The following is a 40,416-nucleotide window of genomic DNA, read 5'->3' as shown; positions in this document are numbered from 1 at the left end:
GATGACGCCGGCGATGGTGACGAACTGTTCGCCTGGAGCATCCGGCCGCTCGCTGACACCCGTCACCAGCAGCGTGCCGCTCGCCATCGCGCCTCGGGGGCCGACCGGTATGAATCGCGGGGCAAGAAATACGACCAGCACCCCGACCAATATGAGCAACACGCCCCATTCCCATCCCACGTGGCCATGGTAGGACTGCTGGCATGACCAAGCGGCGCCGATGAACGTCAGCCAAGACGATCTCCGTTTCGCGCTGGAGTTGGCCAACCAGGCGGATCGGATGACCAGCGCCCGCTTCGGGGCGCTGGATCTGCGCGTGGACACCAAACCGGACCTGACGCCGGTCACCGATGCCGATCAGGCGGTCGAATCACACCTCCGCGACGCGATCGGTCGGGAGCGGCCCCAAGACAGTGTTCTGGGCGAAGAGTTCGGCGGCACCGCCACCTTCGCCGGAAGGCAGTGGATCCTCGACCCTATCGACGGCACAAAGAATTTCGTGCGCGGAGTGCCGGTGTGGGCAACCCTGATCGCGTTGCTCGACAACGGCGTTCCCGTGGTCGGCGTCGTCAGCGCGCCGGCGCTGCAGCGACGTTGGTGGGCAGCGCACGGACGGGGCGCGTTCGCTTCCGTCGAGGGCGCCCAGCCGCGACCGATATCGGTTTCGACTGTGACACAACTGGATTCGGCAAGCCTGTCGTTCTCTAGCCTGTCCGGCTGGGCTCAACGCGGCTTGCGCGACCGCTTCATCGAACTCACCGACGCCGTATGGCGGGTGCGCGGATATGGCGACTTCCTTTCCTACTGCCTGCTGGCCGAAGGCGCGGTCGACATCGCCGCCGAACCCGAGGTGTCGGTGTGGGATCTCGCCGCCATCGACATCGTGGTGCGCGAGGCCGGTGGGCGACTGAGCAGTCTGGACGGGGCCGCCGGACCGCATGGCGGCAGCGCCGTGGCCACCAACGGCTACCTGCATGAACAGGTCATGAGCCGGTTGCGCACCGATGTGAAGTAATTAACACGAGACTATTTATCTTACTCGGGAGTAAGATACGGTTATTCGCATCGCCCCAACGACAGAGGCTGCTGAAATGACCAACACACTTCCCGCCAAGGCCGGCTCGCCCGCGCGCAAGAATCGCCGCGACCACGGTGTCGGGCTTGAAACCCACAAACGGACCGGTGTCGACCTCGCCATCGCGTTCCTGACCCCGATCATGGGCCAGGACTTCCTGGACAAGTACAACTTGCGGGGTCCGCTCAACCGAGGCCTGCGCTTCGGCACCAAGACCCTGTTCTCCACCACCGTCAAGACGTCGCGCCAGTTCCAGCGCGTGCAGAACCTGCGCGGCGCGCCCACCCGGCTCAAGGCCAGCGGCAAGGACTACTTCGACCTGCGACCCGACGACGACCAGAAGATGATCGTCGAGACGGTCAACGAGTTCGCCGCGGAGATCTTGCGTCCGGCGGCTCCCGACGCGGACGCCGCGACAACCTACCCGCCGGACTTGATCGCCAAAGCCGCCGAACTCGGCATCACCGCGATCAACATTCCCGAAGACTTCGACGGCATCGCCGAACACCGGTCCAGCGTGACCAACGTGCTGGTGGCCGAGGCGCTGGCATACGGCGACATGGGCTTGGCGCTGCCGATCCTGGCGCCCGGCGGGGTGGCCGCGGCGTTGACGCATTGGGGCAGCGCGGACCAGCAAGCCACCTACCTCAAGGAGTTCGCCGGCGAGAACGTGCCGCAGGCCTGCGTGGCGATCGCCGAACCGCACCCGTTGTTCGACCCCACCCGACTGAAGACCACGGCAGTGCGCACGCCGTCGGGCTACCGGCTGGACGGTGTCAAGTCACTGGTGCCGGCGGCCGCTGACGCCGAACTGTTCATCGTCGGCGCCCAACTCAACGGCAAGCCGGCATTGTTCATCGTCGAAGCGGGCACCAAAGGCCTGACCGTCAAACCCGACCCGAGCATGGGCATCCGCGCCGCCGCCCTGGGCCAGATCGAACTGTCCGGGGTCTCGGTGCCGCTCACCGCGCGACTGGGTGAAGACGCGGCCTCCGACGAGGACTACTCCGACGCGCTGGCGTTGGCCCGGCTGGGTTGGGCGGCACTGGCCGTCGGCACCTCGCATGCAGTGCTCGATTACGTCGTTCCCTACGTCAAAGAGCGCGAAGCGTTCGGCGAACCAATCGCCCGCCGGCAGGCGGTGGCGTTCATGTGCGCCAACATCGCAATCGAGCTCGACGGGCTGCGGCTGATCACCTGGCGCGGCGCATCGCGCGCCGAGCAGGGCCTGCCGTTCGCGCGAGAGGCGGCGTTGGCCAAGCGCCTTGGCACCGACAAGGGCATGCAGATCGGCCTGGACGGCGTCCAACTGCTCGGCGGTCACGGCTTCACCAAGGAACACCCGGTCGAGCGCTGGTACCGCGATCTGCGGGTCATCGGCGTGGCCGAGGGCGTCGTCGTCATCTGAGTCTTCTAGCCGAAAGATCAATCATGCCAATCAATCTGGAACTCCCCCGCAAGTTGCAGGCGGTCATGACCAAGACCCACCAAGGGGCCGCCGAGCTGATGCGGCCGATCGCCCGCAAGTACGACCTCAAGGAGCACGCCTACCCGGTGGAGCTCGACACGCTCTTCAATCTCTTCGAAGGCGCTTCGCAGTCGTTCAGCTTCGCTGGAGCCGACGCGCTGCGCGGCACCGAGAGCAAAGAGGACAACCACAACGGCGCCAACATGGCCGCGCTATTGCAGACCTTGGAAGCCAGTTGGGGTGACGTCGCGATGATGCTGTCCATCCCCTATCAAGGGCTGGGCAACGCCGCCATCTCTGCGGTCGCCACCGATGAACAGCTGCAACGCTTGGGCAAGGTGTGGGCCGCGATGGCCATCACCGAACCGGGATTCGGATCCGACTCTGCCGCCGTGTCGACGACAGCCAAGCTCGACGGCGACGAATACGTCATCAACGGTGAAAAGATCTATGTCACAGCCGGTTCCCGTGCTACGCACATCGTGGTGTGGGCCACGCTGGACAAGTCGAAGGGCCGCGCGGCCATCAAGTCGTTCATCGTGCCGCGCGAGCATCCCGGCGTCACGGTGGAACGCCTCGAACGAAAGCTGGGCATCAAGGGTTCCGACACCGCGGCGATCCGGTTCGACAACGTGCGCATCCCGAAGGACAACTTGCTCGGCAACCCCGAAATCGAAGTGGGCAAAGGATTTTCCGGCGTCATGGAGACCTTCGACAACACCCGGCCGATCGTCGCTGCGATGGCCGTCGGGGTCGGCCGGGCGGCATTGGAGGAGATCCGCAGGATCTTGACCGAAGCCGGTGTGGAGATCGACTACGACAAGCCGGGGCACGTCCAGTCCGCCGCGGCGGCGGAGTTCTTGCGCATGGAGGCCGACTGGGAGGCCGCCTACCTGTTGTCCTTGCGGGCGGCGTGGCAGGCAGACAACAACATTCCCAACTCCAAAGAAGCATCGATGAGCAAGGCCAAAGCCGGCCGCATGGCCAGCGACGTCACGTGCAAGACCGTCGAATTGGCTGGAACGACGGGCTATTCGGAGCATTCGATGCTGGAGAAGTGGGCGCGGGACTCCAAGATCCTGGACATCTTCGAGGGCACCCAGCAGATCCAGCAATTGGTGGTCGCGCGCCGGTTGTTGGGATTGTCGTCGGCTGAGCTCAAATAGCGTCCGACTCATCGCCACTGAAGCCGGAACAGGGACGGGCGTCGTCGCACGGAGGTACTACTCGCCGGAGGGTTATCCGCCCGCTTTGAGCAGCTCGGCGAACGCTTGCGCCGCGGCGTCGACACCGGCGCGATCCTCGGTGGCGACCAGGTCGAGAAGAAGTCCGCGCATGACCGCCAAGCCCAGGCGAGCCCGAGCGGGGTCTTCCGTACCCGCCGCGACGAGCCATGCCTCGACCGCTCCTGGCAACATTCGCACGAACGGTTGCTCGCCTTGGACACCGCGGGCGTAGCACTCGAAGAACAGCCGCTCGAAGGGCCGCAGTTCGGGCCGGCGAAGGTCAGCCCACATAGCCTCCACCGCCGCTGCAGGCTCGGCTGGCAATTCGGGTAGCAGAGCTCGCTGCCGACGCTCGACCTCATCGACGATGGCCACCAGAAGCTGGTCGCGCGATCCGAAGTGATGCAGCAGCATGCGGTGGCTGACGCCCACGGCGGCCGCGAGGTGACGAAGGGATCGGTCACCGATGCCGCGCTCTGCGTATTCCTTGACCACCGCGTCGAGCAGCTGCTGGCGCCGCTCGAGGTCAGGCGCTCGGGCCATCGACGCGTCGCTGTTCACTTCGGGCCTTGAGGCCCTGGGCCTCCAATTCGAGGTAGCGCCTTGTCGTTCCACGCATGAGCCACCCCACGAGGGCGCCAATGGGTCCGCCTTGTTCGAGCCACTGTCGCACCACGGTTCGATGGGGTGATTCGGGGATGACGTCATGCCGGGCCACGGTCACACCGCCGGCCGCACGCTGAACCCACGTCCATGAGGCGCCGGGCATGAGCTCGGTGACCTCCCACACCAATTTCGGCAGGCGCGGCTGTTTGATCTCGAACCGCTTGCCGACCGCCAGGTCCGGCCCGTCGAGACCCAGGAGCCGCGTGACCGACGCGGTCCATTCCGGCCAGCGCTCCACGTCGCTGAAAACACCCCAGACTACTGCGGCGGGCGCCTCGATCGTGATCTCCGACTCATTAATCATGTACCAGATGGTACATTCATCCCGGCGAGGCAGGCGAGCTGTCGCGGTCACATTTCGCGGCCGCCATCGGTCGAGTAGATGACGGCTACGCCCCACTCATCGAGAAGGACATCGACATGACCGCTCCCGCGCCGACCAAGCCGACAACCACCCCATGTGCCCGCCGTCAGCTCGTCGCATATTGGGTGACGACTGTCGTGTTGGCGTCCGAGATGCTCTTTGGCGGAACGTGGGGCATTCTGCGCAGCCCGTAGCGTGACATGATGCAGCATCTCGGATATCCCAGCTATTTCGATGTGCTGCTAGGTGTTTGGTACGCGCTGGGCGGGCTGGCGTTGCTCGCTCCAGGCTTTCCGCGGCTCAAGTATTGGGCGTACGCCGGAGCAATCATCGTCTACACCGGCGCCGTCGTGTCTCACCTCGCGGTCGGCGACCCGATACGCACGTCGGCCGGGCCGGTGTTCTTCCTCATTCTCACTTTCAGCTCCTGGGCTCTGCGGCCGCCGTCTCGGCGGCTAAGTACCGGGTGAGTCAGTCGACCACCCCGTCGTGTAGTTCCTGGAACAGTTCGGTGTTTCGGCTGTAGTCGACCGGCACGTCGATGATGGTCACGCCCGGTGCGGTCAGCGACCGCTCGAGCGAGCCGGTGAACTCCTCCATCGTGTCCGCGCGAATTCCGTTGGCTCCGAACGCGCCGGCGTACTGGGTGATGTCGTAGTCGCCGAGCGTCACACCGGATTTGCGGCCGTATTTGAGCAGCTCTTGAAATGCCACCATGTCGTAGGCGTTGTCGCGCAGGATGATGTGGGTGAGGCTCAGCCCGAGCCGGGTCGCGGTCTCCAATTCTTGTGCACTGAACAGGAATCCGCCGTCGCCGGAGATCGACACCACTTGGCCGCCCGGGCGCACCAGCGCCGCCGCCATGGCCCAGGGCAGCGCGACTCCCAGCGTCTGCTGCCCATCGGAAAACAGCAGCCGGCGCGGCTGATAAACCCGGAAGTGCCGCGCCATGTAGATGTAGTGCGACCCGACGTCGCAGGCGATGGTGGCGTCGTCGTCGATGACTTCCCGGACTTTGAGCACGATGGCCGCCGGATTCAGCCCCCCGTCACCTTGGGCATGGCTTCTTGCCTCGTCGTCGATTCGGCGTAGTGCCTCGCGCTGTTCGGCGACGGCTGAACTGGCGGGCTCGGGCAACCGCAGACCGGAGAGCAGTCGCGTGAACTCGGCCAGGGTCGCGGCGATGTCGCCGCGCAATTCCAAGCTCGGCTGATAGTTGTTGTCCAGGTCGGCCGGCACCTCATCGACATGAATGATGGTCCGGCTCGGATCGGTGTTCCACAGCCCAGGGTCGTACTCGACCGGGTCGAAACCGACCGTCACCAACACGTCCGCCTGCCCAATGAGGATGTCGCCCGGTTGGTTTCGGAACAAACCGACGCGACCGACGAAGTGGTCCTCCAGGTCACGGGACACCACACCGGCAGCTTGGAAGGTCTCGACCACGGGCAGGTCGGTGGCGGCCAGCAAGTCACGCAACGCCGCACACGGCGCCGGGTCGCCGGCCCGGATGCCGACGAATAACACCGGATTGCGTGCGCCGCGGATCATCAGCGCCGCTTGCTCGATGGACGCCGACGGGGCCGCGCCGAGCCGGGTCACGGGTGTGGGCCGGACGATGGCCGCTGTCGTCGACGCGCTGGACACGTCGGCGGGTAGCACCACCGCGGCCGCACCGCGCGGCACCGTGGTGGCAGCGCGAATTGCGTTGGCCACCGCTTCCGGCACGTTGTCGGGGTCGGTGACCTCGCCGGTGAACTTGGTGAAAGGCTTCAGTGCCGCAACCGTTTCCATCGATTGATGCGTGCGCTTGAGCCGATCGGCGCGCGCCACCGCACCGCAGATCGCCACCATCGGGTCCTGCTCGGTGGTAGCAGTGACCAGACCGGTCGCCAGGTTGGTGGTGCCCGGGCCCGAGGTGACCAGCGCGATTCCCGGCGTGCCGGTCAGCCGGCCCACCGCGGCCGCCATGAAGGCGGCGTTCTGTTCGTGGCGGCATACCACCAACTCGATGTCGCTGTCGAGCAGCGCGTCGAAAATTGCGTCGATCTTGGCGCCCGGGACACCGAAGACATGTCGAATTCCATAGGCGCTCAATGTCTCTACCACCCGCTGCGCCGATCGAACCGCATCGCCAGTCATTGCCTCATCCCTCTGTCCGCCGGATCTGATCGTCCACGTCGCCCTTGTCCAAGTCGGCGCTCAGGAAACCCGGCGTCCGCTGCAAGCTGAGATGCAACTCCGAGCGCACGGCGACTTCGACCGTCCCGCGCACCAATTCGTAGTCCAGCGTGTGCCCGCCATGACGGCGCTCGTCGTCGATGAAGTGTGAGTGGTAGCCGGCCACCGAGATGCCCTGTTCGTAGTCGGGCATCCGGAATCCGGCCAGGGTGCCGTGCACGTCGGTGAACGTCACCTCTTGTTGGTCCTGGGTCGCTTCGGTGAACGGCCGGTACGGCGGGTGCTGTTCAGTGACCGTGCGGGTGCGAAGGGAACGGAACAGCCCGGTGATCCGCACGGCCACCATGAGGTTCGTACTGTCCAAGGCGTGGTCGATCAGTGATTTCAGTTCGGCGCGGTCGCACGGCCGGGGCACGTCGATGATGCGGTCCGGCTGGAACCAGGTCACCGCGGCGAACGGGGTGCGTTCCTCGAGATCGGCCTTGGTGGCGCTGCCGTCGCTGCGCAATTGATAACAGACGCCGTCTAGCACCAGCATTTCACCGTCGAGGCGGTTGAAGGTACCGAGCCCGAAATTGCCATGGCGCAACAACTCTCGGATGGTGAGATCTCCCTCGTACACCCCGTTGAGCAGCGCGCCCATGGTCGAGGTCTGGTAGATCTCGCGTCCGTGATGGTCGAGGATCGCATGAGCCCAGCGGCGCATCCCGCTCAGCTCGTCAAAGGCCGGCAATTGGAGTCTCCTTTGCTACCCGGGTCGTCACGCGAGGTCCGGAGGCGGGTCGACCTCGTCGTTCATGAGGTCCAGCTGCCACCACTGCACGTCGTGCCAAGCACCGCTTTTCCACCCAACCCGACGGTAGAGCCCGGCCGGCCAGAACCCGAAGGCCTCGTGAAATTTGTTGCTCGCCGGGTTGGGCTGCGCGATGCCGGCGAACGCGCGCCGGTAGCCGCGTTCGGCGAGCCGCGGTAGCAATTCGGCGTACAGCATTCGTCCACCGCCGGCGCGCAAGCGGTGCTGCGCCAGGTACACGCTCGTCTCCACCGACCACCGGTATGCGGCGCGCGGGTTGAACTGCTGCGCGTAGGCGTAACCCACCACCACCCCGTCGTGTTCGAGGACCAACCACTCGTGCGTTTCCCCAGCGGCGGCGATGCGGGCCGCCATGGTCTCGACCGTCGGCACCTGCGTCTCGAAGCTGATGACGGTGTCCAACACATACGGACGGTAGATCGCGACGCAGGCGGCCGCATCGTCACCGACGGCCGCACGGACCAGCATCAGGCCGCGACGGCGTTGAGCTGCTCGCGGGTGTCGTCGTCGAGTTTGATATCGGCGACCGCCATGTTCTCCTCGAGGTGTCTGACCGACGACGTTCCCGGGATCAGCAGGACATTGGGCGCCACGCCCAATGTCCACGCCAACGCGACCTGGGCGGGCGTACGGCCCAGCTGGGCGGCCGTGCGCTGAACAACCTCGTTGCCCAGCACCGGATTGGTCTCTCCGAACGCCGACCCGAGTGGGAAGAACGGGACGAAGGCGATACCGCGCGCGCTGCACTCCTGTAGCACCGGGGCCGAGGACCGGTCGACGAGGTTGAAAGCGTTTTGCACACAAGCGATTTCGGTCTGCTCGAGAGCGTGCAGGAGGTGGTCGCGAGTCACTTCGCTGAGCCCGATGGCACCGATCAACCCCTCGTCGCGGGCGTTGATCATCACTGCCAGCAGATCGTCGAAGCGCTGATCCGGCCCCTCGCTGTCCATCAGGCGCAGGTTCACCGCCGCCAACTGGTCCACACCGAGCGTCTGCAAGTTGGCTTCGAGGTCGCGGCGCAAGTCGTCGGGATCGACGATCGGCAGCCAGGCTCCCCCGTCATCACGGCGCCCGCCCACCTTGCTCACCAACGCCAAGTCGTGTGGGTACGGGTGCAGCGCCTCGCGGATGAGTTCGTTAGCCACGTCGGGCCCGTAGAACTGGGCGGTGTCGATGTGGTTCACCCCGAGTTCGACCGCCCGACGCAGCACGGCCAGCGCCTCGTCACGATCCCGGGGTGGCCCGAAGACGCCCGGGCCGGGCAATTGCATTGCGCCGAAGCCGATACGGGCGACGGTGAAGCGACCGAGTGCGAAGGAATCCATGGCATGAGGTTAGCGTCGGAGGCATGGATACGTTTCGTGCGCTGGTGGCGCGCCAAGACGAGGACCGGATCACCGCGTCGGTCGAGAACCTGAACCGCTCGGATCTCCCGCCCGGCGAGGTGACAATCCGGGTGCTGTATTCCAGTGCCAACTTCAAAGACGCACTGGCGTTGACCGCCGGCGGCGGCGTCGTGCGCAACTATCCGGTGGTGCCGGGCATCGACCTCACCGGTGAGGTGGTCGAGTCCCAGTCACCGGAGTTCGCGGTCGGTGACCACGTCTTGGCCCACGGGTATCAAATCGGGACGGGCCATCACGGCGGTTACGCCGAATACGCCCGACTACCCGCCGACCAGGTGGTAGCGCTGGGCGCGCTGGACCCGCGGGAAGGTGCGGCCATCGGTACGGCCGGTTTCACCGCGGCGATGAGCGTGCAGGCTCTGATCGACTGGGGCGTACGGCCCGACGCCGGCCCGGTCGTCGTGACCGGCGCCTCCGGTGGGGTCGGCACGGTCAGCGTGGACTTGTTGGCCGGCGCCGGCTATCAGGTGGTGGCGTCCACGGGCAAGACCGAGGCCGCGGAACGCTTGAAACAGCTTGGCGCGGCAGAGGTTATCGGTCGGCTGCCCGCCGACCCCGACGCCAAGCCGCGGCCGCTGGCCAAGACCCGCTGGGCCGGCGCGGTGGATTGCGTCGGCGGGGCCACCCTCGCCGCCGTGCTCAGCGCCATCGATTACCGCGGCGCGGTAGCCGCCAGCGGGTTGACCGGCGGCCCGGCCCTGCACACCACGGTGATGCCATTCATTCTGCGTGGCATTGCCTTGTTGGGCATGGACTCGGTTCAGCTACCCATCGGTCCGCGACGCGAGTTGTGGGCACGTCTGGGTGACTCGCTGCGGCCCCGCCATTTGGCCGAGATCACCACGGAGGTCGACGTGAAGGACGTTGTCGGCGTGCTCGACCAACTACGCGAAGGCGCCTTCACCGGGCGTGCTGTGGTGCGGGTCGCCGACGGGTTCTAGATTGAGGCGACCGGGGTTTCTCGACAACGGAGGTGGCATGCGCGCGGCACGGGTGACTCGGCTCGATGGTCCAGACGCGGTCGAGGTGACCGAGGTTGACGAACCCAGTGGCGACGGTGTCGTCGTCGAGGTGCAGGCGGCCGGGGTCGCCTTCCCCGATGCGCTGCTCACCCGCGGGCTCTATCAGTACCGGCCCGACCCGCCGTTTGTGCTGGGCGCCGAGATCGCCGGAGTGGTCCGCTCGGCACCGGACGACTCGCACGTGCGACCCGGGGACCGGGTAGTCGGGCTGACCATGCTCACCGGCGGCATGGCCGAGGTTGCAATTCTCGCACCGGACCGCACCTTCAAGCTGCCCGACAATGTCAGCTTCGAGGCGGGCGCCGGGGTGCTGTTCAACGACCTGACCGTGTACTTCGCGCTGACCGAGCGGGGCCGATTGCGCGCCGGTGAGGCGGTGCTGGTCCATGGCGCGGCCGGTGGCATCGGTACCTCGGCATTGCGACTGGCCTCCGTGCTGGGCGCGTCGCGCGTCATCGCCGTGGTGAGCACCGAGGAAAAGGGAGACATCGCCACCGCGGCGGGGGCCACCGACGTGGTACTGGCCGACGGATTCAAAGACACGGTCAAGGAGTTGACCAGTGGCCGAGGGGTCGACATCGTGGTGGACCCGGTCGGCGGTGACCGGTTCACCGATTCGCTGCGCTCGCTCGCGCCCGGCGGTCGACTGCTCGTCGTCGGCTTCACCGGTGGCGAAATTCCCACCGTCAAGGTAAATCGTCTGCTGCTCAACAACATTGATGTCGTCGGTGTTGGCTGGGGAGCGTGGACCGGAACGCACCCCGGTGCGCTGACCGAGCAGTGGGCCGCATTGGAGGAGTTGCTCAGCTCCGGCAAGCTTTCCCCGCCCGAACCCGTGGTCTATCCGTTGGACCAAGCCGCTGCCGCGATCGCGTCGCTGGAGAACCGCAGCGCAAAAGGCAAAGTCGTGTTGCGCATCCGGGACTGATCCGCGGGCAGTACCGCCAACCCTTGTGCGCCATACAGAAGTGAAACTAATGTCACTTTTAGTTGATCTCACCGGCCGGCACTTGGAGCGAGCATGGAATCCTTCGTCCACCTGCGCAAAGGCAGAACACCGCGGCGGCTGCATGCCGACCTCGACGGTCTCAAGGACGACGAGCTGGGCCGCGGCGGCTTTACCGGACGGACCGCCAACCTCTACCGCCGACACGACCCCACCGCCTACCGATCGGTCGGGACGCTGCGACCCGTCGACGTGCTGGCCGGCGAACTCAAACCCACCGATGCCACCGACGCCACCGGTGGACCGCTACTGCTGTTCAGTAACGCCGACTGCCGCGTGTCGCTGAGCCGCCGCGGTGAACCGATGCCGTGGCACGTCCGTCACGTCGACGGCGACCTGCTGTGCTTCGTGCACCAGGGCGCTGGACTGCTGGAAACCGAGTTCGGCTCGCTGCGCTACGGCGAGGGCGACTGGGTTTACCTGCCCAAGGCGTGCACCTGGCGACAGGTTCCCGAACAACAAACCACCCTGCTCATGGTCGAGTCCTCCGACGAGTTCCGGGTCCCGCCGCCCGGCCCGCTGGGCCGGCACTTCCCGTTCGACCCGTCGCAAGTCACCATCCCGGAACCGACTCCCCTCGACGACGATGGCCGCGACGAGTACGAGGTGCGGTTGATACACGAGGGTGGTCCGACATCGCTGTTTTATCAACATCATCCGATCGACGTCGAAGGGTGGCGCGGTGACAACTTCGCGTTCACCTTCAACATCGCCGATTACAACGTCGTCACCTCCGACAGCGTCCACCTGCCACCCACGGTGCATCTGTTCATGCAGGCTACCGGGGTCTATGTGATGAACTTCCTGCCCAAGCCCGCCGAAGGCCTGCCCGGCACCGAACGCACCCCTTGGTATCACCGCAACGTCGATTACGACGAGATCGCGTTTTTCCACGGTGGCTCGCTCTACGGCATCCCGATGCCGCCCGGGCTTATATCCCATGCGCCGCAAGGGGTTCACCACGGCGCACCGGAAAAGGCGCGGGAGCGAGCACGCCGCAAGTTCGACGATTACGCCCGAGTCGACTGGCAGGTCATCGCCATCGACACCCGCCGCCGCTTGACACCCTCGCCCGAGGTGCTGGACCACGATCTAGGACAACACTGATGGCCGGAGCCGCGAAGTACGACTACGATCGAATCCCCTATCTCGTTGCTTTCCAGAATAATTCGGGCGTTCGGGACGTCTACGGCGGGCTGGCGGAAATCACCGTGCTGGAGAGTTTCCTGCTCAAGCCCCGAGACAAGCCCTCGGACACCGTGCTGGTGTTCATGCACCCGATCGGCGGTGGTGCTTACCTGCCGATGATCACCGCGCTGGCCCGGGCCGGGCACCATGTCATCTACTGCAACAGCCGGTTTCGCGGCAACGACTCGGCGCTGCTCATGGAGAAGGTGGTCGAGGACCTCGGCGAATGCATCAAGGACGCCAAAAACCGCCTCGGCTACCAGAAAGTGGTGCTGGCCGGATGGAGTGGCGGCGGGTCGCTGTCGCTTTTCTACCAACAACAGGCACAACACCCGACCATCACCTGCAGTCCATCCGGTGACGGCCCCGACCTCACCGCACTTGACCTGCCCCCGGCCGACGCCATCATGCTCCTGGCCGCCCATGTCAGCCGCCACGGCACGCTGACCGAATGGCTGGACGCATCGATCCTCGACGAGTCCGATCCCGCCCAACGCGACACTGAGCTGGATCTGTACAACCCCGACAACCCCAACCGACCGCCCTACACCCCGGAGTTCTTAAACCGGTACCGCCAGGCGCAGATCGACCGCAATAGGCGCATCACCGCCTGGGTCAAAGGCAAGCTCGCGGAATTGAGGGCCGCGGGCCGCCCGAACGACGAGTTCGGCTTCGTCGTACACGGCACCATGGCCGACCCGCGCTGGCTGGACCCCGCCGTCGATCCCAACGAACGCGCCCCGAACACCTGCTACTTGGGTGATCCACAAGTGGTCAACATGAGTCCAGTTGGGCTGGCAAGGTTTTCGACGCTGCGCGGCTGGCTCTCCCAGTGGAGCTACGACGACGCCCGTGGCGACGGCGTGGCATGCGGACGTGACCTTGCGATCCCGGCGTTGGTGATCGGTAATCTGGCCGATGACGCCTGCACACCCAGCCACACCCGTCGGCTCTTCGAAGCCATCGGGCATCCCGACAAGGAGATGTACGAGATCCCTGGCGCGACCCATTATTACGCCGGACCTGACCAGCGCGACAAGCTGCGGCAGGCCGTCGAGATCGTCACCGACTGGCTGACGCTGCGCGAGTTTGCGAGGCTCGAGTGACGGCGGATCAACCGACCGGGCCGCTGGACGGCATTCGGGTACTCGAACTGGGCACGCTGATTGCCGGTCCGTTCGCCGGCAGGCTGCTCGGTGACATGGGCGCCGACGTCATCAAGGTGGAGCCGCCCGGTGCACCGGACCCGCTGCGCACCTGGGGGCAGGCCGAAGTCGACGGCGAGCGCGTGTTTTGGACCGTGCACGCCCGCAACAAACGGGCCGTCACACTGGATCTGCGCCGACCGCGCGGACGCGAACTGTTCCTGGAACTGGTGGAGCAATCCGACATCATCGTGGAGAACTTCCGCCCCGGGACGCTGGAGCGCTGGAATCTCGGCTACGACGTGCTGAGCGAACGCAACCCGGGCATCATTCTGGTCCGCGTCTCTGGATACGGCCAGACCGGCCCCGACGCACACAAGGCCGGATACGCCTCGGTCGCCGAGGCGGCCAGCGGACTGCGTCACCTCAACGGTTTCCCGGGTGGTCCCCCGCCGCGGCTGGCCCTGTCTCTGGGTGACACCTTGGCCGGCATGTTCGGCGCCCAAGGCGCGTTGGCCGCGCTGTATCGCCGCACCGTGACGGGACGTGGCCAGGTGGTCGACGTCGCGTTGACCGAGTCGTGTCTGGCAGTGCAGGAATCCACGATCCCGGATTACGACGTCGGCGGTGTGGTGCGCGGACCGTCGGGCACCAGGCTGGAAGGCATTGCGCCGTCGAACATCTACCGCAGCGCGGACAACTCCTGGGTGGTGATCGCGGCCAACCAGGACACCGTGTTCGCGCGCCTATGCCAGGCCATGGACCGTCCCGAATTGGCTATCGACGAGCGGTTCGCGACCCATGGCGCGCGTGGACGCAATCAGGACGCACTCGACATCATCATCGGCGCTTGGGCCGCCGAACGGGAGCCCTGTGAAATCATCGAAACCCTCAGCGCCGCAGGCGTGATCGCCGGGCCGATCAACACCGTCGCCGAAGTGGTCAACGATCCACAACTGCGGGCCCGCGACATGCTCGTCGAACACTACGACGAACGGATCGGCCGCCCGGTGCTCGGACCCGGCGTCGTGCCGGTGCTTTCGGACTCCCCTGGCCGCGTCCGCTCCGCCGGACCCGCGCGTCCCGGCCAACACAACGACGAGGTCTACCTTGGTCTGTTGGGCAAGACCGCCGAGGAGATCGCAGCGCTGCGCGCCGAGGAGGTGCTATGACTCACGTCGACATCCGCGAGGTGTCGCTGCGCGACGGCCTGCAGATCGAAAAGCCGATTCCGTTGTCGGCCAAACTGGAGTTACTCGCCGCGGTCGCGGCCACCGGAGTTCGTGAAGTGGAGGCCACCGCCTTCGTCTCGCCGTCGAAGGTGCCGTCGATGGCCGACGCGGCAGAACTCGCAGCCGAATTGCACCACTACCCCGATATCGAATTCTCCGCACTGGTGGCCAGTCCCAACGGCGCGCGCCGGGCGATTGCGGCCGGGCTGCGCTCAATCGAGTACGTGGTGGCCGCCAGCGACGCGTTCAGCAAAGCCAACGTCGGACGCAACAGCGCCGAGGCCGTCAAACAGATCAGCGACATCGTTGCGATCGCTCACGACGGTGACGCCACCGTCGAGGTCATCGTCGCTACCGCGTGGGATTGTCCATTCGACGGACCGACACCCCCGCAGCGGGTCCTCGATATTGGCGCGGCCGCGCGCGACCAGGTAGCGGACCGGTTCTCGATCGCCGACACCATTGGCACCGCCACCCCCGGACGAGTGAGTTCGCTGATCGCGCAACTTCGTCCGGTGATCGGAGACCTGCCACTCGGCGGACACTTCCACAACACCCGCGGATCGGGGTTGGCCAGCGCCTACGCGGCGGTCAGTGCGGGAGTCACCCGATTGGACGCCTCGGTTGGCGGGCTGGGTGGATGCCCGTTCGCCCCGGGTGCCACCGGCAACATCGCCACCGAGGACCTGGTCTATCTGTTGACCGACAGCGATATCGATGTGGACGTCGATCTGCAGGCCGCCGTCACGGCGGCCCGGGTCGCGCAATCGGTGGTCGGCCACGAGTTACCCAGCGCCGTGTTGCGTGCCGGGGACCGGATTCGCACCTGATGTCGACCCCCCAGGCACCGCGAACGCTCAGCGCCAAAGGCCGCCAGACCCGAGAGGCGATCGAACAGGCAGCGCGAAAGCTGTTCGCGGAACGGGGCTTCCACGGCACGACCTTGGCGGACATCACCTCCGCGGCGGGCAAGTCCTCGGCGGTGTTCTACCGCTACTTCACCGACAAGGAAGACCTGCTGGCCGCGCTGGCACAGTCCTTCCTCGACGACGTCGTGACACCGTCGGGTTCGAACGTGCGACTGCCGGACTCGCCTCACGACGATGCCTTCTTCACCTCGGTGGTCACCGGCTATTGGAACATGTTCAAACAGAACATCGGCATCATGATCGCGGTCGCCCAGCTCGCCGCCACCAAACAACGCTTCGCCGCTGTGCAGAACCGATTCCGTCGATTCGGCATGGACGTGGTGGCTGCGTCCGTCCGCCGCGCCCAAGAACACGGGTACGGCGACGAGCTGCACCCGGAACACACCGCGGCCGCCATCGCGCTGCTGTTCGAAAACTTCACCACCGTCTTCGTCGGGACGTCGGGCCACAGTGGGCTCGGTGTCGCGATGACCGACGAAGACGCCATCGCCACCCTATCCACCGTCTGGAAGAAAACCCTTTACGGCGCTTAAGGAGTCACCGTGGATTTCGCTCTGCCGGAACATCTTCCGAACGTCCTTGCGGAGATGGACGAGTTCATCGAGACCGAGATCAAGCCGCTGGAACGCGAGCACATCCAGTACTTCGACAAGCGCCGAGAACACGCCCGCACCGACTGGGACAACGACGGGGTTCCGCGTGCGGAGTGGGAAGACCTACTCAGCGAAATGCGCCGACGCGCCGACCGGGCGGGCTGGTTGCGCTATGGCCTGCCGGCACAGTTCGGGGGCCGCGACGGCACCAACATCGACATGGCCGTCATCCGGGAACACTTGGCGCACAGAGGCCTCGGGCTGCACAACGACCTGCAGAACGAGTCCTCTATCGTGGGCAACTTTCCTCAGGTCATCATGATGGACCGGTTCGGCACCGACACGCAGAAAGCCGAGTGGATCGAGGCTCTGATCACCGGTAAGCGGTCGATGGCCTTTGGGCTGACCGAACCCAACCACGGGTCGGACGCCACCTGGTTGGAGTCCCGCGCCGAACGAGACGGCGATGGCTGGATCATCAACGGCGTCAAACGGTTCAACACCGGTGTGCATCGTGCCACCCACGATCTGGTCTTCGCCCGCACCTCCGGCGAACCGGGACACCCGCTGGGCATCACCGCGTTCCTGGTGCCCACCGACGCCCCGGGGTTCGCCGTGCCCTACTACTGGTGGACCTTCAACATGCCGACCGATCACGGGGAAGTCGAACTGACCGACGTCCGGGTGCCCGAGGAAGCGGTACTCGGCGAGGTGGACCGCGGGCTGGAGGTCGGCCAAACCTTCCTGCACGAGAACAGGATTCGGCAAGCGGCCAGCAGCCTGGGCGCCGCCCAGTACTGCATCGACCGCGCGGTCGAATACGCCGGGCAACGGCACGTCTTCGGAAAACCGCTGTCGGTCAACCAAGCCGTACAGTGGCCGCTGGTCGAATTGCAGACGGAGGCGCAGATGGTGCGGCTGTTGGTGTATTACGCCGCCGCGCATTTGGACAGCAACCACCATATGGAGGTCTCCGACAAGGTGGCGATGGCGAACTATCGCGCCAATCGGCTGGTGTGCGACGCCGCCGACCGAGCCATGCAGGTGTTCGGCGGGGTGGGCTACAGCCGCCACGAGCCTTTCGAACACATCTACCGCCATCACCGCCGCTACCGCATCACCGAGGGCGCCGAAGAAATCCAGATGCGTCGAGTCGCGCAGCGGCTGTTCAGGTTTGGTAAAAAGTGACCACACATTTGTCCGAGCGCCTGCCGGCCGTGCTGCGATCCGTACTCGGCGAGCAGGTCGCAGTCGAGAATCTGCGCGCGTTGACCGGTGGTGCGAGCCGCAGCACGTGGGCGTTTGACGCCGTAACCGGTGCCCAGCGCCGAGGATTGATTTTGCGGATCGGCCCGCCCGATGACGTCCACGCCGGAATGGAGTTGGAGGCGCGCGTGCAGGCCGCCGCCGCGGCGGCCGGAGCGCCGGTACCCGACATCCTCACTGCATCGGATTCACCTGCCGCCCTGGGCAATCCATTCCTCATCTGCGCGGAGATCAAGGGCGAGACCATCGTCCGCCGCATCGAACGTCAACTCGACGAAGCCGGGCGCCAGCGGCTGCTGCGCCAGTGCGCGCAAGCGCTGGCAGCCATCCATCGTGCCGACACGACCGATCCCAGCCTGGAACGCGACGACCAACTAGGCCAATGGCGCGAGCGACTCGACGCCATGGGCGACACCACCGCCACCTTCGAGTGGGCATTCCGTTGGCTGGCGGCTCATCGACCGCCGCCAGCGTCGGCGGTGTTGGTACACGGCGATTTTCGGATGGGCAACCTCATTGTCGACAGGTCGAATCTGGCCGCGGTGCTCGACTGGGAGCTGGTTCACGTCGGCACTGCTTATGAAGACCTGGCCTGGTTCTGTATCCGAGCCTGGCGTTTCGGCGCCCCGGTCAGCCGCGGCGCGGGCGGGCTGGGCAGCATCGAAACTTTCCTGCAGGCCTACGAGGAGGCCAGCACCACTGCCGTCGACCGGGGGGCGTTTCACTGGTGGCTGGTGCTCGCCACGCTGCGCTGGGGCATCATCTGCCGGCATCAGGCCGAACGACACCTGAGCGGACAGGCCCGCTCGGTGGAGTTGGCCACCATTGGCCGGCGGGTGTGTGAAACGGAATGGGACCTACTCACTCTGCTCGACGAGAGGGCCAGCGCATGACAACCGGCGATGCGCTGCACGGACGCCCGACGGCGGCCGAATTGGTCGCGGCAGTCGCCGAATTCTTAGAAGGCGATGTGCGGGCGGCGACCGAGGGACAGGTCAACTTTCATGCCAGGGTCGCGGCCAACGCGTTGCGCATGGTGCAACGCGAACTGTTGTCCGCCCACGACTTCGTCGCACCACTTGCCGAGGTGGGCTACCCCGATGAGGCCGCGCTCGCCGCGGCAATCCGAGCCGGTGAGCTCGACGGACGCGCCGGCGAGGTGGTCGCCTGTCTGCGCACGCTGGTGCGGCATCGGTTGGCGATCGCTCATCCCGGATACGACAGCGAATAGGAGTCAGCGCCATGCCTACTAGGAGCATCATCCTCGAGGTGGCCGACCGGCTGTTCACTGCGATCGAGCGCAGCGACGTGGCGGCCGTTGCCCGGCTGTGGAGCGACGACATTTTGGTGTGGCGAGTCGGCACCCGTCGGGACAATGACAAGGCGCGGGCGCTGCGGGTCATCGACTGGTTCGTCTCGGCCACCAGCGACCGCCGTTACGAGATACTCGACCGACAACTGTTCGACGACGCCGGTGTGGCGGGCTTTGTCCAGCAGCACCTTTTGCATGCGACGGGGCATGCAGCACAATCAATCTCCATGCGCGTCTGCATCGTCATCAAGCTCGATGCGGATGGTCTGATCAACCGAATCGACGAATACTTCGACCCCGCCGACATCGCCCCCCTGCTAGAGAGCACCCGATGACCACGCTGGAGACCTTGTTGCGAGACCCCGACGCGGCCGGGGCCTGGGCCCTGGTGCCCGATCGGTCGACCATCACCTTCAAGATCAGGAACATGTGGGGCCTGGTGAACGTCAAAGGCAAGTGGACCGAGTTCAGCGCAGCCGGCGAACTGGCCGACGGCGGCGCGGTATCGGGCCGGGTCGACATCCGCGTCGCCTCGATCGACACCGGCATCCGCCGGCGCGACAAGCACCTGCTCTCCGCCGACTTCTTCGACGCCGAACGCTTCCCGCAGATCAGCGTCGAGGTCACCGGGTTACAGCCCACCGCAGGCCGGGGAGCCGATCTGCAGGCCCGGTTCACCATCAAGGGCAACACCGAATCGGTGGCGTTTCCCGTGACCGTCACCGAGTTCGATGACGGCTCGGTGCGGATCGCCGGGGAAGGCCAGCTCGACCGCGCCAAGTTCGGGGTGAACTGGAACAAAGCCGGGATGGTCAGCGAGACGGCAAAGGTGGCGGCCGAATTGATCTTCGAACCAGCGGGTGCCCGAGAGCCGAGCACTTACCAGTAGCATCTGCACCGTGCCCGATTCCAGCGCCAACTCCGACCACCTGCGAATCCTGGTCTACAGCGACAACGTTCAGACTCGCGAAGAAGTGATGCGGGCTTTGGGCAAGCAGCTGCATCCCGACCTGCCCGAGTTGAGCTACGTGGAAGTGGCAACCGGACCGATGGTGATCCAGACGATGGACGAAGGTGGCATCGACTTGGCCATCCTGGACGGAGAAGCGTCGCCGACCGGAGGCATGGGGATCGCCAAACAGCTCAAGGACGAGTTGACGGACTGCCCACCGATTCTGGTGCTCACCGGCCGTCCGGACGACGCCTGGTTGGCCAGCTGGTCACGCGCCGAGGCGGCGGTGCCGCATCCCCTCGACCCCATCGTGCTGGGCCGGACAGTGCTGGACCTGCTTCGGGCGCCCGCGCTGTAGCGAGTAGCCGTCAGGCGCCGCGCACCTGGATCTGCGGCTCCTCTTCCTGCACCACCTGAGGCCGCAATTCCCCGGTCGCTTCCGGCCGCAGGGTGAGTGGCTTTTCGGCGGCTTGTTCATCGTCGGCCGTGCCCGGGACCGGAACTCCGGCCCGCAGCGGGGACTCGGGAATTCCGGAAGCGGTCGTCGGCGCCGCTTGGGGTGCCACGCCGGGGGCCGCCTTCGCTGCGATGTCGGGATCGGCGTTGGGCAGCACCGCCATGCGTGGCGCTGCTTCCTCGGCTTCCACCGGAGGCGCGGCCTGCGGTTCGGGCACCTTGGCCGACGCTCCGGTCGGTGCGGTGTCCTTCGGCGCGATCAGATCGCTGGCGAAACCGGCACGGCCGCTGTTGGCGCCAGTCATCGGAATCGGCAGCGGGAAGCCGCTGATACCGCCCGGGCCGCCCCCCGCGCCGGTGTTGGCAAAGGTGCTTGGCGGCGTGGTCGGGCCGATCGCACTCGCGTCGCCTGCGCTCGGGCCGCCCTGGAGCAATGTCGCGCCGGCGTTGCCGGTGTCGTAGCCGCCGACGTTGGCCACCGGCACCGCACCAGCAGAGTCGGCGCCGCCACCGCCGCCGCCTGCGGCGGCCGCATTGTGGTCGGCCTGGGCGGGTGCCGGGGCGGCTGCGCCGTCGGGGCCGCCGCCAGAACCACCGGCACCACCGGCGCCACCAGCGGCGCCGTTGGCGGCCGAGATCGCGCCGCCGATTCCCGAACCGATCGCGGGCAGCGTCTGCAGCACGCTCGACCAGGGCGCGATCTGCGCCGCGACGGCGGACGCGCCGGAGTAGTAGCTGGCCATGGCCGCCACGTCCGCGGCCCACATCTGCTCGTAAAGACTTTCGGCCAGCGCGATCAGCGGCGCGTTCTGGCCAAAAATGTTCGACATGACCAGTTGGACGAACGAGTTGCGGTTGGCCTCCACCTCGAGCGGGTGAATGATGGCCGCCCGCGCCGCCTCGAACATGCTTGTCACCGCGTTGGCTTGTTGAGCGGCCCCGGCGGACTGCGCTGCCGCCGCGCTCAGCCAGGCCGCATAGGGCGCCGCCGCGGCGGCCATCGCCGCTGCCGCCGTCCCTTGCCAGGCCTGCCCGGCCAACCCCGCGGTCACCGAAGCGAACGACTCCGCCGCGCTGGCCAACTCGGCAGCCAGACTCTGCCAAGCGGCCGCGGCCTCCAGCATCGGCGCTGTACCAGCGCCGATGAACATGCGCAAGGAGTTGATCTCCGGCGGCAGCGTAAAGAAACTCACGGCTTTGGTCCCTCCCAGATCGGCTGTCTGCGTCAGCGCTGACCTTGCGGAAGCTCTGCGACTACCCGGTGCGTCAAAACACTAGCAACAACTGCTCCTCTTTTTGGCCGGTTCGCGGCTTATTCACAGGATCAGGCTGGAATGGCGATCAGCGCCCCCTACCTCCGGGTTTGCCGCCAGAGCGGGACCACCGGCGCGTGCAGCCACCCGCAAACCAGCGATGTGTCTATGAGCCTGTACCCCGGGCATGTGCTCCAGTCGTCGCGCGACTATGTTGAATATCACTGTGACGACCACCAGCCCGGTGCGTCACAGCAGCCCGGTTACCGCCTGGCCGCCGCCCAGCCGTCTGGGCGGCAGCCCGTACGACGGATCATGGAGCAAGTTGAACGTCTACATACCCATCTTGGTGCTGGGGGCCATTGCTGCGGTCTTCGCCGTGGTCTCGGTCGTGATCGCCAGCCTGGTCGGCCCTTCCCGCTTCAACCGATCGAAGCTGGCCGCCTACGAATGCGGAATCGAACCCACCGATACCTCGGCGTCGGCGAACGGCCCGCAACCGGCCAGCGGACAGCGGTTCCCGGTGAAGTATTACCTGACCGCAATGTTGTTCATCGTCTTCGACATCGAAATTGTGTTCCTCTATCCATGGGCGGTCAGTTACGACGCACTGGGGACGTTCGCGCTCGTCGAGATGGTGGTGTTCATGCTGACGGTTTTCGTGGCTTACGCCTATGTGTGGCGCCGCGGCGGCCTGACGTGGGATTGAGGTAAAACGTGGGACTCGAAGAACAGTTGCCGGGCGGCATCTTGCTGTCCACCGTGGAGAAGGTGGCCGGCTACGTCCGCAAGAACTCGCTGTGGCCCGCGACGTTCGGCCTGGCCTGCTGCGCCATCGAAATGATGGCGACCGCCGGGCCCCGGTTCGATATCGCCCGGTTCGGCATGGAACGGTTCTCCGCGACACCGCGCCAAGCGGACTTGATGATCGTCGCAGGCCGGGTCAGTCAGAAGATGGCGCCGGTGTTGCGGCAGATCTACGACCAGATGGCGGAGCCGAAATGGGTTCTCGCCATGGGTGTCTGCGCATCGTCGGGGGGAATGTTCAACAACTACGCGATCGTGCAGGGCGTGGACCATGTTGTGCCGGTCGACATCTACCTGCCCGGCTGCCCGCCCCGTCCGGAGATGCTGCTGTACGCAATCTTGAAGCTGCACGAGAAAATTCAGGAAATGCCGCTGGGCGTCAACCGTGAGAAGGCCATCGCCGAAGCCGAACAAGCGGCGTTGGCCGCGCGTCCCACCATCGAGATGCACGGGCTGCTGCGATGAGCTCGCCGGATCACGACCCGCAGGGAGCCACCCTCACTCCCGGTGCGGAGCCTCCCACGGATGGCGGCGAAGTCATCAACGTGCGCCGCGGCATGTTCGGGGTCTCCGGTACCGGTGACACCTCGGGATACGGACGCCTGGTACGCGAGGTCGCGTTGCCCGGTAGCAGCCCCCGCCCCTACGGCAGCTACTTCGACGACGTCGCCGACCAGCTGGCCGAGGCACTGCAAGGCGAGGGCATCGACTTCGGTGACGCGATAGAGAAAGTCGTGGTCTACCGCAACGAGCTGACGCTGCACGTGCGCCGGGAAATGCTGCCGCAGGTCGCCCAGCGTCTGCGCGACGAACCGAAATTGCGCTTCGAGCTCTGCCTCGGGGTCAGCGGCGTGCACTTCCCGAACGAGACGGGCCGGGAGTTGCACGCCGTCTACCCACTCAAGTCGATCACGCATAATCGTCGTTTGCGTCTGGAAGTGTCTGCCCCGGACAGTGATCCGCACATTCCGTCGCTGTTCAAGGTCTATCCGACCAATGACTGGCACGAGCGGGAAACCTACGACTTCTTCGGGATCATCTTCGACGAGCATCCCTCACTCACCCGGATCGAGATGCCCGACGACTGGCACGGACACCCGCAGCGCAAGGACTATCCGCTGGGCGGCATCCCGGTCGAATACAAGGGTGCGCAGATACCTCCGCCCGACGAACGGCGCGGTTACAACTGATGATTGAGATCGAGACACTATGACCGACACCGAAACTGTCCTGGTCGCCGGCGGTCAGGACTGGGACAAGATCATCGACGCCGCTCGCAGCGCGGACCCCGGTGAACGCATCGTGGTCAACATGGGTCCCCAGCATCCGTCCACGCATGGGGTGTTGCGGCTGATCCTGGAGATCGAAGGCGAGACGGTCACCGAGGTCCGCTGCGGAATCGGCTACTTGCACACCGGGATCGAGAAGAACCTCGAGTACCGCTATTGGACCCAGGGCGTCACCTTCGTCACCCGGATGGACTACCTTTCTCCGTTCTTCAACGAGGCGGCGTACTGCCTGGGTGTGGAAAAGCTGCTCGGTATCACCGACGAAATTCCGGAGCGGGTCAATGTCATCCGGGTCATGCTGATGGAATTGAACCGCATCTCCTCGCATTTGGTCGCGTTGGCGACCGGCGGCATGGAACTGGGCGCGATGACAGCGATGTTCATCGGCTTCCGGGCCCGCGAGATCATCCTCAACATCTTCGAGGCGATCTCCGGGTTGCGGATGAACCACGCCTACATCCGGCCCGGAGGCCTGGCCCAGGACCTTCCGCCCGACGCGGTCACCACGATCGGTGAGGCCCTCAAGGAACTGCGGAAACCGTTGCGTGAGATGGGCGAACTGCTCAACGAGAACGCGATCTGGAAGGCCCGCACCCAGGACGTCGGCTACCTGGACCTGGCCGGGTGCATGGCCCTGGGCATCACCGGTCCGATCCTGCGCTCCACCGGGCTGCCGCACGACCTGCGCAAGAGCGAACCCTACTGCGGATACGAAAATTATGAATTCGACGTGATCACCGCCGACACCTGTGATGCTTACGGGCGCTACATCATTCGCGTCAAGGAAATGTGGGAGTCGGTGAAGATCGTCGAGCAGTGTCTGGACAAGTTGCGGCCCGGCCCGGTGATGGTGGAAGACCGCAAGATCGCGTGGCCGGCCGACCTCAAGGTGGGCGCCGACGGCATGGGTAACTCACCCGAGCACATCGCGAAGATCATGGGCAGTTCGATGGAAGCGTTGATTCACCACTTCAAGTTGGTCACCGAAGGCATCCGCGTTCCCGCGGGCCAGGTGTACGTGGCGGTCGAATCACCCCGCGGGGAACTCGGTGTGCACATGGTCAGCGACGGGGGAACCCGGCCCTACCGGGTTCATTACCGCGACCCCTCGTTCACCAATCTGCAGTCGGTCGCCGCCATGTGCGAGGGCGGTATGGTTGCCGATCTGATCACCGCGGTCGCCAGCATCGATCCGGTCATGGGTGGGGTCGACCGATGAGTGAACCCAATGTAAGCGGCAGCGGCGAGCGGGTTTTCCTGCGACTCGGTCCCCCATCGGACGAACCCAACCAGTTCGTGGTCGACGGTGCGCCGCAGTCCTATTCACCCGAGGTGCGGGCGCGGCTGGAGGTCGATGCCAAGGACATCATCGGCCGCTACCCCAACAAGCGTTCGGCGCTGCTGCCGTTGCTGCACCTGGTGCAGGCCGAAGATTCTTACCTGACCCCCGCGGGACTCGAATTCTGCGGCGAGCAACTGGGTCTGACCGGCGCCGAGGTGTCCGCGGTGGCCAGTTTCTACACCATGTACCGGCGCGGGCCGACCGGTAACTACCTGGTCGGGGTGTGCACCAACACGCTATGCGCGGTGATGGGCGGCGACGCGATCTTCGACTCCATCAAAGACCACCTCGGCATCGGCAACGACGAAACCACCGAAGACGGCTCGGTCACCCTGCAGCACATCGAGTGCAACGCGGCATGCGATTACGCGCCCGTGGTGATGGTCAACTGGGAGTTCTTCGACAACCAAACACCTGATTCGGCGCGTGAACTCGTCGACTCGCTGCGGTCCGGCACACCGAAGGCGCCCACTCGCGGCGCTCCGCTGTGCGGGTTCCGGGAAACGTCGCGCATCCTGGCCGGGCTGCCCGACGAGCGTCCCGACGAGGGACAAGGCGGTCCGGGCGCGGCGACCTTGGCCGGGTTGCGGGTAGCCCAGGAGAACGGCATGCAGGCGCCGCCGGCACCGGAGGACCAGCGATGACCGCCTCTCCCGCAACGCCGCTCACACCGGTGATCACCAGCTACTGGGATGACCCAGAATCCTGGACGCTCGCCACCTATCAACGCCACGGCGGCTACCAGGGTTTGCAGAAGGCACTGGCCATGGAGCCCGATGACGTCATCGCCGCGGTCAAGGACTCCGGGCTGCGTGGCCGGGGCGGCGCGGGATTCTCCACGGGCACCAAGTGGTCGTTCATCCCGCAAGGTGACAGCGGCCCGGCAGCCAAGCCGCACTACCTGGTGGTCAACGCCGACGAGTCCGAACCCGGTACGTGTAAAGACATTCCGCTGATGTTGGCGACCCCGCACCTGCTGATCGAAGGCGTCATCATCGCCTCCTACGCGATCCGGGCCAGTCACGCGTTCATCTATGTGCGCGGTGAGGTGCTGCCGGTGCTGCGCCGACTGCAGAACGCCGTCGCCGAGGCCTACGCCGCCGGATATCTCGGGCGCAACATCAACGATTCGGGCTTCGACCTGGAATTGGTGGTGCACGCGGGCGCCGGCGCATACATCTGTGGCGAGGAAACCGCCTTGCTCGACTCGCTGGAAGGCCGTCGCGGCCAGCCGCGGCTGCGCCCACCCTTCCCCGCCGTCGCCGGACTCTACGGCTGCCCGACGGTGATCAACAACGTCGAAACGATCGCGAGCGTCCCCCCGATCATCCGCAACGGTGTCGACTGGTTCCGTTCCATGGGGAGCGAGAAATCGCCTGGCTTTACGCTCTATTCGTTGTCCGGGCATGTCACCCGGCCCGGCCAGTACGAGGCACCGCTGGGCATCACGTTGCGTGAACTGCTCGACTACGCCGGCGGAGTACGCGCCGGTCACCGGCTGAAATTCTGGACACCCGGCGGCTCCTCCACTCCGCTGCTCACCGATGAGCACCTCGACGTGCCGCTGGACTATGAGGGCGTGGGCGGGGTCGGCTCGATGCTGGGCACCAAGGCGCTCGAGATTTTCGACGAGACCACCTGTGTGGTGCGCGCGGTGCGCCGCTGGACCCAGTTCTACATGCACGAATCGTGCGGGAAATGCACGCCCTGCCGAGAAGGCACGTTCTGGCTGGACAAGATCTATGAGCGGCTGGAAACCGGCAAGGGTACCCGTGAGGACCTGGACAAGCTGATGGACATCTCCGACGCGATTCTCGGAAAGTCCTTCTGCGCGTTGGGAGATGGAGCCGCCAGCCCGGTGATGTCGTCGCTGAAGTACTTCCGCGACGAGTACCTCGCCCACGTGGAACGAGGCGGCTGCCCGTTCGACCCGCGCGATTCCATGCTTTCGTTGGACGGAGTGAATGCGTGACCCAGACAGCCGACACCGAGAATCGGGTAGCTCAGCCGGAGATGGTGACCCTGACCATCGACGGTGCCGAAATCAGCGTGCCCAAGGGCACTTTGGTGATTCGCGCGGCCGAGCTGATGGGAATTCAGATTCCCCGGTTCTGTGACCACCCGTTGCTGGAACCGGTCGGAGCGTGCCGGCAGTGCCTGGTGGAGGTCGAGGGCCAACGCAAGCCCTTGGCGTCGTGCACCACCGTCGCCACCGACGACATGGTGGTGCGCACTCAGCTGACTTCGGAGGCTGCCGACCGAGCCCAGCACGGGGTGATGGAGCTCCTGCTGATCAACCATCCGCTGGACTGCCCGATGTGCGACAAGGGCGGTGAGTGCCCGTTGCAGAACCAGGCAATGTCCAACGGCCGGGAGGAATCTCGCTACACCGACCCCAAGCGGACCTTCGCCAAGCCCATCAACATCTCCGCGCAGGTCCTGCTGGACCGGGAACGCTGCATTCTGTGCGCCCGCTGCACGCGATTCTCCGAGCAGATCGCCGGTGATCCGTTCATCGACATGCAGGAGCGCGGCGCGCTGCAGCAGGTCGGGATCTACGCCAACGAACCGTTCGACTCCTACTTCTCCGGCAACACCGTGCAGATCTGCCCGGTGGGCGCGCTGACCGGCACGGCCTACCGATTCCGGGCTCGCCCGTTCGACCTGGTGTCCAGTCCCAGCGTGTGCGAACACTGCGCCTCGGGTTGCTCGATGCGCACCGACCACCGCCGCGGCAAAGTGTTGCGCCGGCTGGCCGGTGACGACCCCGAAGTCAACGAGGAGTGGAACTGCGACAAGGGCCGGTGGGCGTTCACCTACGCCACCCAACCTGACCGGCTCACCACCCCGCTGGTGCGGGATGCGACCGGCTCGTTGGTACCGGCGTCCTGGGCACATGCGCTGGTCGCCGCGGCGCAGGGACTGCAAGCCGCCCGCGGCCGCGCGGGTGTGCTGGTCGGTGGCCGGGCCACCTGGGAAGACGCCTACGCCTACGCCAAGTTCGCCCGAATCGCGTTGGACAGCAACGATATCGACTTCCGGGCGCGCCCACACTCGGCGGAGGAGGCGGACTTCCTGGCGGCCCGCATCGCCGGTCGTCCGGTCACCGTGAGCTACGCGGATCTGGAGTCCGCGCCGGTGGTCCTGCTCGTCGGGTTCGAGCCCGAAGAAGAGTCGCCCATCGTGTTCCTGCGGTTGCGCAAGGCCGCCCGCAAGCGTGCACTCCCGGTGTACGCAGTCGCCCCGTTCGCCACCCGGGCGCTGAGCAAGATCAACGGCCGACTGCTCAAGACGGCCCCCGGCGCCGAACCGTCGACGCTGGACGGACTGGCCACCGGTGAGATCGGTGATCTGCTGAGCACCGCCGGAGCGGTGATCATGGTCGGCGAGCGGCTGGCTGCGGTCCCCGGCGGTCTTTCCGCCGCGGCCCGGCTGGCCGATGCCACCGGGGCCCGGCTGGCCTGGGTGCCCCGCCGCGCCGGCGAGCGTGGCGCGTTGGAAGCCGGCGCCCTGCCCAATCTGTTGCCCGGCGGCCGTCCCGTCGCCGACGACAGCGCGCGCGCACAGGTCAGCGCGGCCTGGCACGTCGACGAACTGCCTTCGGCGGCTGGGCGAGACGCCCGGGACATACTGGCCGCCGCGGCCGAGGGCACACTGGGCGCGCTGCTGGTCGGCGGGGTGGAACCCGCCGACTTCGCTGATCCCGACGCGGTGCTGGCCGCGCTGGACGCCGCCGAATTCGTGGTGAGCCTGGAACTGCGGCACAGCGCCGTCACGGAACGCGCCGACGTGGTCCTGCCCGTGGCGCCGACCACCCAAAAGGCCGGCGCATTCGTCAACTGGGAAGGCCGCTACCGCGGGTTCGAACCGGCACTACGCGGAACCATCGCGCAGGCCGGTCAATCCGATCACCGGGTCCTCGACACGTTGGCCGACGAGATGGGCATCGACCTGGGACTGCCCACCGTCGAAGCGGCCCGCGCCGAACTGTCCACGTTGGGGGTCTGGGAGGGCAAGCACGCAGCCAGCCCGAAAGTTGACGCCGGCGCGGTCGCCGAACCCGAGGCCGGCCAGGCACTGTTGAGCGGATGGCGAATGCTGCTGGATGCGGGCCGCCTGCAAGACGGCGAACCACATCTGGCCGGCACCGCCCGCCACCCGGTAGTGCGGTTGTCCGCCGACACGGCCGCCGAAATCGGCGCTGCCGACGGCGACGACGTCACGGTTCGCACGTCTCGTGGCTCGATCACGTTGCCGCTCAACATCACCGACATGCCGGATCGGGTCGTGTGGCTGCCGCTGAACTCCGAGGGTTCCGCGGTGCACCGCCAACTCGGCGTCACCGTCGGCGCTGTTGTCAAGATCGAGGTGAGCAAATGACCCGTCGCCGCGAGCGTGCGTGTCGGTACCTGGACACGCCGACATCGACGTACGACTGCGCACCGTCGCACCAAGAGGAGCCGCGCCAATGAGCTTGTTCGGGCACGATACGTGGTGGCTGGTGCTGGCCAAGGCCGTCGCCATCTTCGTGTTCCTCATGCTGACGGTGTTGGTGGCCATCCTGGTGGAGCGAAAGCTGCTCGGGCGCATGCAGTTGCGGCCCGGACCCAACCGGGTGGGGCCCAAGGGCGCCCTGCAGAGCTTGGCGGACGGAATCAAGCTGGCGCTCAAGGAGAGCATCACCCCACGCGGCATCGACCGGTTCGTCTACTTCGTCGCGCCCGTCATATCAGTGATCCCGGCATTCACCGCGTTCGCGTTCATTCCCTTCGGCCCAGAGGTGTCGGTGTTCGGCCACCGAACCCCGTTGCAGCTCACTGATCTTCCGGTCGCCGTGCTGTTCATTCTCGGGCTGTCGGCGATCGGCGTGTACGGCATCGTGCTGGGCGGCTGGGCGTCGGGATCCACCTACCCGTTGCTGGGCGGGGTGCGTTCGACCGCCCAAGTCATCTCCTACGAGGTGGCGATGGGCCTGTCCTTCGCGACCGTGTTCCTGTTCGCCGGCAGCATGTCGACGTCTCAGATCGTCGCCGCACAGGACCGGATCTGGTACATCTTCCTGCTGCTGCCGTCGTTCGTGGTCTACCTGATCGCGATGGTCGGTGAAACCAACCGCGCCCCCTTCGACTTACCCGAGGCCGAGGGCGAGCTGGTCGCCGGCTTCCACACCGAATACTCCTCGCTGAAATTCGCGATGTTCATGCTGTCCGAATACGTCAACATGACAACGGTTTCCGCGCTCGCCGCAACGATGTTCCTGGGCGGCTGGCATGCGCCATGGCCACTGAACATGTGGAGCGGCGCCAACACCGGCTGGTGGCCGCTGCTGTGGTTCACCGCCAAGGTGTGGGGCTTTTTGTTCATCTACTTCTGGCTGCGGGCCACGCTGCCCCGCCTGCGCTACGACCAATTCATGGCGCTCGGTTGGAAGTTGCTGATCCCCGTCTCCCTGGTCTGGGTGATGATCGCCGCGGTGATCCGCTCGATGCGCAACCAGGGCAACGACCACTGGATGCTGTATCTGGTGATCAGCAGCCTGGTCGTCGCGGCGCTGCTGGTGCTATCCCTGCGCAAGCCATTCACCACCCCCAGCATCCGGGCGATGGAACGCGAAAACCGTAAACGCCCCGACCGAACAACCGTTGACAGCGAATCGGCTTTCCCGACACCGCCGCTGCCTGTCGGTGCCAGCAAGGAGAACGCACGTGGCTAAATTCCTCGACGCCGTTGCAGGATTCGGCGTCACCCTCGGTTCGATGTTCAAAAAGACCGTCACCGAGGAATATCCGGAGAAACCGGGACCCGTCGCGCCGCGCTACCACGGGCGCCACCAACTGAATCGCTACCCGGACGGCCTGGAGAAGTGCATTGGCTGCGAATTGTGCGCCTGGGCGTGCCCGGCCGACGCGATCTACGTCGAGGGCGCCGATAACACCGAGGAGCAGCGGTTCTCGCCCGGCGAACGCTACGGCCGGGTGTATCAGATCAACTACCTACGCTGCATCGGCTGCGGTCTGTGCATCGAGGCCTGCCCGACCCGGGCGCTGACGATGACCAACGACTACGAGATGGCCGACGACAACCGGGCCGACCTGATCTACGAGAAGGACCGCCTGCTGGCTCCGCTGCTGCCCGAAATGACCGCCCCGCCGCATCCCCGGACCCCCGGCGCCACCGACAAGGACTATTACCTGGGCAACGTGACCCCGGACGGCTTGCGGCAGAGCCAGAAATCCGGAGACTCCCGGTGACGGCGATGCTGGCCTCGAATGTCGCCTCCGACGTCATCACCCGCACCTCCACCGGCGAAGCGGTCACTTTCTGGGTGCTGGGAGCCATCGCGCTGATCGGCGCGCTCGGCGTGGTGCTGGCCGTCAACGCGGTCTATTCGGCGATGTTCCTGGCGATGACGATGATCATCCTCGCGGTGTTCTACATGATCCAAGATGCGCTGTTCCTGGGTGTGGTCCAAGTGGTGGTCTACACCGGCGCGGTCATGATGCTGTTCTTGTTCGTGCTCATGCTCATCGGAGTCGATTCCGCGGAATCGTTGAAGGAGACGCTGCGCGGACAACGCGTTGCCGCAGTGGTTACCGGCGTCGGGTTCGGCGTCCTGCTGGTCGGCGCCATCGGCAACGTGGCGGCCGGCGGTTTCGCCGGGCTGAGCGCCGCCAACTCCAACGGCAACGTCGAGGGCCTGGCGGCGCTGATCTTCTCCCGCTATCTGTGGGCTTTCGAACTGACCAGTGCGCTGCTCATCACGGCCGCCGTCGGCGCCATGGTGTTGGCCCACCGGGAACGCTTCGAGCGTCGCAAGACCCAGCGCGAACTCTCTCAGGAGCGGTTCCGGGCGGGCGGGCACCCCACCCCGCTACCCAGTCCCGGCGTCTATGCCCGCCACAACGCCGTCGACGTGGCGGCTCGGCTGCCCGACGGTTCCTACTCGGAGTTGTCGGTCTCGCGCATTCTGCGTAGCCGCGATGCCAAGGGCGCGGAGCTGGCGCAGACACCGTCGGCCGAGGCCATCAAGGGTGGTGCATCGTGAATCCTGCCAACTATCTGTACCTTTCGGCACTGCTGTTCACCATCGGGGCCGCCGGAGTGCTATTGCGGCGCAACGCCATCGTCATGTTCATGTGCGTTGAGCTGATGCTCAACGCCGTCAACCTCGCATTCGTCACGTTCGCGCGGATGCACGGCCGCCTCGACGGGCAGATGATCGCGTTCTTCACGATGGTGGTGGCCGCCTGCGAGGTGGTCATCGGTCTGGCCATCATCATGACGATTTTCCGTGCCCGTAAATCGGCGTCGGTTGACGACGCAAACCTACTCAAAGGCTAGAAACGCCACGATGACTCATTACACCTGGCTGCTAGTGGCACTGCCCCTGGCGGGGGCCGTAATCCTGCTGTTCGGGGGCAGACGCACCGACGCATTCGGTCATTGGCTGGGCAGCGCTGCGGCGCTGGCGGCGTTCGGTGTCGGCGCGACGCTGTTGGCCGAGCTGCTCAGCCGAGGCGATGGTGACCGCGTCATTCACCAGAAGGTGTTCACCTGGATTCCGGTCGGCGGCTTGCAAGTCAACTTCGGGCTACAGCTCGACCAGCTGTCGATGTGCTTCGTGCTGCTCATCTCCGGAGTCGGCTCGCTGATCCACATCTATTCGATCTCCTACATGGCCGAAGACGCCGACCGACGCCGGTTTTTCGGTTACCTCAACTTGTTCCTGGCGTCGATGCTGCTGCTGGTCATCGCCGACAACTACGTGCTGCTCTACGTCGGTTGGGAGGGCGTCGGCCTGGCCTCCTACCTGTTGATCGGCTTCTGGTACCACAAGCCTTCGGCGGCCACGGCGGCCAAGAAAGCGTTCGTGATGAACCGGGTCGGCGACGCCGGGCTGGCGCTGGGCATGTTCGTCATGTTCAGCAACTTCGGAACGCTGTCCTACAGCGGCGTTTTCGCGGGGGCACCCGCGGCCAGTTCCGGCGCATTGACCGCGATGGGCCTGTTGCTGCTGTTGGGCGCATGCGCCAAGTCGGCCCAAGTGCCGCTGCAAGCCTGGCTGGGTGACGCGATGGAAGGTCCCACCCCAGTGTCGGCCCTGATCCACGCCGCCACCATGGTGACCGCCGGCGTGTACCTGATCGTGCGGTCCAATCCGCTGTACAACCTGTCGCCGAATGCCCGCCTGGCCGTCGTAGTCGTCGGCGCGGTGACCCTGCTGCTCGGGGCGTTCATCGGCTGCGCCAAGGACGACATCAAACGCGCGCTGGCCGCCTCCACCATGAGCCAGATCGGCTACATGGTGCTCGCGGCCGGGCTGGGCCCGGCGGGTTACGCCTTCGCGATCATGCACCTGCTCACGCACGGTTTCTTCAAAGCCGGACTCTTCCTCGGTTCCGGAGCGGTCATCCACGCGATGCACGAAGAACAGGACATGCGCCGCTACGGCGGCCTGCGCAAGGCGCTGCCGATCACGTTCGTCACCTTCGGGCTCGGTTATCTGGCCATCATCGGTGTCCCACCGTTCGCCGGCTTCTTCTCCAAGGACGCCATCATCGAAGCGGCACTGTCCACTGGCGGCACCCAGGGCTACGTGCTGGGCGGCGCGGCGCTGCTCGGCGCGGGCATCACCGCGTTCTACATGACGAGGGTCATGCTGATGACCTTCTTCGGCAAAAAGCGCTGGGCGCCAAACAGTCATCCGCATGAGGCGCCTGCCTTGATGACGTGGCCGATGATCCTGCTCGCCTTCGGTTCGGTGTTCTCCGGGGGGCTGTTCGCGGTGGGCGACACGCTGCAGCGCTGGCTCGAGCCGGTCGTCGGCAAGCATGAAGAAGTCACCCACGCCGTCCCGGCCTGGGTCAGCACAGCACTGGCCCTGGGTGTCGTGGCCGTTGGGATCGCCGTGGCCTATTCGATGTACGCCAGGGCGGCCATCCCCCGAGTCGCCCCGCTGGCGGTCAACCCGGCGACCCATGCCGCACGCAACGACCTCTACGGCGATGCCTTCAACGAGGAGGTGTTCATGCGCCCAGGCGCACAACTGACGCACGCACTGGTCGAGATCGACAACGGCGGCGTCGACGGTTCGGTCAACGCCCTGGCCGATCTGGTGAGCCGGACGTCGAATCGCCTGCGCAGCTTCCAGACTGGCTTCGCCCGCAACTACGCCCTGTCGATGCTGGCCGGTGCGGCAGTGGTTGCCGCGGTGCTCCTGGCGGTGCAGCTGTGGTGACTAACCCTCCCTGGCTGAGCATTCTGTGGCTGTTGCCCCTGGCGGGTTCGGTGTTGATCATCTTGCTGCCCCCTGGTCTGCGTCAGCTGGCGAAATGGACCGGTTTGGTGGTCAGCGTCCTGACGCTGGCGGTCGCCGTCGTCATCACGGCCGGGTTCAAGACCGGCGGTGCACCGTTCCAGTTCGTCGAAAGTCACAGCTGGATACCGGCTTTCGGCGCCGGCTACACCCTGGGCGTGGACGGCATCGCGGTGGTGCTGGTGTTGCTGACCGCGGTGCTGATCCCGTTGCTGTTGGTGGCCGGCTGGAATGACGGCGGCGAACGCACCCGCGGTGTCCACGCGTACGTGGCTTTGACGCTGGCCATCGAATCAATGGTGCTCATCTCGGTGATCGCGCTCGACGTGCTGCTGTTCTACGTCTTCTTCGAAGCGATGCTGATCCCGATGTACTTCCTCATCGGCGGCTTCGGTGACGGCCCAGGGCGCTCTCGCGCCGCGGTGAAGTTCCTGCTGTACAACCTGTTCGGCGGTCTGATCATGCTGGCCGCGGTGATCGGGCTGTACGTTGTCACCGCCCAGCACGGTCCCGGTACCTTCGACTTCCGCGAGATCGTCGCCGGCGTCACCTCCGGCCGTTACGGCGCCAACACCGCGGTGTTCAAGGCGCTGTTCCTCGGCTTCATGTTCGCCTTCGCCATCAAGGCCCCGCTGTGGCCGTTTCACCGCTGGCTACCCGACGCCGCGGTCGAGGCGCCGCCGGCGAGCGCGGTGCTGATGATGGCGATCATGGACAAGGTCGGCACGTTCGGCATGCTGCGCTACTGCTTGCAGCTGTTCCCTGACGCCTCAACGTATTTCCGTCCGCTGATCGTCACGCTGGCCATCATCGGGGTGGTGTACGGCGCCATCGTGGCGATCGGCCAGACCGACATCATGCGGCTGATCGCCTACACCTCCATTTCGCACTTCGGGTTCATCATCGCCGGCATATTCGTGATGACCACCCAGGGGCAGAGCGGGTCGACGCTGTACATGCTCAACCACGGTCTGTCCACGGCGGCGGTGTTCCTGATCGCGGGATTCCTCATCTCCCGGCACGGCAGCCGCAGGATCGCCGACTACGGCGGTGTGCAGAAGGTGGCGCCGGTGCTGGCCGGCACCTTCCTCGTGTCGGCGATGGCCACTCTGTCATTACCGGGCCTGGCGCCGTTCATCAGCGAATTCCTGGTTCTGCTGGGGACTTTCAACCGCTACTGGTTGGCGGCCGCCGTTGGGGTGACCGCGTTGGTGCTGTCGGCCATTTACATGCTCTGGCTCTACCAACGCGTCATGACCGGTCCGGTGGCCGAGGGTAACGAACGAATCCGTGACCTGTTGCCGCGGGAAATGGTCGTCGTCGCACCGCTCATCGCATTGCTACTGGTGCTCGGCGTCTACCCGAAACCGGTGCTCGACCTGATTGACCCGGCGGTCAAGAACACCATGACCACCATCGGCCAGCACGACCCCGCTCCCGTCGTATCCGGCGTACCCCGGACAGCCGAAGGACCGCACCAATGACTTTGCCCAGCCCCAGCATCGAGTACTTCCTGCTGTGCCCGATATTGATCGTGTTCGGAGTCGCGGTGGCGGGTGTGCTCGTCGAAGCGTTCCTGCCGCGGCGACTGCGCTACGCCGCCCAGGTGGCCCTAGCCCTCGGCGGGTTGGTGGCGGCGCTGGTCGCCGACATCGTGGTCGCGAAGTCCATACCGGCATCCGGTAGTCGCGCCGTCGTGGGGGCGATGGCCATTGACCGACCCGCTCTATTCCTGCAAGGCACCGTGCTGCTGGTGGCCGTGCTCGCGGTGATCTTCATGGCCGAACGCAGCCGCGTCGGCGCACGCAGCAAGGTTGCGGTGGCAGCGGGCCACGCGGGGCTGGATTCCTTTACCCCGCAAGCCTCCGCGGTGCCCGACAGTGACGCTGAGCACGAGGCGGAGCGCGCCGGTGCGGCGCAGACCGAGCTGTTCCCGCTGGCGTTGCTGTCCGTCGGCGGCATGATGGTATTCCCCGCATCCAACGACCTGCTGACCATGTTCGTTGCGCTGGAAGTGCTTTCGCTGCCGTTGTACTTGATGTGCGGCCTGGCTCGGCACCGCCGCCTGCTCTCGCAGGAGGCGGCGATGAAGTACTTCCTGCTGGGCGCATTCTCGTCGGCGTTCTTCCTCTACGGTGTTGCGCTGCTGTACGGAGCGACGGGCACGCTGACCTTGCCGGGCATCCGTGCCGCACTGGCCGCCCGCAGTGATTCGTCGATGGCGTTGGTCGGCGTCGCGCTGCTGTCGGTCGGGCTGTTGTTCAAAGTCGGTGCGGTGCCTTTCCACTCATGGATTCCCGACGTCTACCAAGGCGCCCCGACGCCGGTCACCGGGTTCATGGCAGCGGCCACCAAGGTCGCGGCGTTCGGGGCGCTGCTGCGCGTCATTTACGTCGCGCTGCCCCCGTTGCATGACCAATGGCGCCCGGTGCTGTGGGCGATCGCGATCCTGACCATGGCCGTGGGCACCATCACCGCGGTGAATCAGACCGACGTCAAGCGGATGCTGGCGTATTCGTCGGTGGCGCACGTCGGTTTCATCCTCACCGGCGTCATCGCCGACAACGCCGCGGGTCTCTCGGCCACGCTGTTCTACTTGGTCGCCTACAGTTTCAGCACAGTAGGCGCCTTCGCGATTGTGGGTTTGATCCGCAACCGCGACGGTGTCGAGGACGCCGATCTGTCGCACTGGGCGGGGCTGGGTCAGCGCTCACCCATTGTGGGCGTGATGCTTTCGATGTTCTTGCTGGCCTTCGCCGGCATCCCGCTCACGAGTGGGTTCGTCAGTAAATTCGCGGTGTTCAAGGCCGCCGCCGGGGGCGGCGCGGTGCCGCTGGTGATCGTCGGCGTGGTGGCCAGCGGGATCGCCGCATACTTCTACGTTCGGGTGATCGTGTTGATGTTCTTCACCGAAGGCACCGACGACACACCACAAGTGGTGGCGCCCGGGGTGTTGAGCAAGGTCGCCATTGCGGTATGCGCCTTGGTCACTGTGGTTTTGGGTATCGTGCCGCAACCGGTATTGGACTTGGCCGATCGCGCAGCCCAACTGGTGCAATAACGCTTAGGCGCCGGTCAGCGCAGGAACGGGCGGGTGGCCAGCACGTAGATCGCCAACACGGCCAACGGGGCCAGCAACGGTAACCACGGCACTTCCAAGGGAAACTGCGTGGCTACCAAACCGACAAAGGAAAACCCAACGGCGGCAAGAATTGTCGGCCAACTTCCGATGACGACGGCGAACGGTGAGCCTTCGGCGTGCCGACAGACCAGGTAGGCCGCGGCACACAACCCCGACACCGCGGCCAGTCCGGGTGAAGCGTCCGCCGCCACGATCAACACGCCCGAGAGCAGCACCGCAACGGTCGCCGCCGGACGCGACAGCATGCCGGCAACAACCGCCAGACACGCCGCAACCACGACCACGATCGCCGGCCCTTGCGAGTCCACCGACGCCGAGGCGACCATGAGGGCACCGAAAATCAACGACGTCACACGGCTGCCGGACTGTGCGACGCTGGCCATCTCAATGCGCTCCCCGTAGCCGTCCGCGCACTCGGCGTCGCCGGTCCGGCAGCGCTCCCATCGACAGCTCGAGCGAGCGATCCCCCGGCCAGGACAGGATGTCGACACCGATGGTCGCCATGTCCCGGTACATCGCGGAACGCTGCAGTCCCCACAACCGGATGACCAGCGGATCATGCTCGCCCTCGAACGGCGAGGTGTCCAACACGTCGACGGCCAGCACGACGTGGCCGCGTCGGCGTAAGTCGATCAACGCCAAGGCGAATTCGGTGTCGAGCAGCGTGGAGAACGCGATCACGATGGCGCCGTTGGGGACAGCGGCGCGCGGCGCCAACGTCCCCGTGGTGCGTTCGAACCGCTCGCCGGCACCGAGCACCGTGTCGAGCACCCGATAGAACTGGCGTTGTCCGATGTCGGCTCCCAACCACCGCGGACGGTTGCCGCCCAGCGCGACGATCCCGGCACGGTCGCTGTTTCGCAGGGCGGTCTGGACCACCTGCGCTGCGCCCCGCACGACTCGTTCGGTCGCCTCGGTGGCCGGACCCGGCGGCTGACGGTAGGTGTCGATGAGCACCACGACGTCCGCGGCCCGGTCGGTCAGCCGCTGCGTGACGTGCAGACGCCCGCGTCGTGCGCTCACCGCCCAGTTCACCGCCCGCAACTGGTCACCAGGCACATACGGGCGGATGTCGGCGTACTCGACCCCCGGACCGGTGTGGCGGGTGAGGTGGGTGCCCAGCCGATCCAGCAACTCCGTCTGCGGAATCGACGTCGACTGCGGCGGAGTGAGCGGAAAGACCACGACGTGGGCGGCGTCGACCGTGCCGGTCCCGCACAGCAAACCGCCGCGCGCCAGCAGGTCGACTCGGGCACGGATGGGGTACCGCCCCCACCGATGTGCGACTGCTGCAACCGTTTTCGAGGGACCGGACTTGGATTCGACGACGTCGATGTCCATTCCGTCGACGCCCGACACTGACAACTCGATCGACGCTTCGTCGGATTCCGCAGTGACCCATACGGTGACCCGCGCCTGCTCGGTTTCAAAGCACCGCTGCAGATCGGGCTCGCCGTGCACCTGAACGGTCGGCACCTTGGGCTGCCAGCTGATCGAGCACAACACGCCCAGCAGCGGCGCGGCGAACGCTATCAGCTGCCAGCGGCCGGTCATCACCGCAACGGCCAGGGCCACCCCGGCGCTCGTGGCCAGAGCCAACGTCAGCGGAGATGCGCGCCAATGGATTTCGACATCACGAGTTTGGATCATCGGCGGGCCGTCGCTCAGCCATTCGCGCGCGGAACGGGCAACCGTCGCAGCAGTTCTCCGACCACGTCGGCGCCCTGGATCTTGCGCACCCACATCTCCGGTCGCAGCGTAATGCGATGTGCGACGGCGGCGATGGCCAGCGCCTTGACGTCCTCGGGGATCACGTAGTCCCGGCCCTGCAGCAGGGCGCGGGCCCGGGCGAGCTGTACCAGGTCGAGCTCGGCGCGCGGACTGGCACCGACGGCCACCTGCGGGTGATGGCGTGTGGCGGTGGCCAGCGACACCACATAGTGCAGCACATCCTCGTGCACCGTGACCTGCTCCACCGATTCGCGCATGGCCAACAGGTCGTGCGCGTCGACGACTTGATTGACCGTCGGTTCGGCCGAGCCCCGATCCAGGCGACGGCGCAGCATCGCGGCCTCGTCGCTTTCGGAGAGGTAACGCAATTCCAGCCGGATCGCGAACCGGTCCAGTTGCGCCTCGGGCAGCGGATAGGTGCCCTCATACTCGATCGGGTTGTCGGTGGCCAACACGATGAACGGCATCGGCAGCTTGTGGGTGTGGCCGTCGATGCTGACCTGGCCCTCGGCCATCGCTTCCAACAATGCCGCCTGCGTCTTGGGCGGCGTGCGGTTGATCTCGTCGGCGAGCAGCAGGTTGGTGAAGATGGGACCGCGGCGAAACTCGAAGCGGCCCGACTGCATGTCGTAGATCGTCGACCCGAGGAGGTCGGCCGGCAGCAGGTCCGGCGTGAATTGCACGCGCGTGAAGTCCAGTCCCAGCGCCGCGGCGAAGGATCGGGCGATCAGGGTCTTGCCAAGCCCGGGAAGGTCTTCGATCAGGACGTGACCGCGCGCCAGGACCGCGGTCAGGATCAGCGTCAGCGCAGAACGCTTGCCGACGACGACGCGTTCGATCTCGTCGAGCACGGCCTCGCAATTGGCCGTGGTCTCGCCCACTGACATGGCGGCCGGCATAGTCATAGGTGAGTCATACCCGAGTCGTCTGTGGTCATACCTGCTCTAGCCGTTGCAGAATTTCTTCCAACGTCGCGCGCCCGGGTCCTGGTCGCTGGTCTCGGGCGTGGGTGACGTTGTTCGGGTTCACCCATTCCCACAGGGCCGGCCCGAACAGCATCCGCCCGGTCGCGGCGAAAGCGGCCGGATCTTTGGTGAGCCGCTGGCCGGTGGCGATCTCGAATCGCCGCGCCAGCATCGGGCGCAGATGCCGATCCCAGTCCGCCCGAGTCGAATCCGACCACCGGATCGTGGTCTCGGTGTTGGCCACCCAGCGGCGCAATCCGTTCCGCATAT

42 protein-coding genes and 2 pseudogenes are annotated in these 40,416 nt (G+C 65.9%); 32 read left to right on the top strand and 12 right to left on the bottom strand.

Annotated elements, in window-relative coordinates:
* A pseudogene (locus A9W95_RS01115) lies at positions 1 to 180 on the bottom strand (hypothetical protein); the annotation flags it as partial.
* A gap of 40 nt (positions 181 to 220) precedes the next feature.
* On the opposite strand from A9W95_RS01115, the gene hisN reads away from it, so the two are divergent.
* From hisN to A9W95_RS01100, 3 genes are all read left to right on the top strand, one after another.
* Positions 221 to 1,015, top strand: coding sequence for a histidinol-phosphatase (gene hisN, locus A9W95_RS01110; protein ID WP_067408814.1), 795 nt, complete (start codon positions 221 to 223; stop codon positions 1,013 to 1,015).
* A gap of 76 nt (positions 1,016 to 1,091) precedes the next feature.
* Positions 1,092 to 2,483 (top strand): acyl-CoA dehydrogenase family protein, encoded by a 1,392-nt coding sequence (locus A9W95_RS01105; RefSeq protein ID WP_067408813.1) that lies wholly within the window; start codon positions 1,092 to 1,094, stop codon positions 2,481 to 2,483.
* 23 nt (positions 2,484 to 2,506) lie between these two features.
* On the top strand, positions 2,507 to 3,709 hold the full coding sequence (locus tag A9W95_RS01100; protein ID WP_067408812.1) for an acyl-CoA dehydrogenase family protein: 1,203 nt from the start codon (positions 2,507 to 2,509) through the stop codon (positions 3,707 to 3,709).
* Positions 3,710 to 3,781: 72 nt separating this feature from the next.
* Here the strand turns inward: A9W95_RS01100 and A9W95_RS01095 are convergent, their stop codons facing one another.
* Positions 3,782 to 4,312, bottom strand: coding sequence for a TetR/AcrR family transcriptional regulator (locus tag A9W95_RS01095; RefSeq protein WP_067408818.1), 531 nt, complete (start codon positions 4,310 to 4,312; stop codon positions 3,782 to 3,784).
* Positions 4,296 to 4,739, bottom strand: coding sequence for an SRPBCC family protein (locus A9W95_RS01090; RefSeq protein ID WP_067408811.1), 444 nt, complete (start codon positions 4,737 to 4,739; stop codon positions 4,296 to 4,298). The genes A9W95_RS01095 and A9W95_RS01090 overlap by 17 nt, the downstream gene beginning before the upstream one ends.
* 116 nt (positions 4,740 to 4,855) lie before the next feature.
* On the opposite strand from A9W95_RS01090, the gene A9W95_RS27590 reads away from it, so the two are divergent.
* Together A9W95_RS27590 and A9W95_RS27585 are read left to right on the top strand one after the other, a co-directional pair.
* Positions 4,856 to 4,993, top strand: coding sequence for a hypothetical protein (locus A9W95_RS27590; RefSeq protein WP_253851518.1), 138 nt, complete (start codon positions 4,856 to 4,858; stop codon positions 4,991 to 4,993).
* Positions 4,994 to 5,002: 9 nt separating this feature from the next.
* On the top strand, positions 5,003 to 5,269 hold the full coding sequence (locus A9W95_RS27585) for a DoxX family protein (RefSeq protein WP_253851517.1): 267 nt from the start codon (positions 5,003 to 5,005) through the stop codon (positions 5,267 to 5,269).
* A gap of 1 nt (position 5,270) precedes the next feature.
* Here the strand turns inward: A9W95_RS27585 and alsS are convergent, their stop codons facing one another.
* The 4 genes from alsS to A9W95_RS01065 are packed head-to-tail and all read right to left on the bottom strand — an operon-like array spanning position 5,271 to position 9,119.
* Positions 5,271 to 6,941, bottom strand: a complete 1,671-nt coding sequence (gene alsS, locus A9W95_RS01080; RefSeq protein WP_067408810.1) for an acetolactate synthase AlsS — start codon at positions 6,939 to 6,941, stop codon at positions 5,271 to 5,273.
* Between the two features lie 4 nt (positions 6,942 to 6,945).
* Positions 6,946 to 7,713, bottom strand: coding sequence for an acetolactate decarboxylase (gene budA / locus A9W95_RS01075; RefSeq protein ID WP_082982832.1), 768 nt, complete (start codon positions 7,711 to 7,713; stop codon positions 6,946 to 6,948).
* 27 nt (positions 7,714 to 7,740) lie between these two features.
* A complete protein-coding gene (locus A9W95_RS01070; RefSeq protein ID WP_156745939.1) occupies positions 7,741 to 8,262 on the bottom strand; it encodes a GNAT family N-acetyltransferase in 522 nt (173 codons plus the stop codon).
* Positions 8,262 to 9,119, bottom strand: a complete 858-nt coding sequence (locus A9W95_RS01065; RefSeq protein ID WP_067408808.1) for an oxidoreductase — start codon at positions 9,117 to 9,119, stop codon at positions 8,262 to 8,264. Before A9W95_RS01065 ends, A9W95_RS01070 begins: the two co-directional genes overlap by 1 nt.
* Before the next feature lie 23 nt (positions 9,120 to 9,142).
* On the opposite strand from A9W95_RS01065, the gene A9W95_RS01060 reads away from it, so the two are divergent.
* From A9W95_RS01060 to A9W95_RS01000, 13 genes are all read left to right on the top strand, one after another.
* On the top strand, positions 9,143 to 10,141 hold the full coding sequence (locus A9W95_RS01060; RefSeq protein ID WP_067408807.1) for an oxidoreductase: 999 nt from the start codon (positions 9,143 to 9,145) through the stop codon (positions 10,139 to 10,141).
* A 37-nt stretch (positions 10,142 to 10,178) separates the two neighbouring features.
* Complete coding sequence (locus tag A9W95_RS01055) at positions 10,179 to 11,150, top strand: NADPH:quinone oxidoreductase family protein (protein ID WP_067408806.1); 972 nt, start codon at positions 10,179 to 10,181, stop codon at positions 11,148 to 11,150.
* A gap of 93 nt (positions 11,151 to 11,243) precedes the next feature.
* Positions 11,244 to 12,335 carry a homogentisate 1,2-dioxygenase gene (locus A9W95_RS01050; RefSeq protein WP_067408805.1) on the top strand — a complete coding sequence of 364 codons (1,092 nt, stop codon included), beginning with the start codon at positions 11,244 to 11,246 and terminating at the stop codon, positions 12,333 to 12,335.
* Complete coding sequence (locus A9W95_RS01045; RefSeq protein WP_067408804.1) at positions 12,335 to 13,522, top strand: alpha/beta fold hydrolase; 1,188 nt, start codon at positions 12,335 to 12,337, stop codon at positions 13,520 to 13,522. The genes A9W95_RS01050 and A9W95_RS01045 overlap by 1 nt, the downstream gene beginning before the upstream one ends.
* Positions 13,519 to 14,733 (top strand): CaiB/BaiF CoA-transferase family protein, encoded by a 1,215-nt coding sequence (locus A9W95_RS01040; RefSeq protein WP_067408803.1) that lies wholly within the window; start codon positions 13,519 to 13,521, stop codon positions 14,731 to 14,733. Before A9W95_RS01045 ends, A9W95_RS01040 begins: the two co-directional genes overlap by 4 nt.
* A complete protein-coding gene (locus tag A9W95_RS01035; RefSeq protein WP_067408802.1) occupies positions 14,730 to 15,623 on the top strand; it encodes a hydroxymethylglutaryl-CoA lyase in 894 nt (297 codons plus the stop codon). The genes A9W95_RS01040 and A9W95_RS01035 overlap by 4 nt, the downstream gene beginning before the upstream one ends.
* Complete coding sequence (locus A9W95_RS01030) at positions 15,623 to 16,255, top strand: TetR/AcrR family transcriptional regulator (RefSeq protein ID WP_067408801.1); 633 nt, start codon at positions 15,623 to 15,625, stop codon at positions 16,253 to 16,255. The genes A9W95_RS01035 and A9W95_RS01030 overlap by 1 nt, the downstream gene beginning before the upstream one ends.
* Positions 16,256 to 16,264: 9 nt before the next feature.
* Positions 16,265 to 17,503 (top strand): acyl-CoA dehydrogenase family protein, encoded by a 1,239-nt coding sequence (locus A9W95_RS01025; RefSeq protein WP_067408800.1) that lies wholly within the window; start codon positions 16,265 to 16,267, stop codon positions 17,501 to 17,503.
* Positions 17,500 to 18,474 (top strand): phosphotransferase family protein, encoded by a 975-nt coding sequence (locus A9W95_RS01020; protein ID WP_067408799.1) that lies wholly within the window; start codon positions 17,500 to 17,502, stop codon positions 18,472 to 18,474. Before A9W95_RS01025 ends, A9W95_RS01020 begins: the two co-directional genes overlap by 4 nt.
* Positions 18,471 to 18,812 (top strand): DUF6285 domain-containing protein, encoded by a 342-nt coding sequence (locus A9W95_RS01015; RefSeq protein WP_067408798.1) that lies wholly within the window; start codon positions 18,471 to 18,473, stop codon positions 18,810 to 18,812. The genes A9W95_RS01020 and A9W95_RS01015 overlap by 4 nt, the downstream gene beginning before the upstream one ends.
* Positions 18,813 to 18,823: 11 nt before the next feature.
* Entirely contained in the window at positions 18,824 to 19,228 is a 405-nt protein-coding gene (locus A9W95_RS01010) for a nuclear transport factor 2 family protein (protein WP_067408797.1), read from the top strand.
* Positions 19,225 to 19,782 carry a YceI family protein gene (locus tag A9W95_RS01005; protein ID WP_067408796.1) on the top strand — a complete coding sequence of 186 codons (558 nt, stop codon included), beginning with the start codon at positions 19,225 to 19,227 and terminating at the stop codon, positions 19,780 to 19,782. The genes A9W95_RS01010 and A9W95_RS01005 overlap by 4 nt, the downstream gene beginning before the upstream one ends.
* 10 nt (positions 19,783 to 19,792) lie before the next feature.
* Positions 19,793 to 20,203, top strand: a complete 411-nt coding sequence (locus tag A9W95_RS01000) for a response regulator transcription factor (RefSeq protein WP_067408795.1) — start codon at positions 19,793 to 19,795, stop codon at positions 20,201 to 20,203.
* Between the two features lie 10 nt (positions 20,204 to 20,213).
* Here the strand turns inward: A9W95_RS01000 and A9W95_RS00995 are convergent, their stop codons facing one another.
* Entirely contained in the window at positions 20,214 to 21,494 is a 1,281-nt protein-coding gene (locus tag A9W95_RS00995) for a PPE family protein (RefSeq protein ID WP_067408794.1), read from the bottom strand.
* 385 nt (positions 21,495 to 21,879) lie between these two features.
* Here A9W95_RS00995 and A9W95_RS00990 point away from each other — a divergent pair, with 385 nt between their 5' ends.
* The 14 genes from A9W95_RS00990 (at position 21,880) to nuoN (ending at position 37,369) form a co-directional block, all read left to right on the top strand.
* Positions 21,880 to 22,263 carry an NADH-quinone oxidoreductase subunit A gene (locus A9W95_RS00990; protein WP_067408816.1) on the top strand — a complete coding sequence of 128 codons (384 nt, stop codon included), beginning with the start codon at positions 21,880 to 21,882 and terminating at the stop codon, positions 22,261 to 22,263.
* Between the two features lie 8 nt (positions 22,264 to 22,271).
* Positions 22,272 to 22,826 carry an NADH-quinone oxidoreductase subunit B family protein gene (locus tag A9W95_RS00985; RefSeq protein ID WP_067408793.1) on the top strand — a complete coding sequence of 185 codons (555 nt, stop codon included), beginning with the start codon at positions 22,272 to 22,274 and terminating at the stop codon, positions 22,824 to 22,826.
* Positions 22,823 to 23,551 carry an NADH-quinone oxidoreductase subunit C gene (locus A9W95_RS00980; RefSeq protein ID WP_067408792.1) on the top strand — a complete coding sequence of 243 codons (729 nt, stop codon included), beginning with the start codon at positions 22,823 to 22,825 and terminating at the stop codon, positions 23,549 to 23,551. The genes A9W95_RS00985 and A9W95_RS00980 overlap by 4 nt, the downstream gene beginning before the upstream one ends.
* A 19-nt stretch (positions 23,552 to 23,570) precedes the next feature.
* A complete protein-coding gene (nuoD, locus tag A9W95_RS00975) occupies positions 23,571 to 24,869 on the top strand; it encodes an NADH dehydrogenase (quinone) subunit D (RefSeq protein ID WP_067408791.1) in 1,299 nt (432 codons plus the stop codon).
* Complete coding sequence (nuoE, locus tag A9W95_RS00970) at positions 24,866 to 25,636, top strand: NADH-quinone oxidoreductase subunit NuoE (RefSeq protein WP_067408790.1); 771 nt, start codon at positions 24,866 to 24,868, stop codon at positions 25,634 to 25,636. The genes nuoD and nuoE overlap by 4 nt, the downstream gene beginning before the upstream one ends.
* Complete coding sequence (gene nuoF / locus A9W95_RS00965) at positions 25,633 to 26,964, top strand: NADH-quinone oxidoreductase subunit NuoF (protein ID WP_067408789.1); 1,332 nt, start codon at positions 25,633 to 25,635, stop codon at positions 26,962 to 26,964. Before nuoE ends, nuoF begins: the two co-directional genes overlap by 4 nt.
* A complete protein-coding gene (locus A9W95_RS00960; RefSeq protein ID WP_067408788.1) occupies positions 26,961 to 29,372 on the top strand; it encodes an NADH-quinone oxidoreductase subunit G in 2,412 nt (803 codons plus the stop codon). Before nuoF ends, A9W95_RS00960 begins: the two co-directional genes overlap by 4 nt.
* A gap of 88 nt (positions 29,373 to 29,460) precedes the next feature.
* Complete coding sequence (nuoH, locus tag A9W95_RS00955; RefSeq protein ID WP_067408787.1) at positions 29,461 to 30,705, top strand: NADH-quinone oxidoreductase subunit NuoH; 1,245 nt, start codon at positions 29,461 to 29,463, stop codon at positions 30,703 to 30,705.
* A complete protein-coding gene (gene nuoI / locus A9W95_RS00950) occupies positions 30,671 to 31,243 on the top strand; it encodes an NADH-quinone oxidoreductase subunit NuoI (RefSeq protein ID WP_371328007.1) in 573 nt (190 codons plus the stop codon). The genes nuoH and nuoI overlap by 35 nt, the downstream gene beginning before the upstream one ends.
* 8 nt (positions 31,244 to 31,251) lie before the next feature.
* Positions 31,252 to 32,037, top strand: coding sequence for an NADH-quinone oxidoreductase subunit J (locus tag A9W95_RS00945; protein ID WP_156745940.1), 786 nt, complete (start codon positions 31,252 to 31,254; stop codon positions 32,035 to 32,037).
* Positions 32,034 to 32,333 carry an NADH-quinone oxidoreductase subunit NuoK gene (gene nuoK / locus A9W95_RS00940; RefSeq protein ID WP_067408785.1) on the top strand — a complete coding sequence of 100 codons (300 nt, stop codon included), beginning with the start codon at positions 32,034 to 32,036 and terminating at the stop codon, positions 32,331 to 32,333. Before A9W95_RS00945 ends, nuoK begins: the two co-directional genes overlap by 4 nt.
* 10 nt (positions 32,334 to 32,343) lie before the next feature.
* Entirely contained in the window at positions 32,344 to 34,230 is a 1,887-nt protein-coding gene (nuoL, locus tag A9W95_RS00935; RefSeq protein WP_067408784.1) for an NADH-quinone oxidoreductase subunit L, read from the top strand.
* Positions 34,227 to 35,792: an NADH-quinone oxidoreductase subunit M gene (locus A9W95_RS00930; RefSeq protein WP_172826521.1), complete on the top strand. Its 1,566-nt coding sequence runs from the start codon at positions 34,227 to 34,229 to the stop codon at positions 35,790 to 35,792. The genes nuoL and A9W95_RS00930 overlap by 4 nt, the downstream gene beginning before the upstream one ends.
* Positions 35,789 to 37,369, top strand: coding sequence for an NADH-quinone oxidoreductase subunit NuoN (gene nuoN / locus A9W95_RS00925; protein ID WP_067408782.1), 1,581 nt, complete (start codon positions 35,789 to 35,791; stop codon positions 37,367 to 37,369). The genes A9W95_RS00930 and nuoN overlap by 4 nt, the downstream gene beginning before the upstream one ends.
* Before the next feature lie 14 nt (positions 37,370 to 37,383).
* Here nuoN and A9W95_RS00920 read toward each other — a convergent pair whose 3' ends face one another.
* The 4 genes and pseudogenes from A9W95_RS00920 to A9W95_RS00905 form a co-directional block, all read right to left on the bottom strand.
* Complete coding sequence (locus tag A9W95_RS00920) at positions 37,384 to 37,833, bottom strand: hypothetical protein (RefSeq protein ID WP_067408781.1); 450 nt, start codon at positions 37,831 to 37,833, stop codon at positions 37,384 to 37,386.
* 1 nt (position 37,834) lies between these two features.
* Positions 37,835 to 39,100: a DUF58 domain-containing protein gene (locus tag A9W95_RS00915; protein ID WP_067408780.1), complete on the bottom strand. Its 1,266-nt coding sequence runs from the start codon at positions 39,098 to 39,100 to the stop codon at positions 37,835 to 37,837.
* A 14-nt stretch (positions 39,101 to 39,114) separates the two neighbouring features.
* On the bottom strand, positions 39,115 to 40,086 hold the full coding sequence (locus A9W95_RS00910; RefSeq protein WP_067408779.1) for a MoxR family ATPase: 972 nt from the start codon (positions 40,084 to 40,086) through the stop codon (positions 39,115 to 39,117).
* A gap of 28 nt (positions 40,087 to 40,114) precedes the next feature.
* Positions 40,115 to 40,416, bottom strand: a pseudogene (locus A9W95_RS00905) (hypothetical protein); the annotation flags it as partial.

The organism is Mycobacterium sp. 1423905.2, from assembly GCF_001673155.1.
GTDB lineage: Bacteria > Actinomycetota > Actinomycetes > Mycobacteriales > Mycobacteriaceae > Mycobacterium.
The sequence above is the reverse complement of the archived record's forward strand: the minus strand, read 5'-3'. Positions and strand labels throughout refer to the sequence as shown.

What these genes read in the sequence shown, in the direction of transcription:
- hisN (WP_067408814.1), top strand. Translation starts at nt 221, where the DNA reads ATGAACGTCAGCCAAGACGATCTCCGTTTCGCGCTGGAGTTGGCCAAC.
- A9W95_RS01105 (WP_067408813.1), top strand. Translation starts at nt 1,092, where the DNA reads ATGACCAACACACTTCCCGCCAAGGCCGGCTCGCCCGCGCGCAAGAAT.
- A9W95_RS01100 (WP_067408812.1), top strand. Translation starts at nt 2,507, where the DNA reads ATGCCAATCAATCTGGAACTCCCCCGCAAGTTGCAGGCGGTCATGACC.
- A9W95_RS01095 (WP_067408818.1), bottom strand. Translation starts at nt 4,312, where the DNA reads ATGGCCCGAGCGCCTGACCTCGAGCGGCGCCAGCAGCTGCTCGACGCG.
- A9W95_RS01090 (WP_067408811.1), bottom strand. Translation starts at nt 4,739, where the DNA reads ATGATTAATGAGTCGGAGATCACGATCGAGGCGCCCGCCGCAGTAGTC.
- A9W95_RS27590 (WP_253851518.1), top strand. Translation starts at nt 4,856, where the DNA reads ATGACCGCTCCCGCGCCGACCAAGCCGACAACCACCCCATGTGCCCGC.
- A9W95_RS27585 (WP_253851517.1), top strand. Translation starts at nt 5,003, where the DNA reads ATGCAGCATCTCGGATATCCCAGCTATTTCGATGTGCTGCTAGGTGTT.
- alsS (WP_067408810.1), bottom strand. Translation starts at nt 6,941, where the DNA reads ATGACTGGCGATGCGGTTCGATCGGCGCAGCGGGTGGTAGAGACATTG.
- A9W95_RS01070 (WP_156745939.1), bottom strand. Translation starts at nt 8,262, where the DNA reads ATGCTGGTCCGTGCGGCCGTCGGTGACGATGCGGCCGCCTGCGTCGCG.
- A9W95_RS01065 (WP_067408808.1), bottom strand. Translation starts at nt 9,119, where the DNA reads ATGGATTCCTTCGCACTCGGTCGCTTCACCGTCGCCCGTATCGGCTTC.
- A9W95_RS01060 (WP_067408807.1), top strand. Translation starts at nt 9,143, where the DNA reads ATGGATACGTTTCGTGCGCTGGTGGCGCGCCAAGACGAGGACCGGATC.
- A9W95_RS01055 (WP_067408806.1), top strand. Translation starts at nt 10,179, where the DNA reads ATGCGCGCGGCACGGGTGACTCGGCTCGATGGTCCAGACGCGGTCGAG.
- A9W95_RS01050 (WP_067408805.1), top strand. Translation starts at nt 11,244, where the DNA reads ATGGAATCCTTCGTCCACCTGCGCAAAGGCAGAACACCGCGGCGGCTG.
- A9W95_RS01045 (WP_067408804.1), top strand. Translation starts at nt 12,335, where the DNA reads ATGGCCGGAGCCGCGAAGTACGACTACGATCGAATCCCCTATCTCGTT.
- A9W95_RS01035 (WP_067408802.1), top strand. Translation starts at nt 14,730, where the DNA reads ATGACTCACGTCGACATCCGCGAGGTGTCGCTGCGCGACGGCCTGCAG.
- A9W95_RS01030 (WP_067408801.1), top strand. Translation starts at nt 15,623, where the DNA reads ATGTCGACCCCCCAGGCACCGCGAACGCTCAGCGCCAAAGGCCGCCAG.
- A9W95_RS01015 (WP_067408798.1), top strand. Translation starts at nt 18,471, where the DNA reads ATGACAACCGGCGATGCGCTGCACGGACGCCCGACGGCGGCCGAATTG.
- A9W95_RS01010 (WP_067408797.1), top strand. Translation starts at nt 18,824, where the DNA reads ATGCCTACTAGGAGCATCATCCTCGAGGTGGCCGACCGGCTGTTCACT.
- A9W95_RS01005 (WP_067408796.1), top strand. Translation starts at nt 19,225, where the DNA reads ATGACCACGCTGGAGACCTTGTTGCGAGACCCCGACGCGGCCGGGGCC.
- A9W95_RS00980 (WP_067408792.1), top strand. Translation starts at nt 22,823, where the DNA reads ATGAGCTCGCCGGATCACGACCCGCAGGGAGCCACCCTCACTCCCGGT.
- nuoD (WP_067408791.1), top strand. Translation starts at nt 23,571, where the DNA reads ATGACCGACACCGAAACTGTCCTGGTCGCCGGCGGTCAGGACTGGGAC.
- nuoE (WP_067408790.1), top strand. Translation starts at nt 24,866, where the DNA reads ATGAGTGAACCCAATGTAAGCGGCAGCGGCGAGCGGGTTTTCCTGCGA.
- nuoF (WP_067408789.1), top strand. Translation starts at nt 25,633, where the DNA reads ATGACCGCCTCTCCCGCAACGCCGCTCACACCGGTGATCACCAGCTAC.
- nuoH (WP_067408787.1), top strand. Translation starts at nt 29,461, where the DNA reads ATGAGCTTGTTCGGGCACGATACGTGGTGGCTGGTGCTGGCCAAGGCC.
- nuoL (WP_067408784.1), top strand. Translation starts at nt 32,344, where the DNA reads ATGACTCATTACACCTGGCTGCTAGTGGCACTGCCCCTGGCGGGGGCC.
- nuoN (WP_067408782.1), top strand. Translation starts at nt 35,789, where the DNA reads ATGACTTTGCCCAGCCCCAGCATCGAGTACTTCCTGCTGTGCCCGATA.
- A9W95_RS00920 (WP_067408781.1), bottom strand. Translation starts at nt 37,833, where the DNA reads ATGGCCAGCGTCGCACAGTCCGGCAGCCGTGTGACGTCGTTGATTTTC.
- A9W95_RS00915 (WP_067408780.1), bottom strand. Translation starts at nt 39,100, where the DNA reads ATGATCCAAACTCGTGATGTCGAAATCCATTGGCGCGCATCTCCGCTG.
- A9W95_RS00910 (WP_067408779.1), bottom strand. Translation starts at nt 40,086, where the DNA reads ATGACTATGCCGGCCGCCATGTCAGTGGGCGAGACCACGGCCAATTGC.